At 71.3% G+C, this 55292-nt stretch carries 54 protein-coding genes and 2 tRNA genes (1 of these 56 running past the window's edge); 21 read left to right on the top strand and 35 right to left on the bottom strand.

The window, feature by feature from the left end:
• Positions 1-328: 328 nt before the first annotated feature.
• The 8 genes from CIW48_RS25920 to CIW48_RS25955 form a co-directional block, all read right to left on the bottom strand.
• Positions 329-2038 (bottom strand): FAD-dependent monooxygenase, encoded by a 1710-nt coding sequence (locus CIW48_RS25920; RefSeq protein WP_149313323.1) that lies wholly within the window; start codon positions 2036-2038, stop codon positions 329-331.
• The gene (locus CIW48_RS25925) at positions 2035-2577 is read right to left on the bottom strand and encodes a helix-turn-helix domain-containing protein (protein WP_149313324.1); all 543 of its coding nucleotides are present in this window, start codon (positions 2575-2577) and stop codon (positions 2035-2037) included. The genes CIW48_RS25920 and CIW48_RS25925 overlap by 4 nt, the downstream gene beginning before the upstream one ends.
• Positions 2578-2702: 125 nt before the next feature.
• Entirely contained in the window at positions 2703-3755 is a 1053-nt protein-coding gene (locus tag CIW48_RS25930) for a DNA polymerase III subunit delta' (RefSeq protein WP_149313325.1), read from the bottom strand.
• 161 nt (positions 3756-3916) lie between these two features.
• Positions 3917-4627, bottom strand: coding sequence for a dTMP kinase (gene tmk, locus CIW48_RS25935; protein WP_149313326.1), 711 nt, complete (start codon positions 4625-4627; stop codon positions 3917-3919).
• A gap of 10 nt (positions 4628-4637) precedes the next feature.
• On the bottom strand, positions 4638-5870 hold the full coding sequence (locus CIW48_RS25940) for a D-alanyl-D-alanine carboxypeptidase family protein (protein ID WP_149313327.1): 1233 nt from the start codon (positions 5868-5870) through the stop codon (positions 4638-4640).
• A 162-nt stretch (positions 5871-6032) separates the two neighbouring features.
• On the bottom strand, positions 6033-7337 hold the full coding sequence (locus CIW48_RS25945) for a septal ring lytic transglycosylase RlpA family protein (RefSeq protein ID WP_149313383.1): 1305 nt from the start codon (positions 7335-7337) through the stop codon (positions 6033-6035).
• A gap of 533 nt (positions 7338-7870) precedes the next feature.
• On the bottom strand, positions 7871-8194 hold the full coding sequence (locus CIW48_RS25950) for a ribbon-helix-helix domain-containing protein (protein WP_149313328.1): 324 nt from the start codon (positions 8192-8194) through the stop codon (positions 7871-7873).
• A complete protein-coding gene (locus tag CIW48_RS25955; protein ID WP_091787135.1) occupies positions 8178-8825 on the bottom strand; it encodes a ParA family protein in 648 nt (215 codons plus the stop codon). Before CIW48_RS25955 ends, CIW48_RS25950 begins: the two co-directional genes overlap by 17 nt.
• Positions 8826-9196: 371 nt before the next feature.
• On the opposite strand from CIW48_RS25955, the gene CIW48_RS25960 reads away from it, so the two are divergent.
• Together CIW48_RS25960 and CIW48_RS25965 are read left to right on the top strand one after the other, a co-directional pair.
• The gene (locus tag CIW48_RS25960; protein WP_149313329.1) at positions 9197-9757 is read left to right on the top strand and encodes a PAS domain-containing protein; all 561 of its coding nucleotides are present in this window, start codon (positions 9197-9199) and stop codon (positions 9755-9757) included.
• Between the two features lie 101 nt (positions 9758-9858).
• Positions 9859-11496 (top strand): acyl-CoA synthetase, encoded by a 1638-nt coding sequence (locus tag CIW48_RS25965; protein WP_149313330.1) that lies wholly within the window; start codon positions 9859-9861, stop codon positions 11494-11496.
• A gap of 197 nt (positions 11497-11693) precedes the next feature.
• Here the strand turns inward: CIW48_RS25965 and CIW48_RS25970 are convergent, their stop codons facing one another.
• On the bottom strand, positions 11694-11879 hold the full coding sequence (locus CIW48_RS25970; protein ID WP_149313331.1) for a hypothetical protein: 186 nt from the start codon (positions 11877-11879) through the stop codon (positions 11694-11696).
• A gap of 304 nt (positions 11880-12183) precedes the next feature.
• On the opposite strand from CIW48_RS25970, the gene CIW48_RS25975 reads away from it, so the two are divergent.
• Both CIW48_RS25975 and CIW48_RS25980 read left to right on the top strand, forming a co-directional pair.
• Entirely contained in the window at positions 12184-13470 is a 1287-nt protein-coding gene (locus tag CIW48_RS25975; RefSeq protein WP_149313332.1) for an alpha/beta hydrolase, read from the top strand.
• Between the two features lie 228 nt (positions 13471-13698).
• On the top strand, positions 13699-15951 hold the full coding sequence (locus CIW48_RS25980) for a TonB-dependent siderophore receptor (RefSeq protein WP_149313333.1): 2253 nt from the start codon (positions 13699-13701) through the stop codon (positions 15949-15951).
• 77 nt (positions 15952-16028) lie between these two features.
• Here CIW48_RS25980 and CIW48_RS25985 read toward each other — a convergent pair whose 3' ends face one another.
• The 8 genes from CIW48_RS25985 to CIW48_RS26025 all read right to left on the bottom strand — a co-directional run bounded on the left by CIW48_RS25985 (position 16029) and on the right by CIW48_RS26025 (position 26818).
• Positions 16029-17573: an ABC transporter permease gene (locus tag CIW48_RS25985; RefSeq protein ID WP_149313334.1), complete on the bottom strand. Its 1545-nt coding sequence runs from the start codon at positions 17571-17573 to the stop codon at positions 16029-16031.
• Positions 17573-18253, bottom strand: a complete 681-nt coding sequence (locus CIW48_RS25990) for an ATP-binding cassette domain-containing protein (protein ID WP_149313335.1) — start codon at positions 18251-18253, stop codon at positions 17573-17575. The genes CIW48_RS25985 and CIW48_RS25990 overlap by 1 nt, the downstream gene beginning before the upstream one ends.
• 5 nt (positions 18254-18258) lie before the next feature.
• Complete coding sequence (locus tag CIW48_RS25995; protein ID WP_149313336.1) at positions 18259-19176, bottom strand: putative selenate ABC transporter substrate-binding protein; 918 nt, start codon at positions 19174-19176, stop codon at positions 18259-18261.
• Positions 19177-19662: 486 nt separating this feature from the next.
• Positions 19663-20988, bottom strand: a complete 1326-nt coding sequence (locus CIW48_RS26005) for an adenylate/guanylate cyclase domain-containing protein (protein WP_149313337.1) — start codon at positions 20986-20988, stop codon at positions 19663-19665.
• The gene (hflX, locus tag CIW48_RS26010) at positions 20988-22400 is read right to left on the bottom strand and encodes a GTPase HflX (RefSeq protein WP_149313338.1); all 1413 of its coding nucleotides are present in this window, start codon (positions 22398-22400) and stop codon (positions 20988-20990) included. The genes CIW48_RS26005 and hflX overlap by 1 nt, the downstream gene beginning before the upstream one ends.
• Before the next feature lie 290 nt (positions 22401-22690).
• Positions 22691-22942 carry an RNA chaperone Hfq gene (gene hfq, locus CIW48_RS26015; protein ID WP_007563033.1) on the bottom strand — a complete coding sequence of 84 codons (252 nt, stop codon included), beginning with the start codon at positions 22940-22942 and terminating at the stop codon, positions 22691-22693.
• A 196-nt stretch (positions 22943-23138) separates the two neighbouring features.
• A complete protein-coding gene (locus tag CIW48_RS26020; RefSeq protein WP_149313339.1) occupies positions 23139-24503 on the bottom strand; it encodes a sigma-54 dependent transcriptional regulator in 1365 nt (454 codons plus the stop codon).
• Positions 24500-26818, bottom strand: coding sequence for a PAS domain-containing sensor histidine kinase (locus CIW48_RS26025; protein ID WP_149313340.1), 2319 nt, complete (start codon positions 26816-26818; stop codon positions 24500-24502). The genes CIW48_RS26020 and CIW48_RS26025 overlap by 4 nt, the downstream gene beginning before the upstream one ends.
• A gap of 561 nt (positions 26819-27379) precedes the next feature.
• Between CIW48_RS26025 and CIW48_RS26030 the strand changes: the two genes are divergently transcribed.
• The 3 genes from CIW48_RS26030 (at position 27380) to CIW48_RS26040 (ending at position 29106) form a co-directional block, all read left to right on the top strand.
• A complete protein-coding gene (locus tag CIW48_RS26030) occupies positions 27380-28441 on the top strand; it encodes an oxidoreductase (protein ID WP_149313341.1) in 1062 nt (353 codons plus the stop codon).
• A gap of 115 nt (positions 28442-28556) precedes the next feature.
• A tRNA-Sec gene (locus CIW48_RS26035) sits at positions 28557-28649 on the top strand.
• A gap of 208 nt (positions 28650-28857) precedes the next feature.
• The gene (locus CIW48_RS26040; protein WP_149313342.1) at positions 28858-29106 is read left to right on the top strand and encodes a hypothetical protein; all 249 of its coding nucleotides are present in this window, start codon (positions 28858-28860) and stop codon (positions 29104-29106) included.
• Positions 29107-29161: 55 nt separating this feature from the next.
• Here CIW48_RS26040 and CIW48_RS26045 read toward each other — a convergent pair whose 3' ends face one another.
• Positions 29162-29566, bottom strand: a complete 405-nt coding sequence (locus CIW48_RS26045) for a hypothetical protein (protein ID WP_149313343.1) — start codon at positions 29564-29566, stop codon at positions 29162-29164.
• Between the two features lie 168 nt (positions 29567-29734).
• Here CIW48_RS26045 and CIW48_RS26050 point away from each other — a divergent pair, with 168 nt between their 5' ends.
• Entirely contained in the window at positions 29735-29971 is a 237-nt protein-coding gene (locus CIW48_RS26050) for a DUF4170 domain-containing protein (protein WP_091787095.1), read from the top strand.
• A 178-nt stretch (positions 29972-30149) separates the two neighbouring features.
• A complete protein-coding gene (locus CIW48_RS26055; protein WP_012318471.1) occupies positions 30150-31094 on the top strand; it encodes a ribose-phosphate pyrophosphokinase in 945 nt (314 codons plus the stop codon).
• 22 nt (positions 31095-31116) lie between these two features.
• Here the strand turns inward: CIW48_RS26055 and glgX are convergent, their stop codons facing one another.
• A complete protein-coding gene (gene glgX / locus CIW48_RS26060) occupies positions 31117-33237 on the bottom strand; it encodes a glycogen debranching protein GlgX (protein ID WP_149313344.1) in 2121 nt (706 codons plus the stop codon).
• A gap of 54 nt (positions 33238-33291) precedes the next feature.
• On the bottom strand, positions 33292-34713 hold the full coding sequence (locus CIW48_RS26065) for a trehalose-6-phosphate synthase (protein ID WP_149313384.1): 1422 nt from the start codon (positions 34711-34713) through the stop codon (positions 33292-33294).
• A 407-nt stretch (positions 34714-35120) separates the two neighbouring features.
• Between CIW48_RS26065 and CIW48_RS26070 the strand changes: the two genes are divergently transcribed.
• From CIW48_RS26070 to CIW48_RS26085, 4 genes are all read left to right on the top strand, one after another.
• Positions 35121-35642, top strand: a complete 522-nt coding sequence (locus CIW48_RS26070; protein WP_149313345.1) for a hypothetical protein — start codon at positions 35121-35123, stop codon at positions 35640-35642.
• Positions 35643-35646: 4 nt separating this feature from the next.
• Positions 35647-36072: a phage holin family protein gene (locus CIW48_RS26075; protein ID WP_091787088.1), complete on the top strand. Its 426-nt coding sequence runs from the start codon at positions 35647-35649 to the stop codon at positions 36070-36072.
• Between the two features lie 5 nt (positions 36073-36077).
• Positions 36078-36449: a DUF3618 domain-containing protein gene (locus CIW48_RS26080; RefSeq protein WP_173009402.1), complete on the top strand. Its 372-nt coding sequence runs from the start codon at positions 36078-36080 to the stop codon at positions 36447-36449.
• Positions 36450-36559: 110 nt separating this feature from the next.
• A complete protein-coding gene (locus CIW48_RS26085; RefSeq protein ID WP_149313346.1) occupies positions 36560-37336 on the top strand; it encodes a hypothetical protein in 777 nt (258 codons plus the stop codon).
• Between the two features lie 163 nt (positions 37337-37499).
• Here CIW48_RS26085 and CIW48_RS26090 read toward each other — a convergent pair whose 3' ends face one another.
• Together CIW48_RS26090 and CIW48_RS26095 are read right to left on the bottom strand one after the other, a co-directional pair.
• A complete protein-coding gene (locus CIW48_RS26090) occupies positions 37500-39017 on the bottom strand; it encodes a malonyl-CoA synthase (RefSeq protein ID WP_149313347.1) in 1518 nt (505 codons plus the stop codon).
• A 74-nt stretch (positions 39018-39091) separates the two neighbouring features.
• The gene (locus CIW48_RS26095; RefSeq protein ID WP_149313348.1) at positions 39092-39541 is read right to left on the bottom strand and encodes a DUF4188 domain-containing protein; all 450 of its coding nucleotides are present in this window, start codon (positions 39539-39541) and stop codon (positions 39092-39094) included.
• A 45-nt stretch (positions 39542-39586) separates the two neighbouring features.
• On the opposite strand from CIW48_RS26095, the gene CIW48_RS26100 reads away from it, so the two are divergent.
• A complete protein-coding gene (locus tag CIW48_RS26100) occupies positions 39587-40165 on the top strand; it encodes a TetR/AcrR family transcriptional regulator (RefSeq protein ID WP_149313349.1) in 579 nt (192 codons plus the stop codon).
• 1 nt (position 40166) lies between these two features.
• Here the strand turns inward: CIW48_RS26100 and CIW48_RS26105 are convergent, their stop codons facing one another.
• Positions 40167-41576 carry a malonyl-CoA decarboxylase gene (locus CIW48_RS26105; RefSeq protein ID WP_149313350.1) on the bottom strand — a complete coding sequence of 470 codons (1410 nt, stop codon included), beginning with the start codon at positions 41574-41576 and terminating at the stop codon, positions 40167-40169.
• A gap of 249 nt (positions 41577-41825) precedes the next feature.
• Positions 41826-42017 (bottom strand): hypothetical protein, encoded by a 192-nt coding sequence (locus tag CIW48_RS26110; protein WP_149313351.1) that lies wholly within the window; start codon positions 42015-42017, stop codon positions 41826-41828.
• Positions 42018-42350: 333 nt separating this feature from the next.
• Here CIW48_RS26110 and CIW48_RS26115 point away from each other — a divergent pair, with 333 nt between their 5' ends.
• Positions 42351-43526, top strand: coding sequence for an MFS transporter (locus CIW48_RS26115; RefSeq protein WP_149313352.1), 1176 nt, complete (start codon positions 42351-42353; stop codon positions 43524-43526).
• Here the strand turns inward: CIW48_RS26115 and cobD are convergent.
• On the bottom strand, positions 43519-44553 hold the full coding sequence (gene cobD / locus CIW48_RS26120) for a threonine-phosphate decarboxylase CobD (protein WP_149313353.1): 1035 nt from the start codon (positions 44551-44553) through the stop codon (positions 43519-43521). The two genes, CIW48_RS26115 and cobD, sit on opposite strands and share 8 nt — an antisense overlap.
• On the opposite strand from cobD, the gene cbiB reads away from it, so the two are divergent.
• Positions 44545-45540 (top strand): adenosylcobinamide-phosphate synthase CbiB, encoded by a 996-nt coding sequence (cbiB, locus tag CIW48_RS26125; protein WP_149313354.1) that lies wholly within the window; start codon positions 44545-44547, stop codon positions 45538-45540. The genes cobD and cbiB overlap by 9 nt on opposite strands.
• Positions 45541-45635: 95 nt before the next feature.
• Positions 45636-46550, top strand: coding sequence for an NAD(P)-dependent oxidoreductase (locus tag CIW48_RS26130; protein WP_149313355.1), 915 nt, complete (start codon positions 45636-45638; stop codon positions 46548-46550).
• 31 nt (positions 46551-46581) lie between these two features.
• On the opposite strand, the gene CIW48_RS33500 is transcribed toward CIW48_RS26130, so the two are convergent.
• The 5 genes from CIW48_RS33500 to cobU form a co-directional block, all read right to left on the bottom strand.
• On the bottom strand, positions 46582-46758 hold the full coding sequence (locus CIW48_RS33500; protein WP_173009403.1) for a hypothetical protein: 177 nt from the start codon (positions 46756-46758) through the stop codon (positions 46582-46584).
• A 101-nt stretch (positions 46759-46859) separates the two neighbouring features.
• Positions 46860-48206 (bottom strand): MFS transporter, encoded by a 1347-nt coding sequence (locus CIW48_RS26135; RefSeq protein ID WP_149313356.1) that lies wholly within the window; start codon positions 48204-48206, stop codon positions 46860-46862.
• A 78-nt stretch (positions 48207-48284) separates the two neighbouring features.
• The gene (locus CIW48_RS26140; RefSeq protein ID WP_149313357.1) at positions 48285-49727 is read right to left on the bottom strand and encodes a cobyric acid synthase; all 1443 of its coding nucleotides are present in this window, start codon (positions 49725-49727) and stop codon (positions 48285-48287) included.
• Positions 49728-49747: 20 nt separating this feature from the next.
• Complete coding sequence (gene cobO, locus CIW48_RS26145; protein WP_149313358.1) at positions 49748-50350, bottom strand: cob(I)yrinic acid a,c-diamide adenosyltransferase; 603 nt, start codon at positions 50348-50350, stop codon at positions 49748-49750.
• Positions 50347-50904, bottom strand: coding sequence for a bifunctional adenosylcobinamide kinase/adenosylcobinamide-phosphate guanylyltransferase (gene cobU / locus CIW48_RS26150; RefSeq protein ID WP_173009404.1), 558 nt, complete (start codon positions 50902-50904; stop codon positions 50347-50349). Before cobU ends, cobO begins: the two co-directional genes overlap by 4 nt.
• A gap of 117 nt (positions 50905-51021) precedes the next feature.
• On the opposite strand from cobU, the gene CIW48_RS26155 reads away from it, so the two are divergent.
• Both CIW48_RS26155 and CIW48_RS26160 read left to right on the top strand, forming a co-directional pair.
• Positions 51022-51097: transfer RNA gene (locus CIW48_RS26155), tRNA-Glu, on the top strand.
• Between the two features lie 183 nt (positions 51098-51280).
• Positions 51281-51667 carry a hypothetical protein gene (locus CIW48_RS26160; protein WP_149313359.1) on the top strand — a complete coding sequence of 129 codons (387 nt, stop codon included), beginning with the start codon at positions 51281-51283 and terminating at the stop codon, positions 51665-51667.
• Positions 51668-51712: 45 nt separating this feature from the next.
• Here CIW48_RS26160 and CIW48_RS33505 read toward each other — a convergent pair whose 3' ends face one another.
• The gene (locus tag CIW48_RS33505) at positions 51713-51889 is read right to left on the bottom strand and encodes a hypothetical protein (protein WP_173009405.1); all 177 of its coding nucleotides are present in this window, start codon (positions 51887-51889) and stop codon (positions 51713-51715) included.
• A 302-nt stretch (positions 51890-52191) separates the two neighbouring features.
• Here CIW48_RS33505 and CIW48_RS26165 point away from each other — a divergent pair, with 302 nt between their 5' ends.
• Positions 52192-52953, top strand: coding sequence for a MipA/OmpV family protein (locus CIW48_RS26165; RefSeq protein ID WP_246695425.1), 762 nt, complete (start codon positions 52192-52194; stop codon positions 52951-52953).
• Here the strand turns inward: CIW48_RS26165 and CIW48_RS26170 are convergent.
• The gene (locus tag CIW48_RS26170; protein ID WP_149313361.1) at positions 52923-53192 is read right to left on the bottom strand and encodes a hypothetical protein; all 270 of its coding nucleotides are present in this window, start codon (positions 53190-53192) and stop codon (positions 52923-52925) included. The genes CIW48_RS26165 and CIW48_RS26170 overlap by 31 nt on opposite strands.
• Before the next feature lie 181 nt (positions 53193-53373).
• Here CIW48_RS26170 and CIW48_RS26175 point away from each other — a divergent pair, with 181 nt between their 5' ends.
• Positions 53374-54402: a hypothetical protein gene (locus CIW48_RS26175; RefSeq protein ID WP_149313362.1), complete on the top strand. Its 1029-nt coding sequence runs from the start codon at positions 53374-53376 to the stop codon at positions 54400-54402.
• Between the two features lie 126 nt (positions 54403-54528).
• Here the strand turns inward: CIW48_RS26175 and CIW48_RS33510 are convergent, their stop codons facing one another.
• Positions 54529-54699 (bottom strand): hypothetical protein, encoded by a 171-nt coding sequence (locus CIW48_RS33510; RefSeq protein WP_173009407.1) that lies wholly within the window; start codon positions 54697-54699, stop codon positions 54529-54531.
• Entirely contained in the window at positions 54696-55292 is a 597-nt protein-coding gene (locus tag CIW48_RS26180) for a hypothetical protein (RefSeq protein WP_149313363.1), read from the bottom strand. The genes CIW48_RS33510 and CIW48_RS26180 overlap by 4 nt, the downstream gene beginning before the upstream one ends.
• Positions 55289-55292: the 3' portion of a hypothetical protein gene (locus tag CIW48_RS26185; RefSeq protein ID WP_149313364.1), read on the bottom strand. It continues 353 nt past the right edge of the window; 4 of the gene's 357 nt are visible here — the last part of the coding sequence; its start codon lies beyond the right edge, outside the window — the gene reads right to left on this strand; its stop codon occupies positions 55289-55291. Before CIW48_RS26185 ends, CIW48_RS26180 begins: the two co-directional genes overlap by 4 nt.

A 55292-nucleotide genomic window follows, 5' to 3' on the forward strand; every position in this document is an offset into this window, starting at 1 on the left:
CCACCGACGCGGGCACCGCCCTAACCCACGGACCCGCCCGGTCAGCCACCAGACGGGCCCCATGACGGACGCCGCGGGATCGCTCCCGAAGTGCCGTGGGCAGGTGCGGCTAGGAAGCATAAAATAGGAACATTGTCAAGACGGAATGGCCCAGGCGACGCTCTGCGTGCGTCATGCGGCCTCCGTCGATCCGCGCCGTCATCCCGGGCCCCGCTGCGCGGCCCCGGGATGACGGGGGAGGCTGCTGCGATGCATTCGCACGAGACCTGGGACATCCCCCGAGCGGGAGAGAAAACGGGATTCCTCAGGACCGCGCCGTCCGCCCGCCTCACACGGCGACCGCCGCCTGCGGCCGCGCGGGTTCCCCGGCCTCGCGGATCGGCGCAGCGAAGAGCGTGCGGCAATACGCGATCAGCCGGTCGGTCCGCTCCGCGCCGCTCCGGAAGGCGATGTGCCCGTCCGGGCGCACCAGCACGAGCGCCGGCTGACCCTCCAGCCCGTAGGCGGCGTGCGCCCGGCCGTCCAGGTCGGAGAGGACGGGGATATCCGCGGCCGCGATCAGGGGCCCGGCGAGGACGAGCCGCGAACGCAGCCAGGGCCAGGGCGCGACGGCCCGGATGGCCTCGAGCAGGGCCGGGCCCGCATCCGGGGACCGGCCGTCGAAGCACAGCAGCGCCCAGCCCGCCGTCCATCCGTCCGGGTTGTAGAGGAACGGGAACAGGCTCGTGCGCGCCCCGTCCCGCATCACCGCGGCGTCCGGGGCGCGCTGTCCCGGCTTCGGCCCCGGACGCAGCAGATTCGTCAGGGCGGACAGATGATCCGCGTTCAGGGGGCTCCGGGGATAGTCCACCCCCATCTGCTGCATGTCGTCCGTTCCCTGCAGCAGGGAGCCCAGGTTCGGCAGCGCCTTCGCGGCCAGCCCCAGCAGGGTGTCGGTGACCGGGCCGCGGTAGACGGTCCACCGGAAGCCGCGCGCCTGCTGGGCGCTCAGCCGGGCGTGCTCGCCGCCGCGCTCGCGGTCGTAGGAGTCGAGGACGACCGGCGCCGCCTCGCCCCGCAGGGTCATGGCCAGCCGCCACGCGATCTCGACCGCATCGTGCAGGCCCGCATTCATGCCCTGGCCGCCGATCGGCAGGGACAGGTGCCCGGCATCGCCCGCCAGGAACACGCGGCCCCGCGCGTAGCCGGGCGAGACTCCGTAGTCGAAGCGGCTGTGCGTGAGCCATTGCGGATCGCTCAAGGTGAGGGTCTCGTCCCCGGTGACCTCCCGTGCGACCGCCTGGATCTCGTCGAGCGTCGGGTCGCGGTCCGGCACGCCGGTGTCGTCGGCCAGGAAGAACAGCCGATGGTAGCCGCCCCAGACCGGCAGGATGCCCGCGAAGCCGCGCGCGTAATAGAAGAACCAGAGCTGGTCGGGCTCCTGCGAGCGGCGCCAGGACAGCTTGGCGTCGACCTGCCTGTTCATGCAGCCGGGGAGCCGCTCGGGCTCGAAATCCAGGCCGAGCCGGGCGCGGATCGTGCTCCGCGCCCCGTCCGCGGCCACGCAGTAGCGGCCGCGCAGCCGTGTCTCCTCGCCGTCCGCGCCGCGCTTGAGCACCACGGTGACGCCCCCTTCGTCCTGGAGGACGTCGATCACCGTGCAGCCCCGTTCCAGCCGGCCGCCGCGCGCCTCGAACGCATCGATCAGGGTCCGCTCGATCACGTCCTGGCCGCTGTAGAGGACGTCGGGATGGGGGCTGGCGACGTCCGCGATGGGGATGGGGGTTGTCGGCGTGCCGTTGACGAAGAAGTTGATGGTGTGGACGGAATAGGCCTTCTCCGCGAGGGCGTCGCGCAGGCCGATGCCGGCGAGCAGCTCCTGCGGCCGGGCCCAGAGGTTGTTGGCCCGTGAATAGGTCTTGACCGCTTCGCGCTGCTCCAGGAGCAGGCACGAAACGCCGTGATGGCGCAGGGCGCAGCCCGTGGTCAGGCCGATCGGTCCTGCGCCGACGACGATGACGTCGGTGTCGTAGCCCAGGGCGGCGTTGGCTTCGGTCATCCGTGGGTCTCCTGTCTGGTCTCGTGTCGAGTCTCCTGTCCGGACGTGGCGGCGATGGATGCGATGGCGCCGTGGGAGGCGCCGATCCGCTGCTGCAGGGCCTGGAGGAGCGTTCCGGCGGCCTCGATCGCCTCGGGCGCGAGACCCTCGGTGAGCCCGTCCGACCAGAGGTCGTTGCGCGCCATCGCCTGCCGGTAGGCATCCGCGCCGCGCGGGGTCATGGCGACGAGCGGGGCGCGGCGGTGATGGGGATTGGGTTCGAGCCGGACCAGCCCGTCGGCGCGCATGTCGTCGACGACGCGCTGCACCGACTGGCGGGCGAGGCCCATGTTGCGGGCGATATGGGCGACGGGCAGCGGGGCCGGCGCGAGGGCGATGGCCCCCAGCACCTGCCAGCGGGCGCTGGTCAGCCCGAGGTCCTGCACCAGGAGGTCGCCCGCCGCGAGCAGGTCGCCATTGAGGCGGAACACCGCGACCACGAGACCCGACAGGGCATGGCGGGCTCGGTCCTGTGGTGTTGGGGACGGATCGGACTCCATCGGATGCGTCCTTGCGACAGGATATTGTCGATTTGACAGTTTACTGTCAACGTGGACACAACGCGGTCCCCGGCCGGCCGGTTCCGGACGGCTGGATGTCGGAGGCGGTTGGGGGCGTCCGTGCCCTACGCCACCCCGGCGAGGTCCCCGAACAGCGACAGCATCACCGGGCGCCGGTCGAGGTTGTAGATCGCCGCCTCCCGGGCAGCGCGGCCGAACCGGTCGGCGACCTCCACCAGGGCGGCGAGGCGGGCGGGGGGCTCGTCCCGGCGCCGGTCGAGTTCGGCCGAGACGAAGCGCAGCACCGCGTCCTGGGCGGCCTCGAACCGCGCCTCCGCGTCGCGGCCCGCCAGGGTCTCGGCGAGCTTGAGCACCCGGCCCCAGTCGGGATTGCGCGCCCGCGCCAGCAGGGTCTCGATCTCGGCCACGAGGCCGGCGGTGACCGGGTCGAGCATCGCGAGCGCCCGGGCGACCGAGCCCTCGCACTGGGCCAGCGCCCGGGCCAGGGCGGCCTCGTCGGGCTGCGGGAAGGGCTCGGGCAGGCCGCGCACCACCCGGGCGACGTCCTCGGCCGGGAGGGGGCGCAGCATCAGCGCCCGGCAGCGGGAGCGGATCGTCGGGAGCAGCCGGCCGGGCTGGTGGGACAGGATCAGGAACAGCGCCCGGGGCGGTGGCTCCTCCAGGACCTTGAGCAGGGCGTTGGCGGCGTTGGCGTTCAGGTCCTCGGCGCTGTCGAGGATGCAGACGCGCCAGCCGGAATCCGCGGCCGTCGAGGCGAACAGGTCCAGGGCCCGGCGCACCATGTCGACCGAGATCTTGGTCGGCAGCGCCTTGGCGCCGGCGACCCGGTGGCGGCGCAGGACCACGAGATTCGGATGCGACAGGCCCGCCACCTTGCCGAGGACGGCATCGCCCGCCGGCACGTCGAGGCCGGCCGGACCGCCGCCGCCGGGATAGGCGAGCAGGCGGCGTGCGACCCGGTAGGCCAGCGTCGCCTTGCCGATGCCGGGGGCGCCCCCGAGCAGCCAGGCATGGTGCAGGCGCCCCGCCGCGATCGCGGCCGCGAAGGACTCGGCGGCGGCCGCGTGACCGACCAGCCCCAGGGTCTCGCGCGGGCGCGCGATCCCGGGCAGGTCCCCGGGCTCGACGTCGTCGGCGACGCGGTCGGCGAGCTTCATGCGCAGATCGTCATGCGAAGGTCTTCATGCGAAGTCTTCATGCGAAAGCTTCATGCCGAGGGCGTCCTGGCGCGAGCCCGGCTCCGTCCGGCGCTCCCGCCGGTGCCGCTGAGCCGCTGCTTACCGCGATGAAGCCGGGCTCGGATAGGGCAGGCATAGCCTCACGCCGCATCGCCGCTTCTGCCCTCGCCCTGCAGCAGGGCCGGCAGACGGGACGCGACAACGGCGCGGATCGCCGCCTCGACCGTGTCGGGATCGCGGGCCGCGTCGATCACCGCGCAGCGGTCCGGCTCGGCCCGGGCGATCGCCAGGAAGGCTTCCCGCAGCCGGATGTGGAAGTCGAGGGCCTCGGCCTCGAACCGGTCGGCCCCCTGCCCCGTCCTGGCACCGCGCCCGGCCGCGCGGGCGAGGCCGGCCTCGGGGGCGAGGTCGAGGATCAGGGTGAGGTCGGGCCGGGTCGGGCCGACGACGACGCGCTCCAGGGTGTCGACGATCCCGGGATCGAGCCCCCCGGCGGCGCCCTGATAGGCCCGGGTCGAGTCGATGAAGCGGTCGCACAGCACGGTCTCGCCCCGGCGCAGGGCCGGGCGGATCAGCCGGTCGAGGTGGTCGATCCGGGCGGCGCTGAACAGCAGGGCTTCCGCGAAGGCGCCGTAGGGCTTGGCGACGCCGTCGAGCAGCGCCGTGCGGATCTCCTCCGCCCGTGGCGAGCCGCCGGGCTCGCGCGTCACGCAGACGGGCCGGCCCGACCGCGCGCGCAGGGTCGCGGCGAGGCGGGCGATCTGGGTCGACTTGCCGGCCCCCTCCCCGCCCTCGAAGGTGATGAAGGCGCCGCCCGCCTGCGCGGGATCCCCGGGCCGCGGCACGGTCACGCGCGCGCCGTCACGACGGGTTGGCCGCCCCGGCAGCACCCTTGTCGCTTCCCTTGTCACTGCCTTTGCCGGCCCGGTCGAGCGCCTTGCGGACGAGGCCGGTGCCGAATTCCAGCGCCGCATCCATCGCCCTCTGCGACAGGGTGCCGGGCTCCACCGCGGCGCCGGCGAAGAGCGGCTGGTCGAGGGCGACGGTGTCGCCGCGCTGGATGCGCAGGATACCGACCCGCTGGCCCTCCTCCACCGGGGCGACCAGCGGCCCGGTATAGACCACCTTGCCGCTGACCCGGTCGTTGGAGCCGCGGGGCAGCAGCACCCGCACAGGCTTCTTCGCCACCAGCGGCACCGAGCCCGACTGGCCGCCGAACACCGAGGCCTCGGCCACGGTCTCGCCCGGCGCGAAGACCTGCCGGGGCTCGAAGGCGCGGAACCCCCATTCCATCAGCTTGCGCGACTCGGCGGCGCGGTCCCGGGCGGTCTTGAGCCCCGAGACCACCAGCACCAGCCGCTGGCCGTTCTGCACGGCCGAGCCGGTGAGCGCGTAGCCGGATTCCTCCAGGTAGCCGGTCTTGAGCCCGTCCGCGCCGATGTCGAGGGCGAGCAAGGGGTTCCGGTTCTGCTGGCGGATCTTGTTCCAGGTGAACTCCTTCTCGGCGAAGATCTTGTAGTAGTCCGGATAGGTGTCGATGATGTGGAGCGCGAGCTTGGCCATGTCCCGGGCCGTGACCTTCTGGTCGGGCGCCGCGTAGCCGGTGGCGTTGCGGAAGGTCGAGTTCGTCAGCCCGATCTCCTTGGCGCGCTGGTTCATCAGCCCGGCGAAGGCCTCCTCGGAGCCGGCCATGTTCTCCGCGATGGTGATCGCCGCGTCGTTGCCCGACTGCACGATCAGGCCGCGCAGCAGGTCCGCCATCTTGATGCGGCTGTTGACCTGCGCGAACATCGACGAGCCGCCGCCCCCCGCACCGCCGCGCTTCCACGCGTCCTCGGTGACGGTGAACTCCGTGTCCATCGACAGACGGCCGGATTTCAGCGCCTCGAACACGATGTCGGTGGTCATCAGCTTGGCCATGCTGGCCGGGGAGAAGCGCTCGTCGGCGGCCTTCTCGAACAGGACCGAGCCGGAATCCGCGTCGATCAGGATCGCGTGCGGGGCCGCGGTCTGGAAGCCCTGCGCGGCGGCGGCGGCGAGCCCGGCGCCCAGCGCGCAGGCGGCCGCGAGAAGGGTGAGAAGGGGTCTGCGCATCGCCGTTCCGTCCCACGCCTGCCGTCGGGCCGGAAGCGTCCCGGCCGTATCCCAATAACAAGCGTGACCATATTACGGTTTCGGCGCCGGATCGAATGCGAAATGCCGCATCGGCGGCCGGATCCTCGGGCCGGCCTGGCCGCGCCGTGTCGGCGGCCGGCCTCAGTAGATCCCGGCGAGGCGGGGGTGGCGCGCATCGGCGGCGGTCTTGGTGGCCGGCGCCTTCGGCCCGGCAGCCTTGGCGGACGACGCCTGCGTGGAGGGGGCGCCACCCTTCGACGCGACCGCCTTGGCCGGCACCGCGGCGAGGCGCGCCATGGCGAGCTTGGCCGCGGCCGGCATCGCCGAGGCGGGCGCCGAAGAGGGCGCCGAAGAGGCCTTGGCGAGCTTCGTCGGCCCGGGCGCCGGAGCCCCGCGGCCGTGGATCTCGGCGAGCGCCGGACGGGCCGCCGGACCGGGCTTCGGGGCGAATTTCCCGGCGGCATGGCCCTGCGGCGCCGCCGGTGCGAGGGCCGGGTTGAGACCGGCGACTTTCAGGTTCCCGGTCCCGAGGCCGCCGCCCTTGGCCGCGGCGCTCTGGACGGGGGCCGGCCGGAACTCCCGCACCCGGAGGGCGGTGGGCTGCACGGCCGCCGGGACCGTGACGGCGGCCGAGGCCAGCACGATCGGCGCGCGCACCGGCGCATTCCTCTCGGGCCGGGCGGCCGGGGCCTCGGCGGGCTCCTCGCGCTCCGGAGCGGGATCCTGGGCCGGCTTGAAGGCGAGCGCCGGGGCGGAGCGCGTGTAGCGCTCCGTGTCCTCCGTCGGGCCGAGATCGGCCATCATCACGGCCGAGCGGCCGGCCGGCCGCCCGTCGGTGCGCAGGCTGGCGAGCAGCTTGCGGTCGTCGCTGCCGGCGACCGAGGCCTTGCCGACATACTCGACGCGCACATGCGCGGTGCCCCTGCGGTGGAAGCCCAGCGCATCGGCCGCCTCCTCCGACACGTCCATGACGCGCCCGGCATGGTAGGGGCCGCGGTCGTTGACCCGCACCACCATCGAGTAGCCGTTCTCGAGATTCGTCACCCGGGCGTAGCTCGGCAGCGGCAGGGTCGGGTGGGCGGCGGCGATCGAGTGGCGGTCGAACACCTCGCCGTTGGCGGTCATGCGGCCGTGGAAGGCCGAGCCGTACCAGGAGGCGAGCCCCTCGCGCACGTAGCCGTTCGGATTCTCCTTCGGCACGTAGGTCTGGCCGGCCACCACGTAGGGCTTGCCGGTGTAGCGGCGCCCGCCGCCCTTCGGGATCACGTCGCCCTCGTTGTAGAGGCGCGGGCTCGCCTTGACCCCGTATTTCGGGTCGATGCCGTTCCCGGCGGCGAGCTTCTGCTGGGGCGAGGTCGCGCAATTGGCCGTGGCCAGGGCCACGCCCGAGACGGCCATGAGCCGCAGGGCGAGGCGCGCCGGCCGGGGGAGCGTCGTGCGCACCATCGTGGGGTTCACCAAACTCTACGCGTGACCGGGACCGGACCGAAGCCGGCTGGCCGTGAGGACGGTCAGCCGATCCACCGAGAATTGTATCGGTCGCGTAAAGGAAGCCTGAACGGCGCCGCGCGGCGGGGTTCAGATGCCGGGCTGCGCGGCTGTCCGGATCTCGAGCGATGCCTGAAGGTCAGCGATCAAGTCACTGGAGAGGAAGAAATAATCGGCATCCGGTCAGCGCAGGCCCCCTCCCGTCTCAAGGGGCGCCGCGCCCCCTGTTCCGTGCGGGACAGGGGCGGGGTGCGGATCGAGACGGCCCGGGACGGAGCGCGCCGCGGCGGTCTCACACCGGTCGATCCGCGCCGTCCTTCCGGGGCGCCGCAGGCGGGTCCGCATCGAGAGCGGCACGCCGGAGGCGGGCAATCCAGAACCAGGATCGGTGCAAAGACTTGCCGCCTCGGCGCGTCTGGATCCCGGGTTCCGCCGTGCGGCCCCGGGATGACGGGGTCACGCGGCCGCCCCGGGCCCGAATCCGCCGGCGCTCAGCGGCTCTGCGCGTCGGTGAGCTGCGCGATGGACTGGGCGCCCCGTTGCTTGAACAGCAGGTCGAGGCCCTCCAGCATCAGGGCGTGCATCTTGGTCCGCTCGGCATAGGCGAGGTCACGCAGCTGGTCGTAGACCGGCGGCTCCAGGTAGACCGACATCTGGCGGGCCCGCTGCTTGAGCGTGGCCGCAGGCTTCGGCGCCGGGGGCGCGAGGGCGAGCGACACGATCTCGGCGCCCTGCGGCCGGGCCGCCAAGGGCCGGGCCGGCGGGCTCGCCGAGGCGACGATTGCCGCGAGGCTGAGCTTAGGCGGCTTTGACATGCTGGCCCGTCCTCAGGGACTGCGTGCGGCGCTCGATCCACGACCAGAGGCGGCGGACCTCCCCGGCGGCCTGCCCCTTCGGGTTGAACTCGGTGACGCCCTGGCCGAGGCCGATCGCGTCCTGGTGGTCGGTACGGGCGACGATGTTGACGTCGGGCAGGATGCCGAGCACCGCCAGCCCGTCCGCGGCGTCGCGGACCCGGTAGGAGCGCGGCGGGGTCTGGTTCAGCACGAAGGCGAACTTCTTCTCCAGCCGGTAGATGGCGGCCAGCGTCGGCTTGAACGCTCGCAGATCCGCGGGGGTCGGCCGGCACGGGATGATGCACAGATCCGCCGCGCGGATCGCCGAGAGCGTGCCGGTGGAATCGACGCCGGGCGTGTCGATGAACACGTAGTCGTAGGCCGAGTCGCGCAGGCGCTCCATCACGGCGTCGATCTGGGTGGCGTCGATCTGCGCCACCTCGGGGCCGTCGGCGGTGCGGTGGTCGAGCCAGTCGGAGATCGTCGCCTGCCGGTCCATCTCCAGGATGCAGACCGTATGGCCCGCCTCCCGGGCGGCGACCGCCAGCGAGATGCACAGCGTGCTCTTGCCGCTGCCGCCCTTCTGCGTGACGAAGGTGATCGCTTTCATCCTGGGCGTCCTCCAGAAGGCCCCGTGCATCCGTCCGGGCGCCCACGACCGCTGGTCGCTGCGCCGCTTGGCCAACCTCAGGTATGAGAATTGCGGCGTGCCGCGATCCTGTGACCCAAGGATGGCCTGGCACAGGTTGGGGCCGACATGGTTAACGAGCCGTTAAGACCGCGGTCCGTTCCGGATATCCCGGCCCCGCGCCGGGGCAGGAGATCTTCCTAAACTTCAAGTTAAGATTCTTGGCATATAGAGGGTTAACCGCCTTTCCAGCGACGCCCGGATACCGTAGCGTGAGTGCGGGTGAGACGAGGAGTCTGGTGGGGGTGAAAACCTCAAGTTTAAAGGCAAGGATCGCCCCGGCGAGGAATGGCATGGCCCAAGCCCCGATCCCCCAATCCATTCTGGAAGCGTCCGGCGTCGTGGGCACCTGGGCCCACGATTACTGGGCCGGCCAGCTCGCGCTCTCGGCGCCGCTGGCGGATCTGCTCGGCCTCGACCCCGAGGCCGCCGCCGCCGGCGTGACCCTCGAGGCCTTCCTGGACCGCACCCATCCCGAGGACCGCATCCGGATCGAGAGCTATCTTCACGCGGTCGCCGAGACCGGCGGTCCCGTCGAGGCGGAATTCCGCACGAAGGATACGCGCACCGGGATCCGCACGCTGCTGATGCGCGGCCGGATCGAGCGCGACCCCGCCGGCGGGGCGACCCGGGGGCGGGGCATCGCCATCGACCGCACCGAGGAGCAGGCCGCCAACCTCGTGCAGAGCGAGCGGGTGGTGAACCGGATGGCCGAGCACATCATCGCCCTGCGCGACCTCGCCCGCGCCCTGCACCGGCCGACGCTCACCGACCGGATCGAGCACCTGATGATCGAGATCGGCTTCGAACTCGCCCGCTTCCTGCCCGAGCCCGAGGACGAGCCGCGCCACTGAGCGCAGTGTCGGGCGCGCCGCTGAGGAAGCGCGCGGGCCCGATTGATCGCGCCCGTTCCGGCAAGCTACTGTCCCGGCAACACTTTGCCGGGAGGACGGGGATGGCCCGCGACACGATCTACGACCGCGACCTCGACCGCGTGCCGGCCAACCACCAGCCGCTGACCCCCCTGCTCTATCTCGACCGGGCCGCGCGAGTGTTTCCCGATCACGTGGCTGTGGTCCACGGCGCCCTGCGGCGGTCCTACCGGGACCTCTACGCCCGGGCCCGGCGCCTCGCCTCGGCGCTGGCGGCGCGCGGGCTCGGCCGGGGCGACACCGTGGCGGCCCTGCTCGCCAACACCCCCGAGATGATCGAGTGCCATTACGGCGTGCCGATGACCGGGGCGGTGCTCAACACCCTCAACACCCGCCTCGATACCGACGCGATCCGCTTCTGCCTGGAGCATGGCGAGGCCAAGGTGCTGATCACCGACCGCGAATTCTCGCGGACGGCCGCCGCGGCCCTGGAGGGATTGGAGACCAAGCCCTTCGTGATCGACGTCGACGATCCCGAATACGACGGGCCCGGCACCCGCCTCGGCGCGACCGATTACGAGGCCTTCCTGGCCGGCGGCGACCCGGAGCACGCGTGGCGTCTTCCGGACGACGAGTGGGACGCGATCACCCTGAACTACACGTCGGGCACCACCGGAGACCCGAAGGGCGTGGTCTACCACCATCGCGGGGCGGCCCTGCTGGCGCTCGGCAACGTCATCACGGGCGGGCTCGGGCAGCACCCGGTCTATCTCTGGACCCTGCCGATGTTCCACTGCAACGGCTGGTGCTTCCCCTGGACCCTGTCGATCGTGGCCGGGACCCATGTCTGCCTGCGCCAGGTCCGCGCCGAGGCGATGTACCGGCTGATGGCCGAGCACGCGGTCACGCATCTCTGCGGCGCGCCGATCGTGATGCAGATGCTGATCAACGCCCCCGATTCGGAGCGCCGGGACCTGCCCCGGCGCGTTGCCTTCTTCACTGCCGCCGCCCCGCCGCCGGAGGCGGTGCTGGCCGGCATGTCGGAGGCCGGGTTCGACGTGACCCACCTGTACGGCCTGACGGAGAGCTACGGCCCGGCGGTGGTGAATGCGTGGCACGCCGACTGGGACGCGCTGGCGGCCGACCAGCGGGCGGCCAAGAAGGCCCGCCAGGGCGTGCGCTACCCGGTCCTCGAGGCCCTGGACGTGCGCGACCCGGAGACGCTGGAGCCGGTCCCCGCCGACGGGGCCACGATCGGCGAGGTGATGATGCGCGGCAACGTGGTGATGCGCGGCTACCTCAAGAACCCGGCCGCCACGCAGGCCGCCTTCAAGGGCGGCTGGTTCCGCACCGGCGACCTCGGGGTGAAGCATCCGGACGGCTACGTGCAGCTCAAGGACCGCTCGAAGGACATCATCATCTCAGGGGGCGAGAACATCTCGTCGATCGAGGTCGAGGACGCCCTGTTCAAGCACCCGGCGGTGGCCGCCGCCGCGGTGGTGGCCAAGCCTGATGCGAAATGGGGCGAGACGCCCTGCGCCTTCGTCGAGCTGAAAGCCGGTGCGACCCCGAGTGCCGACGAGCTGATCCAATGGTGCCGGGGACGGCTCGCCGCCTTCAAGCTCCCCCGCCACGTGGTGTTCGGCGAGCTGCCCAAGACCTCCACCGGCAAGGTGCAGAAGTTCCTCCTGCGGGAGCGGGCCCGGCAGGACGAGGCCTGACCCGGCCTCCGCCCAAGACTGGCCGAAGACTGGCCCAAGACCGGCCCGAGCCCGGCGGGACGCCGCGGCTCCGGCCGTCATCGCGCGCAACGCAGCGGACCAGGGTTGCGCGACCGACCTCGCGCGGGGCACGGGGCGCGGGACCGGTCTCGGGCCGCGCGGGGACGGAAGCCGGCGTGAGCCGGCCTCGCGCCCGGTCAGGCCTGCGGCGGATCCCGGCGGTCGATGCGGACCGGGACCGGCACGGCCTCCGGGGCTGACCCGGCGCCGCGGAGGTCGGCCAGGATCTGCGCGACGAAGGCCTGAAGCGACATCAGACTGAACAGGGCGATGGACGCGACCAGGGCGGCGGAGACCAGGGTCTTGGCGGTTTCGGGATCCACGGCGGGAGTCCTTGGCTTTGCCCCGCCACGGGCGATCCGGGCGAGGGGCGCCGCGAGGGCGCCGGTGCTTCCCCAAGGTGGGCGCGCCGCCCGCGCCGCGCCAGCATCGCCGGGATCGCGCCTGGCATGCGCCGGGGGCCGGGCTCGGCCGCAATCCTGGTTACCGCGACGCTTCGTCGGACGACATGTCGCCTGACCCCGCACCGGGCATCGTACGGGACGGTGCAGCTTTCCAGCTTGGCCGAACGTTGCGTATCCCGCAATAAGCGCCGGCGCGGAGCGGCGCGCATCCGGGAGAGACGGCATGGCCGGCAACGGCATCGCGAACGGCGCCCTCGCGGCGCTGCTCGCCGTTCAGGGGCTCGGCCTGGCCGCGGGACTGGCGTCTGGGCCCGCCCGGGCCCAGGGGGCGGTCCCGGCCCAGCTGCCGGCGCAGGTCGCGCCCTCCTCCGCCGCCCCGCCGGGGCCGCCCCGGCCGCAGCCCGAGGCGCCGGTCCCGTCCGAGCCGGTGACCCGCGCCGGCTACTCCTACATCGGCGGCCGCTACGAGAAGCTCGGCGACAAGACCGTCATGGTCGGCCAGATGTTCGTGCAGTCGCGCAGTCCGGCCCGGATCACGCAGCCCTACCCGGTGGTGATGGTCCACGGCCTCGCCCAGACCGGCGTGAACTACCTCGCCACCGCGGACGGCCGGCCGGGCTGGGTGCAGCGCTTCGTCGAGAAGGGCTATCAGGTCTACGTGGTCGACCAGGTCGGGCGCGGGCGCTCGGGCACCAATCCGGAGGTCTACGGGCCCTACGACCGGCTCGGCACCCGCAGCCTGGAGCGCACCCACACGGCCCCGGAGGTCTACGACCTCTATCCGCAGGCCAAGCTCCACACCCGCTGGCCGGGCGGGGCCGGCGTGCAGGGCAACGCCGCCTTCGACCAGTTCTTCGCCAGCCAGGTCCCGTTCCTCGCCAACAGCCAGCAGACCGAGGAGCTGGTCGATCCCGCCCTGGTGGCGCTGCTGGACAGGATCGGGCCGGCTATCCTGCTGACCCACGGCCAGGGAGCCCTGTTCGGCTGGGCGGCCTCGGATGCGCGGCCGGACCTCGTGAAGGCGCATGTCGCCGTCGAACCGAACGGGCCGCCCTTCTTCGACGTGCAGTTCCGCGGCGGCAAGGAGTTCTGGGAGAAGACCGGCGACGGGCGCGCCCGCGCCTACGGGCTGACCCGCATGCCGCTGACCTTCGAGCCGCCGGTCAAGGCGCCCGAGGACCTGAGTGTGGCGCAGCAGGCCAAGGGATCCGAGTCCAAGCCGGACAAGGCGCCGGACGGGCGGATCCGCTGCTGGCTGCAGGGCGAGCCCGTCCGGGCCCTGCCGAACCTCGCCAGGGTGCCGACCGTGGTGGTGACCGCGGAAGCCTCCTTCCACGCCACCTACGACGACTGCACCGTCGCCTTCCTGACCCAGGCCGGCGCCAGGCCGGACGTGGTCCGGCTGGCCGACCAGGGCCTCCGCGGCAACGGCCACATGATGATGCTGGAGGCCAACAGCGACGCCGTGGCGGACGTCCTGGCCGGCTGGCTCGCGGGCCGCGTGAAGTAGCCCCGCCGGGCCGCGACCGCCGCTCCACCGATACGTGTCGCAACAGCAACAGCCGTCGCCTTCCGCGTGAAGGCCGCTTGCGGCCGAGCCCGGCTGTCCGTAGTCCGGATATAGAAAAGGCAAGTATTACAGTAGTTTATCACAATTCTAAACAGCGCGGCTGAGGCGTCGGGGGCGAATCCGGCGGGCGCGGCCGGCTGCCCGCAGCGTCGCATCCGGCAAGAGACCATGAGAGCCGCCCACCCCTTCCCCAGCGTCACCCTGCGGGCCCTGCTCGCCGGCGCCTCGCTCGCCGTGCTGGCGCAGGCCGCGCCGAGCTTCGCTCAGGACGCGACGCCGCCGCGCCGCGGCACCGCCAACCCGGCGGCCGGCGGCACCGTGCAGCTCGAGGAGCTGAGCGTCACCGGCCAGGGCGGCGGCGGTCCGGCCTCCGCGGTCCGCGCCGGTGCGCCCGCGCGCGCCGTGGAGAGCCCGACCGGCCCGATCGACGGTTACGTCGCCCGGCGCTCGGCCACCGCGACCAAGACCAACACGCCGCTGATCGAGACGCCGCAATCGATCACGGTCGTGGGCCGCCAGCAGATCGACACGCAGAACGCTCAGACCCTGCAGCAGGCGACGCAATACGTCGCCGGCACCTATGCGGGCACCTTCGGGGCGGATTCGCGCCTCGACTATTTCCAGCTGCGCGGCTTCGTGGCGAGCGATTACGGCCTCTACCGGGACGGCCTGCAGCTCCTGAACTACGGCTTCGCGTATTACCGGATCAACACCTTCGGGCTGGAGCGCGTCGAGGTGCTGCGCGGCCCCGCCGCGGTGCTGTTCGGCGCCGGCAATCCCGGCGGCCTGATCAACCAGGTCACCAAGCGCCCGACCGAGAGCCCGTTCGGGCTGATCGAGGTCGGCGGCGGCTCCTTCGACCAGCGCTACGCCGCCTTCGACGTCGGCGGCCCGGCCGACCGGGAGGGCCACTGGTTCACCCGCCTCACCGGCTATGCCCGCAACGGCGGCACGCAGGTCCAGGGCGCGCCGGACGACAGCTACTACATCGCGCCGGCCTTCACCTATAAGCCGGACGGGGCGACCCGGTTCACGATCCTGTCGAGCTTCCAGCACGACAACACGGCGGTGACCTCGAACTTCCTGCCCTATTACGGCACGGTGAAGCCGACGGTGCTGGGCCTGCGCATCCCGCGCTCGCTCAATGTCGGCGATGCCGGCTTCAACACCTTCCGGCGCGACCAGGCCTTCATCGGCTACGAGTTCGAGCACGCCTTCGACGAGACCTGGACGGTCCGCCAGAACGCCCGCTACGCCTTCGCGGAGAGCTACCAGAACTCCTATATCGGCCAGCTCGGCTACGCCGATCCGCAGCAGACGCAGCTCGCCCGCTACCTGTTCCGGGACCACGCCAAGGTCGCCCAGCTCGACGTCGACACCCAGGCCGAGGCCCTCTTCTCCGACGGCTTCTTCAGGCACGACTTCCTGATGGGCGTGGAATACCGGAACTTCCAGATCCACGACAACCAGGCTTCGGGCTTCCCGGGCCCGAACCTCAACATCCTCGCGCCGATCTACGGCCCGCAGACGGTCTCGGCCTCGCCCTACCTGATCCAGGCGGATTCGTTCCAGCAGGTCGGCCTCTACTTCCAGGACCAGATCAAGCTCACGCCGGAGCTGAGCCTGATCCTCGGCGGCCGTCAGGACTTCGTCGACAATCGGGTCTACGACCGCCTGACGCCCGCCAACAGCAACGGCCGCAACGACAGCGCCTTCACCTACCGGGCGGCGGCGATCTACAATTTCGACTTCGGCCTCGCGCCGTACGTGATGTACTCGACCTCGTTCCAGCCGCTGATCGGCACCGACATCAACGGCCAGACCTTCAAGCCGGAGACGGGCGACCAGATCGAGGGCGGCGTCAAGTTCGAGCCGCCGGGCCAGGGCTATTTCCTGACGTTCGCCGGCTTCGACATCCACCGCAACAACGTGCAGACCCCGAACCCGCTGAACACGCTGTTCCAGACCCAGATCGGTGCGGTGCGCTCCACCGGCTTCGAGTCGCAGCTCGTGGCCAACCTGTTCGACGGGCTCAACGTGGTGGCCTCCTACACGGTGTTCGGGATCAACACCGTGCGGGGCAACCCCGGCCAGCTCGGGCGCGTGCCGGTCAACACCCCGGAGAACTTCGCCAACCTGTTCTTCGACTACACGATCCCGACCGGCGACTGGCGCGGCTTCGGCTTCGGCGGCGGCGTGCGCTATATCGGGCGCTCCTTCGCGGATGTCGGCAACACCCTGCGCCTGCCGGATTACGTGCTGTTCGACGCGCAGGTGCATTACGATTACGAGAACTGGCGCTTCCAGGTGAACGCCACGAACCTCGCCGACCGGCGCTTCGTCTCGTCCTGCCAGGCGGAGAATTCCTGCTTCTACGGCGACGCCCGGCGGGTGCTGGCGAAGGTCAGCTACAAGTGGTGAGGCGGCCGGGGCGGTCCCGTGAGCGGCCGCCCGCAGCGTGGTGACCCGCTTCCGCTCGCATGGACGGCGGCGTCCGGTCAGCCGTCCGCGGCCTCCGCCCCGGTGATCGGCTGGGGCCCGGAGAGCCGGGTCGGCAGGGCATCGATCCGCAGGGACCGGCGCAGCGCCCGGGAGAAGGCGTCGACCGCCACCGTCACCAGGGCGGTGGCGGCGATCAGCAGAGCGGCCACGTCGAGGCGCAGCTCCGAGATCGCCGCGTCGACATAGAAGCCCAACGTCGTGACCCCCAGGATGCCGAAGATCGCGCTCTCCCGCAGGATCAGCTCCCAGCGGTAGAGCAGGTAGGCGAGGAACTGCCCGTAGAGGCGGGGCACGGTCTCGTAGGCGTAGAGGTCGAGGCCCCTTGGCGCGTCGGCCCGATAGGGGATCGCGTCGGCGTGCCGGCCCATCAGGTAGGCGACGATGCCGGCATTGTGCAGCGCCAGCGCGAGGATCGCCGGCAGCATCGAGGGGCCGAGCAGCTGCAGGCCGAGATAGGCCAGCATGTATTCCGGCGTGGAGCGCACCACCACGAGGAGCACCCGGCCCAGGGGCCGCCCGACCGGGCCGGCGAAGCGCCGCGCGGTCAACGGGAACAGGACGAGGGCCCCCAGCGCCGTGGCCGCCAGCGCGATCTGCGCCAGGACCAGGGTCTGGGCGGTGCCGGGCAGGACCTGCTCGGTCAGGATCGGGCGCAGCCAGGACCAGAGCCGCGCCCAGGTCTCGGGTTCGGCGAGAGCGGCGCCCCGGAGCGGCGCCGGCACGATGTCGTGGCCGAGGAAGCGGGCGAGGCTCGGGCCGATGGCCGCGCTGCCGATGGTCGGCGGCAGGGCCAGCGCGGCGCCGACGAGCAGGACAGGCACGGTCCGGGTGCGCACCCAGAGCCGGCGGCTGCCGATCAGCGCGTAGAAGATCAGGAGCAGCGCCCCGGCCTCGGCGTAGCGGCCCTGCCGAAAGGCGGATTCGAAGGCGAAGCCCATGGTCGGCAGGCCGATGAAGCCGAGCACGAGGCTGGAGCGCAGGCCGCATTCCAGGCGATAGAGGGTGTAGTCGCGCATCCGCCCGGCGACCTCGGGCAGGCGGGCATACAGGAAGGCCGAGACCGCGCCGGTGCCGGCGGGCAGGGTCCGGACGGCCGCGAGGTCGGCCTCCTCGATCAGCTCGGCATAGACCTTGGCGCAGATCCCCGCATAGGGCAGCGCGATGGCGAGCACGCCGGTGGTCGCCGAGAGCCCGAAGACCTGCATCAGCAGCAGCGCCCAGAACAGCTCGTGGACGGCGCGGAGGACCGCGCAGGCGAGCCGGACCGCGCGGGAGCGGGCGAAGGGGATCGCGAGCAGCAGGCCCGTCCCGGCGCCGAGCCCGACGCCGAGCATCGCGAAGGCCACCGTGGTGACGACGCTCCACCCTTCCACGGCGAGGAAATCGGGCCGGATCAGGCCGCCGAGCAGCCGCGCGAGGTCGGACCAGGGCTGGAGCGTGGTGACCTGCAGGTCGGCCACCAGCAGGCCGGCGAGCGCCGCTGCCAGGAACCAGCGGCTCACCGCCGCGTAGCCGGGCCGCGGCAGGAACGCGGCGCGCATCAGGCGGCCTCGTAGAAGGGGCGCAGGCGCGCCGGATCGAGGCCGGCCGACGGCGCGTCGAGGACGATCCGGCCGGCCTCCAGCACCACGATCCGGTCGGTCTGGGCGAGCGCCAGGGCGACGTCGTGGAGCGCCAGGATCAGGGTCTCGTGGCTCGCCGCCAGCTCGGTCAGGATCCGCGCGCCCTGCTGGCGGTCGAGCGCCGAGACCGGCTCGTCGCCCACCAGGACCGGCCGGCCGTTATAGAGGGCGCGGGCCACCGAGACGCGCTGCTGCTGGCCGCCGGACAGTTCCCCGGCCCGCGCCCAGAGCGTGTCCGCCAGCCCGACCCGGTCGAGGATCTCCTCCACCGCGGCGACGTCGTCCCGCGCCGGCCGGACCAGAGTGCGCAGGTTGTGCAGGGTCGAGCGCCGGTCGAGGCGGCCCATATAGACGTTGTGGAACACCGAGAGCGGCCCCACCAGGGCGGCGGCCTGGGGCACCAGAGCCACCCGCTCGGGCGCCTGCCCGTGGATCAGGCCGATCAGGGTCGACTTGCCGGCCCCCGAGCGGCCCATGAGCGCGATGCGCTCACCCGCCCGCACGGTCAGGTCGATGCCGGAGAGCACCGGGCGCCCGCCATAGGACGCGGAGGCGTTCTCGAGGACGATGGCCGCCCCGTCTTCCGCGCCGCCCGACACCGGCCTCAATCCAGCAGGCCGGTGGAGCGCCCGACTGCGACGAGGGGCTCGTAGGCGGCGTTGGTCACGGGGATGAACTGCGAGCGCCCGAACGGCTCCAGGATCGCCGGGTCGGTGATGCCGGTCAGGGCCGAGCGCAGCCTCTCCATGAAGCCGGCGCCGTAGGTCTGCTCCACGTCGCCCCGCACGGTCCATTGGTAATCGGGGAAGGTCGGGCTCTCCCAGATCACCGAGACGGCCTCCGGGTCGACCTTGCCGGCCTTGGTGTCGAGATCCCAGACCGAGTAATCGACGGCGCCGACCGCGAAGGCGCCGGACTGGACCAGCTGGATCGTGCGGGTGTGATCGCCCGAGAAGCCGACCCGGGCGAAGACCTGCTCGGGAGCCTTTCCCGGGAAGGCCTGCCGGATGAAGTATTCCGGCATCAGCCGCCCGGAGGTCGAGGCGCGGGCGCCGAACGTGAAGGTCTTGCCCCGGATGTCCTTGGGGAAGTCCGTCCCGCGCTTCAGCCCGGTGGCGGCGTTGGCGATGACATAGGTCTTGAACGCCGCGTCCTCGGCGCCCTGCGCGATCGCCTGGGAGCCCGGGACGGCCTTGCGCGCCTGGACGCCGGTGAAGCCGCCGAACCACGCGAGCTGCACCTGCCCGTTGGTGAAGGCGGTGACCGCCGCCGGGTAGCTCTTCACCGGGATGTAGCGCACCGGCACGCCCAGCCTGGACTCCAGATAGGCGGCGACCTTGCCGAAGCGCTCGACCAGGCGGCTCTCGTCCTGGTCGGGGATGCCGGTGAAGACGAGGGGCGGGACCGCCCGCCCCTCCTGCACTCTCTCCTGCCCCCTCTCCTGCGCCCGCGCCGGCCCGGCGGCGGCCAGGGCCGCGCATGCACCCAGGGCGAGCCGCCCCCACAATCCCGATCCCAGCATCGCGTCCTCGTGGCACCGCGCCCACGCACCGTGGGCTCTCGATCCGGCGGACGTCGCAGAACACGCTGCGCCCGCTCCGTCAGGCACCCCTGATCGCCGAAAACCGGCCGAACCGGAAGTTGCCGGATATCCGCTCCGCTCCGTGCGGCCGGAAACCGTCGGGTCCGGACGGTTCAGCGGTGAGGGCGATGATGACGGGGCCTGCGGTGGGCCCGGCGCATCGTCGCGCACGACTCCGTCCGGGCGTTGCGGTGCATGCCGCCGGAGCGGTCGTTGCCCTGCCCGGCCGCGTTCCGGTCGAGGCCGTCGTCCGGGGCGGCCAGGCCGGGCCGGCGGTCGCGAAGACGAGGCCGAGCGTCACGCCGAGCATGATCCTGTTCATGGGGAGATGTCCGTCCGCGGCCCTGCGCCGCGCCGACCGAACGGATCGCCCCGGCCCGGTTCCGAACCGGCCGGCGACCACGCTGCGGCATCCTGCGGCGGGCCTCACGCGCCCGGCGCCACCGCGATGGAGAACAGGCTGAGGGGCTCCGGCAGGGCGGCCTCCGGTACCGGCACGGCGCGGATTCCGGCCGGAAGACTCCCGCCGAGCAGATCCAGGAAATCCCCCGAGGCGGCGACCTCGATCTCGGCCGCCTTGGCCTGGGTCTCGATCCGCGCCAGGGCGTTCATCGCCGGACCCAGCACCGTGTACTCGGCCCGGACCCCGTCGTCGAAGACGCCGACCAGGAGATCGCCCGCATGCAGGGCGATCACGAGCCGCAGGGGGAAGAGCCCCTCCCGGGCGCGGGCCGCGTTGAGGGTCACGAGCCGGTCGCGGATCGACAGGGCGCAGGCCAAGGCCGCGCGCGCCTGGACATCGGGGTGGCCGACGACGAACTGCACCAGCACGGCATCGCCGATATACTTGTCGACGAGGCCGCCCTGCTCCGCCACCGCCGCCTGGGCGGCCGCCCGGACGGCCAGCAGGGCCGTCACCATGGTCTCCGGCGGGTGCTCGCGGCTCAGGCGGGAGAAGCCGCGGATGTCGAGGATCATCAGGCAGGCATGGCGCCGGTGGACGCCGAGGCCGGAATCGCCGTCCTCGGCGGCGAGGTCGAGGGCCACCGTGTCGGGCACGAAGCGGGCGAGCTGGGTCCGCTCGTGCTCCATGCGCAGGGCCCGCGCCACCGCCGCGCGCAGGCGGATCATGCCGTCGACCACCAGGAGGCCCGCCGCCATGAAGGTGGCAAGCCCCGTGAGCTGCGCGGTCGGGAAGGTGTCGGCGTTCGGGAACAGGTCCGGATGCAGCAGGCCGACCAGGAAGGCCGCGCTCCAGCAGAGGGTGACCACGCCGCAGAACAGCAGCGTCTGCGCCACCCGCATGCTCAGGCCGGTCTGGAGCAGGAGCAGGAAGGCGGGCAGGCGGCTCACCGCATCGGCGCCGAGGCCTGCCCCGCCCCCGGCCAGCATGTGCTCGATGATCACGTAGACGGCGAGGCCGGCATTGAGCCCGGTGCCGGCCCAGCTGTAGAGGTTGGCGGCGGGGCCGCCGCCGCGCTCCCGGAGCCCGAACCAGACCGTGCCGAGGCCGTAGAGGCCGAGGATGAGCCAGTGGCTCAGGGCGTGCAGCGAGCCGTCATAGGCCTGGGCTGCCATCAGCAGCACCAGGACGATCACCACCCGCAGTCCGAGCAGGCGCAGGCCGCCGCCGGCCTGCATGGCCCTCAGAACCGCTTCGTCGTCCGATCCCGGATCCACCCTGCCCTCGGCGGGCGCCCGCGCGGCCTGCAGGCCGGGAAGCGGCGGATTGCCGAAACCGCCCGAGGCCATCAGCCGCCCCGGCCGAGGCGCCGGGCCGCCGCGAAGCGGTTGAGGAAGCGCGGTTCCTTCTCGGGGGCGATCCGGACCGCGAGGTGCAGGGTGCCGTCGGCCTCGGACCGGCGGTCGAGGATCTCGGCGTTCTCGTAGAGCCAGTTCAGCGCCGCCCCGTCCTCCGGCGGCAGCGCCACCGCGAAGCTCGCGCGGTTGCGGCCGATCCGGGCCTCGATCCGGGCCGACAGGGCCGCGAGCCCCTCCCCGGTCAGCGCCGAGACCAGGACCGGCGCGGCGCTGTCGCGGTCGTTGCGCGCCTTGGCCTGGCCGCTGAGGTTCAGGAGCCGCGTGCGCTCGTCGTCGTCGAGGAGGTCGGCCTTGTTCCAGACCTCGATGATCCGGTCTGCACTGGTCTCGATGCCGAGTTCGCGCAGGACCTCGCCGACATCCTCGGCCTGGGCCTCCGAATCGACGTGGGAGACGTCGCGCACGTGCAGCAGCACGTCGGCCTCGATGGCGTCCTCGAGGGTCGCCCGGAAGGCCGCGATCAGCGGCGTCGGCAGGTCGGAGATGAAGCCCACCGTGTCGGACAGGATCACGGTCTCGCCGTGGGGCAGCTTGGTCGCCCGGGCGGTGGGGTCGAGGGTGGCGAACAGCATGTCCTTGGCGGTGACCTCGGCCTGGGTCAGGGCGTTGAACAGGCTCGACTTGCCGGCATTCGTGTAGCCGACGAGCGCGACGATCGGGTACGGCACCCGCGCCCGGCTCTGCCGGTGCAGGCCCCGGGTGCGCACCACCGCGTCGAGGTCGCGCTCGATCCGGGTCATGCGCTCCTGGATCATGCGCCGGTCGGCCTCGATCTGGGTCTCACCGGGGCCGCCCAGGAAGCCGAAGCCGCCGCGCTGGCGCTCCAGGTGGGTCCACGAGCGCACGAGCCGGGACTTCTGGTAGGCGAGGTGGGCGTGCTCGACCTGGAGGGTGCCCTCGCGGGTCGACGCGCGCCGCCCGAAGATCTCCAGGATCAGGCCGGTGCGGTCGATGACCTTGGCGCCCCAGGCCTTCTCGAGGTTGCGCTGCTGCACGGGCGAGAGGGCGCAATCCATCACCACGAGGCCGATCTCCCGGGCGCGGATCAGGCCGGCGATCTCCTCGACCCGGCCCTTGCCGAGAAAGGTCGAGGGCCGGATCCGCGGCAGGCTGATGGCGAGGCTCTCCAGCACGTCGAGTTCGATCGCGGCGGCGAGCCCGGTCGCCTCGTCGAGGCGCGCCTCGACGGAGCGGGTGGGCGCGGCCGGCCCGTGCCCGGCCCCCGACGCGCCGCGCGCGAGGTAGGGACCGATCACCAGGGTATGGGTCGCCGCGGCGATCTCGCCCTCGGGGGCGGCCTGCGCCTGGAGGCGCGCTTCGCCGGACGTCAGCGTTTCGGTCATGCAGCCTTTGGACGCCGCCGGCAGGCCGGCGGTTTCGTTCGAGAGGTCGGAATCGTCAGAATGGGGATGCGGGCGGGCCGGGCCAAGATGCCGGGACAAGATGCCGGGACGGGACGGCCGCGGATATCCGTCGGCGGGACGGCGCACGTCACGCCCCCGCCGCGGCTGCGCTGGTCACGCAACGGCTTCCGCAAGGCGCGACAGACCCCCGCACCCGCTCGGGAGAGGAGCCCGCGCTCCCAAGCCCGATCCCGATCGTCGGATCCGTTCCGCGCCGCGGCGGCCGACCCTCACGCCTTCTCGGCGGTCTCGTCCGGCTCGAACAGCTGCACGGGATGGCCCGGCATGATCGTGGAGATCGCGTGCTTGTAGACCAGCTGCGAGTGCCCGTCCCGGCGCAGCAGCACGCAGAAATTGTCGAACCACGTCACCACGCCCTGGAGCTTGACGCCGTTGACGAGGAAGATGGTCAGCGGAATCTTGTTCTTGCGGACATGGTTGAGAAACGTGTCCTGAAGGTTCTGTGCGCGTTCGCCCGCCATCTTCTTAGCCTTCTTGTTGTCCCGGCTCGCTCGGCCCGGGATGGGTATGCCGCGGGCCGGATCGTCCGATCATCCGGTCCAGGGCCGTGTATACAAACACCATGACGACGTGAAAGCGTGGGCGCAAGCAACCCCCGTTCCAGCCGATCCGTGACGGATCGGCCCCGCCCTCAACGCGCGCCCCGGCGCCGCGCCCTCACGGGCCGATGCCGAGGGACTTCAACTTGCGGTGCAGGGCCGAGCGCTCCATGCCGATGAACTCGGCGGTGCGGGAGATGTTGCCCGAGAACCGCGCGATCTGCGCCACGAGGTACTCGCGCTCGAAGATCTCGCGGGCCTCCCGGAGCGCGAGGCTCATCAGCTTCTCGCCGCCCGCGCCGCCCGGGGTGGTCGGCACCAGGGCGCCGATCTCGGAGGGTAGCATCTCCGAGGTGACCTCCTGCTCCGGGTCGGCCTGGGTCAGGATCATCAGCCGCTCGACGTTGTTCTTGAGCTGGCGCACGTTCCCCGGCCAGTTGTGCGACTGCAGCACCGCCATCGCGTCCTCGGCGATCCGGCGCTTGGGCAGGCCGGTCTGGGACGAGATGTTGTCCATGAAGAACTGGATCAGCTCGGGCACGTCCTCGCGGCGCTCCGACAGGGCCGGCACCCGGATCGGCACCACCGACAGGCGGTGGAACAGGTCCTCGCGGAAGCGGCCGGCGGATATCTCCTCCTGGAGGTCCCGGGATGAGGACGAGATGATGCGCACATCGACATGCACCCGGGTGGTGCCGCCGACCCGTTGAAAATTCTGGTCGACGAGGACGCGCAGGATCCGGTTCTGGGTCTCGCGCGGCATGTCGGCGACCTCGTCGAGGTAGAGGGTGCCGCCATGGGCCTCCTCCAGGGCGCCGACCCGCCGGCCGGTCTCGCCCTCGACGCCGAACAGCTCCGCCTCCATGGTCTCGGGCAGGATCGCGGCCGCGTTGAGCAGCACGAACGGGCCGTTCGAGCGGGCCGAGGCCTTGTGCAGGCTGCGCGCCGCGAGCTCCTTGCCGGAGCCGAGCGCCCCGGTGATCATCACCCGTGCGTTGGTCGGCGCCACCCGGTCGAGGGTCTGGCGCAGCTGGTTGATGGCGAGAGAGCCGCCGACGATCCGGTTGGTGGCGCCGGAGCGCGCCGTCAGGTCGCGGACCTCGCGCCGGAGCCGGGAGGCCTCCAGCGCCCGCTCGGCCACCAGGATCAGCCGGTCGGCCTTGAACGGCTTCTCGATGAAGTCGTAGGCGCCCGCCTTGATGGCCGAGACCGCGGTCTCGATGTTGCCGTGGCCCGAGATCATCACCACCGGCAGGTCGGGGTTCGCCGCCTTGATCAGGTCGAGCACCTGCAGGCCGTCGAGCCGGGAGCCCTGCAGCCAGATGTCGAGGAAGACGAGGTGCGGCCGGCGCGCCTCGATGGCGGCGAGCGCCTCGTCCGAGCCGCCGGCCGTGCGGCAGCGGTGGCCCTCGTCGTCCAGGATCCCGGCGACGAGGTCGCGGATGTCGGCCTCGTCGTCGACGATCAGGATATCGGCGCTCATGCGTGCATCTCCGCGATCCGGGGGGCCGTCGGTGCGGCGCCCTTCTCCTCTGTCGTGACGGGACGGGTCTCGGGGGCGACCGCCGCCGGCTCGGGCCCGTGCTCCCGCGGGACCCGCATCCGCACCTGGCCGCCGCGGCCGGCGGGATTGTCGTTCAGCTCGATCCCGCCGCCGTGCTCCTCCAGCACCTTGCTGACGATGGCAAGCCCCAACCCGGTCCCACCCTCGCGGGTGGTCATGTAGGGCTCGAGCAGGCGCTGGCGCCCCTCGGCGGGGAATCCCTTGCCATTGTCGGTGACGGCGATCACCGCGAACCCGTCCTCGACGGCGAGGCTCAAGGCGATCTTGCCCTTGCCGAGTTCGGCCTCGGGCACCTCGGCCACGGCCTCGACGGCGTTCTTGAGGATGTTGGTGATCACCTGGCTGAGCAGCCGGATGTCGAAGGCCGCCACGATCTTTTCCGCATTGCCCGCTCCGCCCTGGGCCGAGAACGCGAAGTCGATGTCCGGGTGCGCCACGCGCATCATGAACAGGTTCTGCTTGGCGATCTCGGTGAGGTCGTTCGGTGCGATGGCGGGCTTGGGCATCCGCGCGAAGGCCGAGAACTCGTCGACCATGCGCTTGATCTCGTCCACCTGACGCACGATCGTGGCGGTGCACTGGTCGAACACCTCCTTGTCGGTGGTGATGACCTTCCCGTACTTGCGCCGGATCCGCTCGGCCGAGAGCTGGATGGGGGTGAGCGGGTTCTTGATCTCGTGGGCGATGCGGCGCGCCACGTCGCCCCAGGCGGAGCTGCGCTGCGCCTGGACGAGGTCGGTGATGTCGTCGAGCGTCACCACCGAGCCGCGGGACGCGCCTTGCGCCTGCTCGCTCGTGACCCGAACCGTGATGGTCCGCTCGCCGCGCGACCGGGTGAGCTGGATCTGCTGCTGCTGCAGGCTGCGCGGGCGCGCCTCGCTCTCGGCCAGCACGGGCGCGAGTTCCGGCACCGCCTGGGCGAGGGACTGGCCGACCAGGGCGTCGCTCTCCAGGTCGAGCATGCGTTCCGCGGCCGGGTTGGCGATGGTGACGAAGCCCGCCGCGTCGAGGCCGATCACCCCGGGCGAGACCCCCGAGAGCACGGCTTCCGTGAACCGGCGGCGGGTGTCGATCAGGTCGCTCGCGGCGATCAGGCCGGCATGCTGGCGACGCAGCTCCTGGGTCATCTTGTTGAAGCTCTCGCCGAGATGGGCGAGGTCGCCGCTGGTCTTCTTGGTCGGCACCTGGGCGTAGAAATTCCCCGACGCCACCTGGTCGGCGGCGTTGATCAGCCGGCGGATCGGCGCCACGAACCGGTTGGCGAAGTTCATCCCGAACCACACGGCCGAGAGCAGCGCGATCAGCGCGATCAGCAGGAACACCGACGCGAAGGTGATCTGAATCGAGCGCCGCAGCGAATCGTAGGTGAGGTACTCGGCCGCCGCCGCCCGGGACACGCCCGGGAACTCGATGGCGAGCTGGCTCACCTCCCGCTGCACCATCAGCACGGCGTCGTCGTAGGCCGGCATGCGCAGCAGCGCGGCGAAGACGCGGCCCTCGGTCGGCAGGAGACAGATCGGGTCGGCGGAATTGGCCGCGTCCTCGAAGGCCGCCGCCGAGGGCAGCCGGTTCGTCTTCAGGACGTCGATCTTGGCCCGGGCCACCACCTCGGTAGGGCCGCGCATGATCTGCGCCACCGGCAGGCCGAGATTGGTCGCCCGGGTGGTCAGGAAGGTCTGGAACCAGTCCCGGTTCACGTCGAAATTGGGCCGGGCCCGGGTGAGGTCGTCGGCGAGGATGCGGATCTCGCGGGCGAGGCTCTGGCACTGGTTCTCCTGGTAGGCGTCGGCCACCTCCACGGATTTCAGCACCACGTCGCGGACCCGGTCGGTGAAGCCGAGCGACAGGCCCCGGTCGATCGTCACGGACGCCACCACGGCGAGCAGGATCGTCGGCAGGATCGCGATCAGCGAGAACAGGCCGACGATGCGGGTGTGCAGGCGCGCCACCGCCGCGTTGGCCTTGCGGGCGTGCAGGAAGACCCGCGCCTCCCAGGCGATGATGACGGCCAGCCCGAGCACCAGGGCGGCGTTGATGGCGAGCAGCGTCACGCCGTAGGCCGGCGTCGGCGTCACCCGGATCACCCCGGCCAGGATCAGGAAGGTCGCCAGCGCCGAGACCAGGGCGGTGACCACCATGGCCGCACCGATCCAGCCCGGACCGCGCGGGCCCGGCCGCAGGGATTCTGCCAGGGGCGTGCCGGGCGGCGGGGATGCGTCCGAACCCGCGTGCATGCCCGAACCCTGCTGGTCCGCGGCCGGCCGGTCAGCATCTTGGCCAGCGGCTTGGGCCAGGTCTTCGCCAGCGGCTTGGGCCAGATCTTGGCCAGCGGCTTGGGCCAGGTCTTCGCCAGCGGCTTGGGCCAGATCTTGGCCAGCGGCTTGGGCCAGGTCTTGGCCAGCGGCTTGGGCCAGGTCTTGGCCAAGGTCTCGGCCAGCCCCGTCGCCTGCCCTCTCGGGCGCCGGCGTGGAGCCTTCCTCTGTCCGTGAGCGTCTCAGGAACGGCATGACTGGTGCAGAGCCACAACAGTGTGGCGGAATTAATACGAATCCGGGCGTCGAGGCGGCGGTTCGGCGGCGCGATCCGCCGCAGGCGGCTGCCTCGAACAGCGTCCCGACCGCGAATCCGGGCCCCGGAGCGCGGCTCACGCCCTCCGGGGGAGATCCGCGCGGGCGGTCCAGCCACGGGCCGCCTGCGGGGTGTAGGATGGCGCGGTGAGGCCGGCGGCCCCGGGATCCCGGGGCCTGCGTGGCGGCGGGTCTCGGCCTCGCCCGGGAAAGCCGGGAGGCGCGGCGATGCGAGCAGATCGACGGATCCGGGTCGGCCTGATCGGCTACGGTTATTCCGGCCGGACCTTCCATGCCCCCCTCATCGGCTCGGTGGCGGACCTCGACCTCCGGCTGGTCGGCTCGGGCGCGCCCGCCCGGGTCCTGGCCGACCTGCCCGACGTGGCGGTGGCCGCCGATCCGGTCGCGGTGGCGACGTCGGAGGCCGTCGACCTCGTCGTGATCGCCACCCCGAACGACACCCACGCGCCCCTGGCGCAGGCCGCCCTGGCGGCGGGGAAGCATGTCGTCGTCGACAAGCCCTTCACCCTGGACCTTGCCGAGGCGCGCAGTCTGGCCGATGCGGCGCGGCGCGGAGGCCGGCTGCTGCGCGTCTTCCACAATCGGCGCTGGGACAGCGACTATCTCACCATCCGTCAGGCGATCGCGGAGGGCCGCGTCGGCCGGGTCCGGCACTTCGAATCCCACTTCGACCGGTTCCGTCCGGAGGTCCGCGCCCGGTGGCGGGAGGGGCCGGGCCCCGGCAGCGGGATCTGGTACGATCTCGGTCCGCATCTCGTGGACCAGGCGCTCCAGCTCTTCGGTCTGCCCGAGCGGGTGAGCGCGCATCTCGCGCGGCTCCGCCCCGGCGCGCAGACCGACGATTGGGCCCACGCGGTGCTGGACTATCCGGGCCTGCGCGTTGTGCTGCATGCCAGCATGCTGGTCGCCGGCGGATCGCCCCGCTTCCTGGTGCACGGCGAGGCCGGCAGCCTGGTCAAGCACCGTTCCGACATCCAGGAGCAGCAATTGCTGGCCGGCCTGAAGCCCGGCGCCGCCGGATGGGGCGAGGATCCGGACGGGCCGGAGATCCACGACGCGACCGGGCGGGTGGCGCGCGCGCCGGCGCTGGCCGGGGACCAGCGCGGGTTCTACCGCGCGATTGCCGAGGCGATCGCCCGGGCTCCGGTCGACCAGACCGGGGCGCTGGAGGCCGTGCGCGTGACGGCCTGCATCGAGGCGGCGCTCACCGCGGCGCGCACCGGAATTGCGGTCGGCCTGACCCTGGCTCCGGAAGAGCGGGGGCCCTGACGCCCCGCCCCCGTCCGCTCCGGCCCGCGACCTTTGCGCGCTGGCATGCCGCCACGGCCGCCTGCGGACGCCGTGGACCTTGACCCGTCCGGTGGCCGCTCGTAACCCCGGCCGTGGAGGCGAACGGGGTCTGGTGGCCCTCCTGGTCTTCAAAACCAGTGGTACGCCAACAGCGTACGGTGGGTTCGATTCCCATCCGCTTCCGCCAGTCTTCCGATTTTCTCAACCGATAAATCAGTGTTCGCCGATATCCGGGCGACAGGCGCGATAAAGTTCGCAATACTAGCTTATCGGAACCGTGGGGGTGCCGGTTCGTTTTCCGCGATCGATCCCGCGCTGGTGCCCCGTGAAGAACCGTTACGCCGCCACCGTCCCGTCCCCGCCGGCCTCGGCCGGCCGTGCGCGCTGAGGCCGCCATGCTGGACAGACTGGTCACGTTCCTCCCGCCCGGCGCCCGCGAGGCGCTGCGGATCCTGGCGGCGCGCGTGCCGGCCCGTTTGCCGGCGCGCCGCCCGGAGCCGCAATCCGCGATCCTGCCGGGCTTCGACACGCGGCCCGCCGCGATGACGCCGCTGCATCCGCCCGCCGCCATCAACGACAATCCGCTTCAGGCCGTCCACGAGGCCGTCGAGCGGGACCTGCGCGCCAGCGGCCACCTGCGCTGACGTCGGGCCAAGGCACGAGCGAAGGGGCACGTCGCGGGCCTGTCCGTCAGATCCGTCAGCGCTTGGCCCGCGCGGGGCTCTCCGAGATCGTCCCGGGCTCGATCCAGTGGCAGGCCGTGGTGCCGCGCACGGCGGCACAATCGTAGCTCTGGCCGCCCAGCGTCACCTTGTCGACGATGCCGGTGAGTTCCGCGCGCGCCAGCGCCGCGCAGCCGAGATGGTCTGCCTTGGGATCGGCCAGATGCGCCGCGGCGGACGCAGCGCCGTCGCGCATCAGCATCCGGTAATTGGCGAGCGACGGGCAGCCGATCACCGGCGGGCCGCCCCGCCGGTCGGGGGCGTTCCTGTCGGATCCGGACCGGCCCGGCGCGCGGGGCGCCTGCTGCGCCAGGACCTGCACCGCGCTGAGGCTGACGGCCAGCGCGACGGGGACGAGCAGTGCGAGCAATCGGCGTGTCATGGGCCGCTCGTAGCATGACGCATCCGGGGTTGCGCATCCGCCGCGGCGCCGCGGCCGGGACCCGCCATCGCGCAGACCTGCGGCGGGCTCAGGGCTCGGCTGCGGATGTTCAGGCTTGACCGCAGGCCCGCCATTTGCGAGCGCCGCTCGGGAACGGGAGGACCGGCCATGACGACGGAAATCGACAGCGACCAGAAGCTGCATCTGGTCTTCGGCGGCGAATTGCAGGATCTCGACGGGGTCCGGTTCCGGGATATCAAGAATCTCGACATCGTCGGCATCTTCCCGGATTACGCCTCGGCCCAGGCCGCGTGGCGGGCCAAGGCCCAGGCCACCGTGGACAGCGCGCAGACGCGCTACTTCGTGGTGCATCTGCATCGGCTGCTGGAGCCGCCGGCTCCCTGAGCGCAGCCCTCCGCATGCACGGCGCCGATCCGCGGCGCTTGCGGGACGGCCGTGAAGGCATTGTGACACTTCCTGCCCGCTGCTAAGAGCCTCGCCCGTCATCGGATCGTTCCGGCCCCTCGGGAGACCGGTCTAGACAAGAGCGGCGGAAGGTCCGGCCGCGAGTGAGCGGCCGCCCATGAAATCCTCGATCAAGATCATCGCCGGGAATGCCAGCCGGCCCCTGGCCGAGGCGATCGCGGCCTATCTCGAATTGCCGCTGGCCAAGTGCATGGTCCGGCGCTTCGCCGACATGGAGATCTTCGTCGAGCTCCAGGAGAACGTGCGCGGCGAGGACGTGTTCATCGTCCAGTCGACCTCGTTCCCGGCCAACGACCACCTGATGGAACTGCTGATCATGATCGACGCGGCGCGCCGGTCCTCGGCCCGGCGCATCACGGCGGTGATCCCGTATTTCGGCTACGCCCGGCAGGACCGGCGCACCTCCGGCCGCACGCCGATCTCGGCCAAGCTGGTGGCGAACCTGATCACGGAAGCCGGCGCCGACCGCGTCCTGACCCTCGATCTCCATGCCGGGCAGATCCAGGGCTTCTTCGACATCCCCACCGACAACCTGTTCGCCGCCCCCGTGATGGTGCGCGACATCAAGGAGCGGCTGCCGAGCGCCGACCGGATGGTGGTCTCGCCGGATGTGGGCGGCGTGGTCCGCGCCCGCGCCATCGCCAAGCGGATCGACTGCCCGCTGGCCATCGTCGACAAGCGCCGCGAGCGCCCGGGCGAGTCCGAGGTGATGAACATCATCGGCGAGGTCGAGGGCCGCTCCTGCATCCTGGTCGACGACATCGTCGATTCGGGTGGCACCCTGGTCAATGCCGCCGAGGCCCTGCTCAATGCCGGCGCCAAGGACGTCTCGGCCTACATCACCCACGGCGTGCTGTCGGGGGGCGCGGTCTCGCGGATCGCCGCCTCGCGGATGAAGGAGCTGGTGATCACCGACTCGATCCAGCCGACCCAGGCGGTCAAGCTCGCCCGCAACATCCGGGTGGCGACCATCGCGCCGCTGCTCGGCGAGGCGATCGGGCGCACGGCGACGGAATCCAGCGTCTCCAGCCTGTTCGACTGACGGGCCGTCGGGGCCACCGCCCCTATTCCCCCGGCATCCAGCCGCTCCTGTTTCCGGTCACCGTCCCCGGCGCGGTGAGCACCAGGACCGTGCGGCCCGGCAGCGGCACGGTCCCGCCGGCCGCGACGGCCGGCGCGTCGGTCGCGCGGGCGCCGGCCGGCTCGCCGGTGTCGAAGACCGGTCTCCACGGGCCGCCGACCACCGGGGCGAGGCGGAACGGGACGGCCTCCGCCCCGGCATTGAACAGCATCAGGAGCCGGTCGCCCGGATCGCCGTCGTTGCCGATCTGCATGCCGAACACCTGAAGTCCGTCGTCGGACCAGTGGCGGACCTCCATCTCGATGCCCTCGGGGGAGAGCCAGTGCACATCGCGCAGGGGCTCGTCGGGATCGATCAGCGCGCCGGTGAAGAAGCGCCGCCGCCGGAGGGCCGGCTGGGTCCGTCGCAGGGCCAGCAGGTTGGCGACGAACTCCGTGAGGGCGGGGTCCGGATCGACGCTCCAGTCCATCCAGCTCGTCGGGTTGTCCTGGGCGTAGGCGTTGTTGTTGCCGCCCTGGCTGCGGGAGCGCTCGTCGCCCATGAGCAGCATCGGGACGCCCTGGGCCAGCATCACGGTCGCCAGCATGTTGCGCTTCTGGCGGGCGCGCAGGGCGAGGATGGCGGAATCGTCGGTGTCGCCCTCGACGCCGTAATTGCGGCTTACGTTGTGGTTGTGGCCGTCGCGGTTGTCCTCGCCGTTGGCCTCGTTGTGCTTGTGCTCGTACGCCACCGTGTCGGCGAGCGTGTAGCCGTCGTGGCTGGCGATGAAGTTGACGCTGGCGAGCGGCGAGCGCCGGGACGGGGCGAAGACCTCGCGCGAGCCGGTCAGCCCCTGCGTGACCTTGGCGAGCGTGGCGGAATCGCCCTTCCAGAAGCCCCGCGCGGCGTCGCGGAACTTGTCGTTCCACTCGCTCCATCCGCGCGGGTAGCCGCCGAGCTGGTAGCCGCCCTCCCCGATGTCCCAGGGCTCGGCCACCATCTTGACCCGGGCCAGAACCGGGTCCTGCGCCACGGCCTGGAAGAAGGCCGCCTGGGGGGTGAAGGCGAGCGGCGCGCGCCCGAGGCTCGAGGCGAGGTCGAAGCGGAAGCCCGCGATGCCGTAGGCGGTGACCCAGTGACGCAGGGAATCGAGCACGAGTTGCATCACCCGGGGGTGGCTCGCGTCGAAGGTGTTGCCGCAGCCGGTGCAGTCGAGGTTGCGGCGCGCATCGGCCGGATCGAGCTTGTAGTAGCTGGCGTTGTCGATGCCGCGGAACGACAGGGTCGGGCCGGTATGGTCGCCCTCGGCGGTGTGGTTGTAGACCACGTCCAGCCAGGTCTCGATCCCGGCGGCATTCAGCTCCCGGATCGCCGCCTTCAGGCCGCCAAGGCCGCCCTCCCCGAGATAGCGCGGCTCCGGGGCGAAGTAGCCGAGGGGTTGATACCCCCAGAAATTGACGAGTCCCTTCTCGACCAGGAAGCGGTCATCCGCGAAGGCCTGGATCGGCAGCAATTCCAGGGCGGTGACGCCGAGCTTGACGAGATGCGCGATGATCGCCGGGTGGGCGAGTGCCGCGTAGGTGCCGCGCTCCGCATCGGGGATGTCGGGATGGGTGCGGGTCAGCGCCTTGACGTGGGCCTCGTACACCACCGTCTCGGCGAGCGGCCGGCGCACCGGATTGAGGGCGAGGTCGGGCACCTCCGGGGCGGTGACGACGCATTTCGGCATGTAGACCGCGCTGTCGCGCCGGTCGATCCGGTCCTCGCGTCCGCCGCGGCGATGGCTGTAGAGCGCGTCGTGCCAGCGGATCCGGCCGCGGATCTCCCGCGCGTAGGGATCGAGGACGAGCTTCGAGGCGTTGAACCGGTGGCCGGAGGCCGGATCCCAGGGACCGTGCACCCGGTAGCCGTAGAGCTGGCCCGGCAGCACCCCGCGCAGGTAGCCGTGCCAGACGTCGTCGGTCCGGCAGGGCAGCCGGACCGTGCGGGTCTCGTGCCGCTCCCCGGGCTCGAACAGGCAGATATCGACCGCGGTGGCGTGTTCGGAGAACAGCGCGAAGTTGACGCCGCGCCCGTCGAAATGGGCGCCGAGGGGCGCCGGCACCCCGTCATCGACGGCGATCATGCGGGGCGTCCGGTCACGCGGATGGAGGCGGGCGGAAGCAGCGGGCGGAGCCGGCTATTCGGCGGCCGCGGCGGCGGTGGGGGGCTCGCGCTCGATCGTGCGGAAGTTCTCGAGCTCGGCCAGGAAGTTGCGCGCCCACCAGTCGACGTCCTCGCGGGTCATGCGCTCGACCATCGGCTTCCACCGCGCCAGCCGCTCCGCCTTCGGCATGTAGAGCGCGGCCCGGATCGCCTCGGCCACCTCGAACCGGTCGTAGGGGTTGATCAGCAGCGCCTCGGGCAATTGCCGGGCGGCGCCGGCGAATTTCGACAGGACCAGAACCCCCGGATCGTCCTCGCTCTGCGCGACGACGTATTCCTTGGCGACGAGGTTCATGCCGTCGCGCATCGGCGTCACGAGCCCGACCCGGGCGGCCCGGTAGAGGCCGGCCAGGACCGGGCGCGGATAGGCCTTCGTGATATACTGGATCGGCGTCCAGGCGGGATCGCCCAGCGAGCCGTTGATCTCGCCGACCTTCTCGTTCACGTCGCGGGCGAGCTGCTCGTATTCCGGCACTTCGCTGCGGGATTTCGGCGTGATCTGGATGTAGGTGACGTTGCCGCGCTGGTCGGGATTGGAGGCGAAGAAGCTCTCCACCGCCTCCATCCGCTCGGGCACGCCCTTGGAATAATCGAGCCGGTCCACGCCGATCAGCAGCTTGCGGGTGCGCAGACCCGCGATGGTCTCGCGCACGACCTTGTTGGCGTTGGCCTTCTCGGCAGCCTCCTTGAAGCCGGCCACGTCGATGCCGATCGGGAAGGCGCGGATCCGCGTGCGGCGGCCGTCGACCATCAGCGAGCCGCCGCCCAGGGGAATCGCCCGCTGGGTATCGACCAGGTTGCGCTGCAGGTTCTGGACGTCCGCCTCGGTCTGCAGGCCGATCAGGTCGTAATCGACGATGGCGCGCAGCAACTCGCCGCTCGCCGGCAGCGAGTTGAACACGTCGGCGGCCGGCCACGGGATGTGGTGGAAGTAGCCGATCGGGTTGTCGAGGCCGAGGCCGCGGAGCTCGGCCGCCAGCGGCAGCAGGTGGTAATCGTGGACCCAGATGATGTCGTCAGGCTCGACCAGCTTGGCCAGCGCCCGGGCGAAGGTCCGGTTCACGCGGCTGTAGCCGGCATAGTCCGAGCGCGAGAAGGCGCCGAGCCCCAGCCGGTAATGCATGATCGGCCACAGGGCGCGATTCGCGAAGCCGGCGTAATATTCGAGGTGGTCCTGCGGCGAGAGATCGACGACGGCGTACTGGACGCGGCCCCGGTCGATCAGCGTCGGCTCCTCGGAGGGCTCCTCCGTGATGGTGCCGCTCCAGCCGAACCACAATCCCTCATAGGCCGTGAAGGCCTCCTTGACCGCGACGGCGAGGCCGCCCGCCGCCACCGCCTTGCCGCCCCCTTCCGGGACGGCGACGCGGTTCGATACGATCACAAGGCGTGCCACGCGGGTCGACTCCGGATCAGGGGCGCGGGTCGGGTCGAGGATCTCGCCGCGCCTGCATCGGGACATCACTACTATGCCAGAACGCGCGGAGTCCCTGCGCGATCCTTTGTTGGGTCGTGAGGCAACCCAAGCGTGAAGCCGGGCGCGGGTCAAGTCGAGGCCATACCGTTCCGGGACAGGGCGGCCGCTCCGTCCCGAGCCGGTACGTTGTGCAAGCGTGGCGGTTCTGGCAGACCTTGTCTGAACGTCGACTGAGCGGTGCCGCGCGGGCATCGGACCGGGTGCGTACAGCGGAACTGCGCACACGGGACCGGAACCCGTGACAGCCGAGTCGGTTACTCAGCCATCGCGGGGCCCGCGGTCGCCGCGAGCGGCCCCGTCCCCGCGCCGCGAGGAGTGTTTTCGAGATGGCCGGCAACGAGTTACCGCAAGGCACCCCTGCGGACCCCATCGCGGATCCGCATCGCGAGGCGCCGCACACCGCCGCGGAGGAGCGCGCCCAGTGGCGGGCCCTGCAGGGCGACGTCGAGGGGCTGGCCGATGTGGCGGCCGAGCGCGGCCGCGGCCTGCTCGATGCGGCGCGGCTGCAGGCCCAGACCTATGTCGAGCAGCGCAAGAGCGACGCGGCGCAGTCGGTCCACGATCTGGCCCAGACGATCCGCAATTCCGGCCGTGACCTCGGCGACAAGCCGAACGTGCGTGCCTTCTTCGACAGCGCCGCCGACGGGCTGGAGCAGCTCGGCTCCTCGATCGAGCGCCGCAGCCTCGGCGACTTCTACAGCGAGGCCGAATCCTTCGCCCGGCGCGCGCCGGTGGCGGTGGCGGTCGGGACCTTCGTGGCCGGCCTGATCGCCGCCCGCTTCATCAAGTCGTCGAGTCTGCCGCCGGAGGCGCCGGACGGCGATGCCCGCGACAGCTTCCGGGCCTGATGCCATGACCCTCGGCTCCGACCCGCGCCAGACAGGCCCATCCGCCGGCCCCTCCAGCATCCAGAGCCTGATCGGCGACGCCCTGCGGGAGACCAACGAGCTCGCCCGCAAGGAGATCGCTCTGTTCCGGGCCGAGATGGCCGGCAACATCCGGCAGCTGATCGTCGGGCTTGCCTGCATGGTCGGCTCGGCCGTGTTCGCCGTGGTCGCCCTGCTGGTCCTGATCGGCGCCTTCGTGAAGTGGCTCGCCACCATCGTGGGCTCCGAATGGCTCTCGGCCCTGATCGTCGGCGGCGTGCTGCTGGTCCTCGCCCTCGGGATGGCCCTGTGGGCGCGCAGCGTCCTCTCCCTCTCGACCCTGGCTCCGAAGCGCACCACGCGCCAGGTCCGCCAGGATGCCCAGGCCCTCTCGGAGCGCGTGTCCGGATGAGTACGATGAACGACCTCGAGAAGGAGATCGAGGAGAGCCGGGCGCGGCTCGACGACACGATCGACCGCATCCAGGGCCGGCTCTCGGTGCCGAACCTCGTGGACGAGATGCTGGGCAATGCCCGGCGGGTGCCGGCCCTGAACAGCACCTACGATACGGCCCTGGAGGCGGTGCGCCGCAATCCGGTGCCGGTGCTGCTGATCGCGGCCGGCGTCGGCCTGCTGTTCAACCGGATGGCGAAGGATGCCCAGCGTCGGCGCACCGAGGTGTCGGCCGCCCGCGTGCCCACCCTGAACACCGGCGCGGCCCGGGGCTACGACCCCGACCTCCCCACGGTACGCCCGGCCCGCGATCCGCTGGACACGACCGAGATCTGACGCCCGGGCCCCGAGACCGGGCGGGACCCGGAACGAGACACCGCACGTGCCCGGACGGGCAGACCGGCGCCGAAGGCGGGCCGCCGAGACCGACATTTGAGGACAGTGCCATGACCGACAAGCCGGGTATCCCCTCCAGCACCCCCGAGCAGCTCGCCGCCGAGGCGGGGATGCCGCACGGCGCCGGCGACAAGAGCCTGCGGCCGGATCCGGCCGGCCTCGGTGACCCGGGCGCGCCCGGCACGGCGGCGGGCGACTTCACCCTCCGGCCCGATCCGCGCGGCCTGCACGATCCGCTCCCACAGGGCGCGACGGCGGGCTCGCACGGCGCGGCTTCCGCCGCCAAGGACGGGATCCGGGCGGCGGGCGACCGCGCCGCCGAATTGGCCGGGCAGGCGCGGCAGACCGTGTCGGGCCTCGCCGACGACATCAACGACCGCCTCGGCGGTGCGGCCGACCAGGCGCGCGACCGCGCCTCCGCGGCCTATGACGACGCCCGGGAGCGGGCCGGCGCCCTCCACCGCCGCAACATGCGGGCGCTGGACGACCTGACCAATCAGGGGATCGAGGGCCTCAACCGCGGCCGCTCCGCCGTCGAGCGCTTCGTGGACGACAACCCGCTCCTCGTCGGCGTGGTCGGCGTCGCCGCCGGCCTGCTGCTCGGCGCGCTGCTGCCACGCACCCGCCAGGAGGACCGGAGCATCGGCCCCTGGGCCGACGAGGTGCGCGACCAGGGCCTGCGCTACGCCCGCGAGGTGACCAATATCGGCCGCGAGTTCGTCCAGACCGCCCTCGATCCGGACAATCTCAACGCCGCCGCCCGCAAGGTCACGGATCCGGACGACCGCACGCCTCCGGCGGGGGAGCGGACCCAGCATAATCTCTGATCCGGTGCCGGCTCGCTCCGTGGAGGGGGCCGGCACCGTCATCACGAGCGACGCGAAATCATTCCGGATTGCGCGACGTCGGGCGGCGTGGCGCCGCCGGGATTGCGTCGCTGCACTCGCAAGGACGGGGTCGCCGGATCGCGTCCGGCCGGCGGACGGATCGTCAGTCCCGATAAAGCCCCGCATGCGCCTCGCGCAGAAGGTTCTTCTGCACCTTGCCCATGGTGTTGCGCGGCAGCTCGTCCACGAACAGGACGCGCTTGGGGCATTTGAAACGGGCGAGCCGGCCTTCCAGGGCAGCCTGCACTCCCGCCTCGTCCGGGCATCCGGCGCCGCCCACCACCACGGCGGTGACGGCCTCGCCGAAATCCGGATGCGCCAGGCCGATCACCGCGGATTCGACCACGCCGGGCAGCGCGTCGATCTCAGTCTCGACCTCCTTCGGGTAGACGTTGAAGCCCCCTGAGATGATCAGGTCCTTGCCGCGCCCGACGATGTGGACGTAGCCCCGCGCGTCGACCTTGCCGAGGTCGCCGGTGATGAAGAACCCGTCGGCCCGGAATTCCGCGGCGGTCTTCTCCGGCATGCGCCAGTAGCCCTGGAACACGTTCGGGCCCTTCACCTCGATCATCCCGACCGAGTCCGGACCGAGGGCCGCTGCGGTCTCGGGATCGACCACCCGCAGGGACACGCCCGGCAGGGGGAAGCCGACCGTGCCGGCGACCCGGTCCCCGTCATAGGGATTCGAGGTGCTCATGTTGGTCTCGGTCATGCCGTAGCGCTCGAGGATGGCGTGGCCGGTGCGGGCCTGCCACTCGCGATGCGTCTCGGCGAGGAGTGGCGCCGAGCCCGACACGAACAGGCGCATGCCCCGAGCCGCCTCCGGCGTGAGGCCCGGCTCCTTGAGGAGGCGGGTGTAGAAGGTCGGCACGCCCATCAGCACGCTGGCCCGGGGCATCAGGCTCAGGATCAGCCTCGGGTCGAGCCGGGGCAGGAACAGCATCGCGCCGCCGCTCGCCAGCACCGTGTTGGTCGCCACGAACAGGCCGTGGGTGTGGAACACCGGCAGGGCGTGGATCAGCACGTCGTCGGCGGTGAACCGCCAATAGTCGACGAGGGTCCGGGCATTCGACGCGAGGTTGTCGTGGGTCAGCATGGCGCCCTTGGAGCGCCCGGTCGTCCCCGAGGTGTAGAGGATCGCCGCGAGGTCCTCCGGACCCCGGGGCACGTCGGCGAAGGCGCCGCCCGCATCCGCAGCTTGGTCCGCCGCCTCGGCGGCGCTGCCGCCGCCGGCGGCGTCGAGGGTCCAGATCCGGCCGACATTCGCGGCGGCCTCACCCAGGGCATCGCGCCGGCTCGGGTCGCAGACGAACAATGCCGGCTCGGCATCGCCCAGGAAGTAGCCGATCTCGGCCGGGGTATAGGCGGTGTTGAGCGGCAGGAACACGGCCCCGGCCCGGACCGCGCCGAGATACAGGAAGATCACCTCGGGGCTCTTCTCGACCTGCACGGCCACCCGGTCACCGGGCGCGACGCCCGCCGCCTGCAGGGCCGCCGCGTAGGCGCCGGAGCGGGCGATGAGGTCCGCGTAGCTGGTGCGGCGCCCGTCCGGCGTCTCGATCGCGGTCTTGGTGGAATCGGGGACGCCGTCCCGCACCAGGGAGAAGAGATGGTTCGTCATCGTGAGGCTGAGCTATCACGGGATGTGTGTTCCGGGCACCCATAGCCGCCCGAAGCCCCACTCGGCGAGCCCTTTCAGGCGGTCAGCCGCTGTCGCGACGATAGGAAGGCGCCTTCGGGCGCGCGTTCGGGCGCGAACAGCCCGAGACCGGTGGGCGCGGGCATCCCGACATAGATCGCCTCGACCCCGCCCCGGGTATAGGCCTCGTGCCAGAAGCCGGACCCCCGGGAATCCCGCGAGAAATCCCGCCACCACGTGCGGTGGGGTTCCGACCGGGTGAAGCGTTCGAGGCTCTCGAGGTCGCGCCAGTACTGGCGCAGGCCGACATGGGTCAGGCCGAAGAACAGGTTCTCGTGCGCGAGCAGCCCGTCCGGCCGGCTCTGCACCGAGGCGGCGATGCCGCGCCCGAGCCCCATCAGGGCGAGCAGGCCGCGCCAGCGCGTCACGCGGAAGCCGAGATAGACCACCACGAGGTCGGGATAGGCGGACAGGTCCACCGAGCGGCGGGCGGGTGCGGCTTGCATGAGGCGGCCTCCTGCGCTTTGTTTACGGTGTAAACTTGAAGCGGGATGCTTACGGTGTCAACTTCGAATCCGGACAGGAGCTACCATCACGGCGATCTGCGCGCGGCCTTGGTCTCGGCGGCCCTGGACCTGCTGGAATCTGGGGGCGAGGCGGCGCTCTCGTTGCGGGCGACGGCGCGGGCTTGCGGGGTGTCGGCGATGGCGCCCTACCGCCACTTCCCCGGCAAGGAGGACCTGCTCGAAGCGGTCGCCGCCCGGGGGTTCGAGGATCTCGCCGCGGATCTGGAGGCGGCCGACGCCGCCGCGACGGGCAGCGCGGCGCTTGCGGCCCAGGGGGCGGCCTACGTGGCCTTCGCCCGCCGGCGCCCGGCCCTGTTCCGGCTGATGTTCATGCGCCCCTGCCGGGTCGCGGCGAAATCGCGGGCCTACGGGATCCTGGAGCGGCGGGCGGCCGCCCTCGCCGGCCCGGCGATGCCCGCCGAGGACCTGACGCTCGCCGCCTGGTCGCTCGTGCACGGGCTCGCCGCGCTGATCCTCGACGGCCGGGTCCCCCTGGAGGGCGCGGCCGCGGAGGCCGCCGCCCACCGGATCACCCTGTCCTTCGGCCAGCTGGCGGGCGGCTGAGTCACGCCTCGGCGAGCACCACCGCGCGGGGCGGCGGCAGCTTGGCGCGAAGCTCCCGGGTCACCGCCGGGGCGGCCACAACCGTGCCCAGATTGGCGTAGGTCTCGTGGTTCCGCTCGATGGCGGCGAGGTCGTAGAGGTAGTTGACCATCAGCCCGTGGGACTGGGCCAGCCCCTTCTTGGAGGTGTCGCCCAGGAAGTTGATCCGGTCGAGGCGCGCGCCGTTGCCGAGATGGAACCGGGCCACCGGATCGAGGGGGCGCCCGCGCTCGTTCTTGGCGCGCAGGAAATAGGCCGCCGCCGCCGGGATCAGCGCCCGGCGCACCGTCTCGGCCCGGGCCTTGTCGGCGGCCCAGTCGGGATCGTCCAGCGCCTGCAGGGTCTCGACATCCTCGGGCAGCAGCCCCTGCGGGCTGTCGGCCCGGCGCTCCCGCGCCAGCCACGCGGCGAAGCCCGGCACCGGCGAGAGCGTCACGAAGGTCTTGAGCGTCGGCACCTCGCGGGTGAGGTCCTCGACCACCTGCTTGATCAGGAAATTGCCGAAGGTGACGCCGGCGAGCCCCTTCTGGCAGTTCGAGATCGAATAGAACACCGCCGTGTTGGCCGCCTGCGGCTGCAGCGGCTTGCGCGCCTGCGACAGGATCGGGGCGATGGCCGGGGCGATCTGGTCGGTGAGCGCCACCTCCACGAAGATCAGCGGCTCGTCGGCGAGCGCCGGGTGGAAGAACGCGAAGCAGCGCCGGTCCGGCGGCTCGATCCGGGCGCGCAGATCGTCCCAGTCGGCGATGGCGTGCACCGCCTCGTAGCGGATGATCTTCTCCAGGATATGCGCGGGCGTCGTCCAGTCGATGTGGCGCAGCACCAGGAAGCCGCGGTTGAACCACGAGGCGAACAGGTGCTCGAAGTCGCAATCCAGGCTGTCGACGGCGTCCATCAGGGCGGGATCGGCCTCGCCGCCGGCGCGCAGTCCCCGGCGCAGGTCGAACAGGTCCTCGCGCATCCGCACGAGGCTGAGCGTGCCGCCGCGGGCGAGGTTGAGGCGGCGGATCAGCTCCTGGCTGCGCGGCTCGGCGGCCTCGTGCAGGCTGCCGAGGCGGGCGCGGGAGGGGGCGGCGCGATAGGCGGCGATCGCCTCGTCGACGGCGGCGTGGTCGGCATCGAAGTCGAGGGCGATGGACCGCAGGAAGGCGTGGCGCTCCGCTTGGCCGAAGCTGGCGTAGCGGTCGAGGATCAGGCGGGCCAGCGCCACCCCGGAGGCCTCGCCGCGCCGGGAGATCAGGTCCTCGCACAGCTTGACGAGATCGGCCGCGCTGGCCCGGGAGGTCATGTCGCCGCGCCCGATCCCGATCAGGTCGCGGCCGCGCTCGCTGATGGTCTGAAGCAGGTCGCCGAAGAAGGAGATCGCCGCCATGACCCTTGCACTGACCCCCGTCGACCCGGATTCGAGACGCGTCCGGCCCTGCGACGCCGGCTCGTCGATCGGGCGCGTGCGGAGTCGGAAGCCGTCGGCCTTCCCGAGGAGGCCGGCTCAGCGTCCCGGTCCGCCCGCCCTTCTACGGCGCCGCGGCCGCCGCGACCAGAGCTTGACCGGTCGCGGAATGCGGGCTCCCAGAGTGCGGCAGCGGCACGAACGGCGTGTGACGGGCCGGGACCGGACGCGTCAGAGCCGCTCGGCCACGGTGGCGAGGTCCGCCCGTTCCCGCCAGTCGCCCACGCCGTGCTGGCGGGCGAATCGGATTTCGGCCGCGCGGCGGGCACGCTCGGGATCGCGGGCCCGCGCGATCGCGACGGAGCCGACCGTGAACGGCACCCCGAGGATCTCCTTGGCGAAGTCGATGCGGTAGTTCGGCATCCCGTACTCCCTGCTGCGGCGGTCCCGGTGCCGTTCGTACGGAACGAAACCGCCCTCTCGTTCGTAGTCCGGTTCGGAACCTCAAACGGCTCGACGCCCGGGACATGAACCTGCGGCGCCCGCTCGCGTGCGGACGGCGCCGGCTGCATCCCTTGCATATGGTGCGCTGCCAGCTCCGGTGAAGGGGGCCGGGACGCCCCGGCAGGGATGCATCGCCGCAGATTGCCCGGCGGCGCGCTCCGCCCGTATCGCTCCCCGCTCCGATTCCCTCCCGTACCCGGATCCGACCATGGCCCTCCCGCGGCGGCGTGCCTGCCTGCCCCAGACCCAGCCGTGACCGCACCCCTCGACGCGAAGGCCCGGCTCGGCCTGACGCTGATCGCGGGCGGGGCCGTGGCCAACATCTACTACAACCAGCCGCTGCTCGGCCTGATCGTCGCCGAGTTCGGCGACCGCGCCGCCCTGTGGGTGCCGACCACGGCTTTGGTCGGCTACGGTCTCGGCATCGTCGGGCTCGTGCCCCTCGGCGACGCGCTGCCGCGCCGCGCCCTGATCGTGGGGCAATGTCTCGGCCTCGCCCTGGCGCTGCTGGCGGTGGGCCTCGCCCCGAACCTCGCCTGCCTCGCGCTCGCCCATCTGGTGGTCGGCGTGCTGTCCTGCGCGGCCCAGCAGGCGGTCCCGTTCGCGGCCGAACTCGCCCCGGATGCGAGCCGCGGGCGGATCGTCGGACAGGTCATGACCGGGCTGCTGACCGGCATCCTGCTCGCCCGCACGGCGAGCGGCTTCCTGGGGGCGCATCTCGGCTGGCGGCCGGTCTTCCTCGTCGCGTCCGTGCTGGCGCTCGCCATGGCCGGCATCGCGCGGGCCACCCTGCCCCACACGGTGCAGACGCACCCGCTGCGCTACCGCGCCTTGATGCTGTCGATCCTCCATCTCGCCCGCACGCAGCCGGTCCTGCGCACGGCGAGCCTGTCGCAGGCGCTGCTGTTTGCCGGCTTCAACGCCTTCTGGGCGACCCTGGCCCTGCTGGTGGAGGGGCCGCCCTTCTTTCTCACCGCCGCCGGGGCCGGGCTGTTCGGCGTGATCGGCGTCTGCGGGGCCTTCGTGGCGCCGATCTCGGGCCGCTTCACCGACCGGCGGGGGGCGAAGCCCGTGGTCCTCGGCGGCAGCCTGCTGGTCGCCCTCTCCTTCGTGGTGCTCTGGGCGGGGGGCACGTGGTCGCTGACGGCGGTGGCGCTCGGCGTGCTGCTGATCGATATCGGCATGAACGGCGCGCTGATCGCCAACCAGACCCGGGCCTACGCGCTGGTCCCGGGGGCGCGGGGGCGCATCAACACCGTGCTGTTCACGACCCTGTTCGTGTTCGGGGCGCTCGGCGCCTATGCCGGCTCGCAGGCCTTCCTGCTCGTGGGCTGGCCGGGTGTCTGCGCGGTCGGCCTCGCCTTCTCGGCGCTGGCCGTGATCGTGGCGGCCCGCGACCCGCACCCGCCGGGTGTGCGGTCTACCTGAGCACCCGCGACAGCCGGCACCAGCCCGCCTTGTCGGGCGGCAGGCCGAAGCGCAGGCGATCCGGGTGCCCGGCGAAGCGCCGCACCGCGATGCCGGACGCCGCGAGCCGCCGGAAGAGGTCCGGCCCGTCGGGGAAGTCGGCGGTCCGGAACAGGCACGTGCCGCCGACGATCCGCCCCCCGCCCCGGGCGATCATCCGGTCAAGGCGGCCCGCGTCCGCCGCCCGGTCCCGGGCGGCCCGCGCGCGCCAATCCGCGTCCGACAGGGCCGCGCGGCCGATCGCCAGGGCCGGGCCCGACACCGCCCAGGGTCCGAGGGCCGCGGCGATCCGGGCCGCCGTGGCGGCATCGGCGATTGCGAAGCCGAGACGCAGGCCGGCGAGCCCGTAGGTCTTGCCGAAGGAGCGCAGCACCACGAGGCCCGACGCCAGATCCGGTGCGGAGACGTGCGGGCACAGGCTCTCCACCGGCTCCAGATCCGCGAAGGCCTCGTCGGCGACGAGCAGGCCACCCCGGGCGGCGAGCGCTTCGGCGAGCGCCCGGCGCTCGGCGAGCGGGCGGGTCCGCCCATCCGGGTTGTTGGGATCGACGATCACCGCCACCCGGGCCGCACCGAGGGCGTCGAAATCCGAGGTCTCCGTCACCGCATGCCCGGCACGCGCCCAGGCGGCGGCATGTTCGGCGTAGGTCGGCCCGAGCACCGCGACGCGGGTCGGGGCCAGCAGCCGGGGCAGGGTCTCGATCAGGATCTGGGTGCCGGGCGCGGGCACGACGTGGTCGGCATCCGGCGCGCCGTAGGCCGAGGCGGCAGCCTCCCGGAGGGCCCGGACCTCGGCGGCCTCGGGCAGCCGCGTCCAGGCGCTGGCCTCCACCGGCGGCACACGATAGGGGACCGGGTTGATCCCCGTCGAGAGGTCGAGCCAGGGCTCCGGCGCGTCGGGAAAGGCTTTTCGGAGTGCGCCGAGATCGCCGCCATGCGCGATCGGGGCGACCTCACGCGCGGGAACGCTCCACACCGAATGGTCCATCTGCCCGGTACGTTTGCCGACACGCTCGCCGTCCTCGCCATCGCCCTCGGGATCGAGGCGGCGGCCGGCTATCCGGACGCGCTCTACAGGGCGGTCGGTCACCCTGTCACCTGGATCGGCCGCCTGATCGCCGCCCTGGAGCGCGGCCTCAACCGCGGCTCCCCGCGGCGGCGGCGGATCGCCGGCTGCGTCGCGCTGGCCTTCCTGCTCGCCGCGGTGGGCTTGGCCGCCCTCGCCCTCACGGTGCTGGCGGGGCTCGCGGGCCCTCTCCCCGCCCTGCTCCTCCTCGGCCTCGCCTGCGCGAGCCTGCCGGCGCAGCGCAGCCTCCACCAGCACGTCGCCGCCGTGGAGCAGGCCCTGCGGACCGGCGGCCTGGAGGCCGGGCGCCGGGCCGTGGCGATGATCGTCGGGCGCGACCCCGAGCGCCTGGACGAGCCGGCGGTCTGCCGGGCCGCGATCGAGAGCCTGGCGGAGAACTTTTCCGACGGGATCGTGGCACCGGCCTTCTGGATCGGCGGCCTCGGCCTGCCGGGGGGCGCCCTCTACAAGGCGATCAACACCGCCGACAGCATGATCGGCCACCGCACCCCGCGCTACGAAGCCTTCGGCTGGGCGGCGGCGCGGCTCGACGACGGCGTGAACCTGCCGGCCTCCCGGCTGGCGGGGCTGCTGATCGTCGGGGCGGCCGCCTTGCGCGGCGCCGACGCGCGCGGGGCGCTTCGGGCGATGGCCCGGGACGCGCGCCGGCACCGCTCGCCCAATGCCGGCTGGCCCGAAGCCGCCATGGCGGGGGCGCTCGGCCTGCGGCTCGCGGGGCCGCGGGTCTACGACGGCACCCTCGTCCCGGACGCCCATATGGGCGACGGGCGGGCGGCGGCCACAGCCGACGATATCGCTCGGGCGCTGACCCTCTACCGGACGGCCTGCTGGCTCCAGGGCGGGCTGGTGCTGGCGCTCCTCGCCCTCTGCCTGACCCTGGCGGGCTGACCCGCCCGCGCGGACGCGGGCGCCGTTCCGTCAGGCCTTGGCAGGGCCGTCCTCCGGACGCATCGTGGCCGGCGGGACCTGAGAGGGAGACGCCGATGCGCGCGGTGTTCGTGGATGCGAGCGAGACCCTGGCGGCGGTGGCCCGGCGGCTGCTGCGGCCCGACGACCCGCCCTTCGCGATCCACGCCGATCCCGGCATCGTCCCGGAGGACCTGCCCGGCATCCTGGCCGGCGCCGAGACCGCGGTGATCGACCACACCGCCCTCCCCCTCGACGTCGCCCGAGCCTGCGCGGGCCTGAAGCACGTCGTGTTCCTCGGCACCGGCGCCCGCAGCTACATGGACCCGGAGGCGCTCCGGGACGCCCTCGGCGTCACCGTCCACACCATCAAGGGCTACGGCGACACGGCGGTCGCCGAATGCGCCTTCGCGCTGATGTGGGCCGCCGCCCGCGGCCTGCCCGAGATGGACCGGGCGATGCGCGCCGGATCCTGGCTGCGCACCGAGGGGATCCAACTCACCGGCAAGACGATCGGCCTCGTCGGGTTCGGCGGGATCGCGGCCGAGATGGCGCGCCTCTGCCGGGGCGTCGGCATGCGGGTGCTGGCCTGGAACCGGACGCCGAAGTCCCATCCCGGCGTCGATTTCGTTCCGCTCGACCGCCTGCTCGCCGAGAGCGACGTGGTCTCGCTCCACCTCCTCCTCACCGACGAGACCCGCGGCTTCCTGTCGTCCGCGCGGATCGCCGCCCTGAGGCCCGGCGCGATGCTGATCAACACCGCCCGCGGGGCGGTGCTCGACGAGGCCGCCCTCGTCGAGGCCCTGCGCAGCGGCCACGTGGCGCGGGCCGGGCTCGACGTGTTCGCGGTTGAGCCGCTTCCGGCGGATCACCCGCTGGCGCGCCTGCCCAACGTCACCCTGTCGGCGCACTCGGCGTTCCGCACGCCCGAGGCCAGCGACAACCTGATCGGCGCCGCCCTCGAGCATTGCCGGCGGATCGCCGCCGGCTGACGGAGGCGCGGCGGGAGCCGCCGCGGCCTCCTCAGTGCTCGGTGCCGGGCATGTTCGGGCGCGGGGCGCCGCCGTGGTGCTGGATCACGCTGGACCGCTCCGGGCTGCCCTTGGCGTCGGCGACCTGCTTCCGGGCCGCGGCGGCCAGGAACCAGATGCCCCCGAGCGTCCCGAAGGCGAGGATCATGAGTGGAAATCCCTGACTCATCGCGGTGCCCTCCTCGACGATGGCCCGCGGGCTTGCGGGTCTGCATCATCGTGCCGGACGAGCCGGCTTAAGGAAGGATAACGCGCGAATCCCGCCCGTGTTCAGGCCGGTCGCACGCCGGCCGGGACCGCCCGCCGCGCCGCGTCCCGGCGGAGGGCGGAGAGCACCACGAACATGAGGCCGGCGCCCAGAGCAAGGCAGGCGGCCAGGAACAGCATCGGCACGAGGTCGCTCTTGGTCTGGTCGCGGATGAACGGCACGGCGTTCTGGGCGACGAAGCCGCCGAGATTGCCCACCGAGTTGATCGCCGCGATCCCGGCGGCCGCCGAGGCGCCGCGCAGGAAGGTCCCGGGCATGGACCAGAAGACCGGCTGGGCCGCGAAGGTCCCCGCCGCGGCCATGCACAGGCAGGCGAACTTCACGGCGTTGCCCGGCAGGACGACGGAGAGCGCCAGGCCCGCCGCCCCCACCAGGGCCGGCCCGACCACGTGCCAGGTCAGGGCGTTGCCCTGCGCGCCCGTGCGGGCGGCGTGGCGCGGCACCCACCAGAGGGCGAGGGCCGTGGCGAGCCACGGGATGATGTTCAGGAGGCCGTTGGTGAGGTTCGAGACGCCGAAGCCCTTGACCACGGTGGGGAGCCAGTAGCCGAGGCCGTAGGCGGCGAGCGGCAGCGAGACGTAGACCCCGGCGAGCATCAGCACCCGCCGGTCAAGGAGCGCCGCGAAGGGGTTGCCGTGGTCGACATGGCCGCCATCCTTGCGCTCGGCGCGGAGCGTCCGGGCGAGCCAGTCGCGCTGGGCCTGCGACAGCCAGGGGGCGGTCTCCGGCCCGTCCGGCAGGACGAACAGCACCACCGCGGCCATGAGAATCGCCGGCGCGCCAGTGGCCAGGAACACCCATTGCCAGCCCTGCAGGCCGAGGAGCCCGTCGAGGCCGAGCAGCGCGCCGCCGACCGCCGCGCCGACCGCGTTGGCGATCGCGCTGGCGATCATGAACCAGCCGACCATGCGCGCCCGGTGTCCTTGCGGGAACCACAGGGTCAAGGCGAATAGCACGCCGGGGAAGAAGCCGGCCTCCGCGACCCCGAGCAGGAAGCGCAGCACGTAGAACATCGCCGTGCCCTGGGTGAAGCCCAGCAGGACGGTGACGATCCCCCAGGTGATCATGATCCGGGCGAACCAGATCCGCGCGCCGACCCGCTCCAGGAAGACGTTGGCCGGCACCTCGAACAGGAAGTAGCCGAGGAAGAACAGCGAGGCCCCGAGCCCGTAGGCGGTCTCGGAGAGGCCGAGGCTGCCGACCATCTCCAGCTTGGCGTAGGAGACGTTCTGCCGGTCGATATAGGCGATCAGGTAGAGCAGGCCGAGCAGCGGCATCAGCCGCACGGTCACGGTGCGGACGGTGCTCGCGGCGAGATCCTCCCCGGCGGGGGATGGCGTGGGGGGCATGGGGCGTTCCTCTGGGCGCGTGCGGTCCTTCGTGGCGGGACCGGCATGACACGGAGTCATCCCTGGCTCACGCCCTGCCTACCGGGCAAGCGCCAGCAGGCGGTCGCAGTCGACATGGGCCGCGATGTGTCGCGCGAGTCCGTCCAGCGCCGCCTCGACCCCGGATTCGTAGCCGGCACCCTCCGAGGCGGTTCCGAGGCGCGCGAGCCACGCCGCCCGCTGCGCATCCTGCGCGAACAGGCCGTGGACGTAGGTCCCGGCCACGCGCCCGTCCGCCGAGACCGCCCCGTCCAGGCGCCCGTCGGCGAAGCGCAGCAGCGGCCGGGCCGCGTCGGGCCCTTCGGTCGCACCGATATGCATCTCGTAGCCGGCAAACGGCACGCCGTCGGGCAGGCTCGTGCCGGTGACGGCGGCGAGGCGCTTCTGCGGCGTCATCACGGTGTCGACCTCGAGCAGACCGAGGCCCGGCACCGTGCGGGGCGCCCCCTCGATCCCGTGCGGGTCGGCGAGGCTCCGGCCCAGCATCTGGTAGCCGCCGCAGAGTCCCAGCACCCGCCCGCCCCGCCGGACATGGGCGCGCAGGTCGATGTCCCAGCCCTCCTGGCGAAAAGCCTCCAAGTCGTCGATCGTGGTCTTGGAGCCCGGCAGCAGCACGAGCGCGGCCTCGGCGGGGATCGGTGTCCCGGGCCGGACCAGCGTGACGCGGACGCCCGGCTCCGCCCGCAGCGGATCGAGGTCGTCGAAATTGGCGATGCGCGGCAGCACCGGCACCGCCACCGTGACGGCTCCGGGCCCGCGCGCTTCCGAGCCGGCGAGCCCCAGCACGTCCTCGGCCGGCAGGCGCGCGGCCTCGGGAAAATGCGGCACGAGGCCGAGCGCTGCCCAACCGGTGTGCTCGGCGATCAGCCGCATCCCGTCGGCGAACAGGCTCGGATCCCCGCGAAACCGGTTGACGAGGAAGCCGGCGATCATCGCGGCGTCCTCCGGGTCGATCACGGCCTTCGTGCCGACGAGGCTCGCGATGACGCCGCCCCGGTCGATGTCGCCCACCAGCACCACCGGCGTGTCGGTGGCCCGGGCGAAGCCCATATTGGCGATGTCGCCCGCGCGCAGGTTGACCTCGGAGGCCGAGCCCGCGCCCTCGACGAGGACGAGGTCGGCGTCCTCCGCGAGGCGTGAGAAACTATCCAGGACGGCGGACATCAGCCGGGGTTTCCAGGCCTGGTAGTCGCGCGCCTTCACGGTGGCGACCATCCGGCCCTGCACCACCACCTGGGAGCCGACCTCGCTCTGTGGCTTCAGCAGGACCGGGTTCATATGCACGGAGGGCGCCACCCGGGCAGCCCGGGCCTGGAGCGCCTGCGCCCGGCCGATCTCGCCGCCGTCGGCGGTGACGGCGGCGTTGTTCGACATGTTCTGCGGCTTGAACGGCCGGACCCTCAGGCCCCGCTCCGTGAAGGCGCGCGCCAGCCCCGCCACGAGCAGCGACTTGCCGACATCGGAGCCGGTGCCCTGGATCATCAGGGCCTTCTTGGACAGGCTCAGAACTCGATCCCTTCCTGCGCCTTCACGCCGGCGGCGAAGTGGTGCTTGACGCTGCCCATCTCGGTGACGAGGTCGGCGGCCTCGACCAGGGCCGGCTTGGCGTTGCGGCCGGTGACCACCACGTGCAGGTCCGGCCGGCGCGCCCGCAGGGCGGCGACGACGGCATCGAGGTCGAGATAGTCGTAGCGCAGCGCGATGTTGAGCTCGTCGAGGACGAGCAGGCGGATCGTGGGATCGGCCATCAGGCCTTCGGCGACCTCCCAGGCGTGGCGGCAGGCGGCGATGTCGCGGGCCTTGTCCTGGGTCTCCCAGGTGAAGCCCTCGCCGAGGGTGTGCCACACGACCCGCTCGCCGAAGACCGCCACGGCGTGGCGCTCGCCCGTGTCCCAGCCGCCCTTGATGAATTGCACCATGCCGACCCGCCAGCCGCGGCCGAGCGCCCGCAGCATCAGCCCCAGAGCCGCCGTGCTCTTGCCCTTGCCGGGGCCGGTATGGACGAGGAGCAGGCCCTTCTCGAGGGTCTTGGCGGCGACCTCGGCGTCCTGGACGGCCTTGCGCTTCTCCATCTTCTCCCGGTGACGCGCGGCGTCGTCGCTCATGTGGGGGCTCCTGTCCGGGGGGCTTGTGTGTGCGGGGCTTGCGGCTTCACGATCAGCGGCAGGCCGGCCACGGTGAGCACGACCCGGTCTGCCCGGGCGGCGAGCTGCTGGTGGAGGCGGCCGGCCGCGTCGCGGAAGCGGCGGGCCAGGGCGTTGTCGGGCACGATCCCGAGGCCGACCTCGTTGCCGACCAGCACCAGCGGCCCCCGTGCGTCGGCGCAGGCGGCGAGCAGCCGCTCCGTCGCCTCCGCCACGTCGGCTTCCGCCAGGATCAGGTTGGTGAGCCAGAGCGTGAGGCAATCGACCAGGACCGGCCCCTCGGATGCGGCGACTGCCTCCGGCAGGGCGAGCGGCACGTCGCGGGTGCGCCAGGCGTCGCCCCGCCTCGCGCGGTGCTGGGCGATGCGCGCGACCATCTCGTCGTCGAAGGCCTGCGCGGTGGCGAGATACAGCCACGGGCCGGGGCAGGCTTGGATCAGCCCCTCCGCGTAGGCGCTCTTGCCGGATCGCGCCCCGCCGAGGACGAGGGTCATGCGAGGGGTGGGCTGGGGCATGGCTCTCCATCGCCCCAACCCGGGGCGCGGTCAAACCTGGGACCTGTGGCACCGGTGCCGCGCCTGGGCGGTTGCCGGGCGGCTCCGGTCCGACTATAGAACCCCGGCCCGACCAGAGCGCCCTTCGTCTAGCGGTCCAGGACGTCGCCCTTTCACGGCGAAAACACGGGTTCGATTCCCGTAGGGCGCGCCAACAAAATCAGTAGTTTAGCTCGATTTTACTGGCGCGGCGGCCCAATAACCCCAACTCTGGCCCAATAAGCGCTGCACCGGTTTCCGGCTGCGAGGAGACTGGGTCGCGGCTTGAGGCCGCGCCCCTCGACCCTAGCTCGCTTGAACGGCTGCCTCGATCTGGCGCCCGACGCCGGAGGGTCCGATGCGCGTTCTGATGGTGGGCTATGAACCGGATGCGGTCGAATTCTCGGACCCGGCTCTCCCGCCAGGGCTGAACGCTGAGAAGATTCACCAGGGGATCAAGGTCGCGCTGGAGGATATGCGCAGCCGCGGCTGGACGGCCGAGCAGTGCTTCATCCGGCCGGACGATCAGGCCGGTCCGATCCTGAAGCAGATGCTCATCGCCGGCTCCTACGACTGCCTCGTGATCGGTAACGGTGTCCGCTCCTGGCCGCGGCACCTGCCTGTGTTTGAGAGCCTCATCAACGCCGCTCGGGAGACCGCACCGAACGTCCCGATCGCCTTCAACACGCGTCCTGAGGATAGCGGCGATGCCGTCGCGCGGGTGTGCGGTGGGAAGCCCCTGTGACGTCCCTCCCCTCACCGCGATCTAGCAGCACGACGAAGCCGGCGATCACGAGCCTTTCGACCACAGCAGGAAGCCGGTAGCGGCCAGCAGGAGCCACCCGGACACGCGAGCGATCCCGGCCGCGGGCACTCGCTCCTCGTGGCGATCGTGGGCGGCCTCCGCCAGGATCGCGGAGCACAGCGCGGTCTCGAGGCTCAGAACGGCGGCCAACCACGGCGACATGCTTGAGATCCTCACGAAAGAGGCCAAAGCCCGTAGGCAGAAGTGTGTCTCGTCCGTTCACGATTATCCGCTGGAGCGTTCCGGAGAACGTTGCTGAATCATCACGGCCAGCTTGATTGCGCACCTTCACGAAGAAGGATGTGCCACACCCCCCATGCGGACGGGATGAAAACGCCCCATAAAACGTGGCCATGACATCCTCGCCCCAGCGGACCAGCCGACTCCGCGCCCTTTTTGGTGCCAGCGCGCTTTTCGCCGCCTGCGGCGCCACGGCGGCGCGTGCTGCGGATCTCGGCGCGGTCATGCCGCGTCCATTGCCTACCTTCGCCCAAGTTGATCCCAGTACGTGGATCGTAACGGTCAGCGGCTCGATCCAGGCCACGCCGCGTTACCCCGGCTCCAGTGACTACACAGCCGTGGGCTACCCCTCGATCGATATTCGCCGGGTCGGCGAGCCGCGCCGCTTCTCGGCACCGGATGATGGCTTCAGCCTGTCCCTCTACGACGATCCAGTATTCCGGATCGGACCGACCGTCCGCGTCGTACCAGGACGCTACTATGGCGATGACCGCCGCCACTTGTTCGGCCTACGCGACGCGCGCTTCGCGGCGGAACCGGGCATCTTCGCTGAATTCTATCCGGTCTCCTTCATCCGTACACGCTTCGAGGCCCGGCAGGGCGTTTATGGGCATCACGGCACGGTGGGCTCGGTAGCGGCCGATTACCTGATCCCGACAGAGCACCTCCTGTTCTCGATCGGGCCGCGCTTCAACATCGGCGATGCCAGCTTCGCCCGGAAGTACTTCGGCGTGTCGCCGGCCGAGGCGGCCCTCAATGGCCGCGTCACGCCGTATGATCCCCGCAACTTCTACTCGGCGGGTGTGCTCGGTGCCGTAACCTACACGCCGAACGCGACCTGGGCCTACACGGCCTATGCGGGCTACACCCGCATCTTGGGCGCTTCCGCCGACAGCCCGCTGGTGCGCCGCCCCTTCGGCAGCCCGGATCAGTTCCTGCTCGGCGTCAAGATCGATTACTCCTTCACCACGCCAGCCTTGCTCTGAGCCTCATTCTTCGCGCGCATGACGAGCTGATCGCGGCTGCACACCGGACCTAAGCCGATGCCTTCGAGATAGAGGCACAGGCCAAGCGCCGGCTCGCGGATGAGTACGACGCGGCACAGCAGCGGGGCGAGGTTGCGTCCCGTGGGGGCGAACGTTCCGGCCGGGAACATTCGCCTGCCGCCCCGCCGGTTACGGACCTTGGCCTGACCCGCAAGGCAATCCACGAGGCCCGGCAGCACAATCCGGGGTCGGCAGGGCATGTTCCGGACGGGAGCATGCCTCCTGCCAACGTTTCGGATCCCAGGCCATCCCGAAAGTCAATTTATAAGGTACGCTTACAAGTGATCGACTATCCATCTTCACAATGATAACAATGGGGACGCTTCAATCTCCAGAATTATTCCGCCCGGAGAAGCATAGATGAGCAGAGCGATTAAGCGGCAGACACGTGTGTCAATGGCGTCTCATAAAATGCGCAAGGCGCCTCCTACACCGAAAGTTCCACCGCCGGCAGAGGAAGCAGATATTGTCATCAGGAAAGGCTACGTGTACGGGCCCAACAACATAAAATTTGGAAAAATATATAAAAAAGGATTGGTCAATTACGGTATTACGAGCATATCAAGTTTCTTTGTTCAGGATCCGCAAGCTTTCCCAGAGACGCCGCAGTCTCTTCAGAGGGTGATACAGGCAGTATCAGAAAACGAGGGTAAAATCGAAGCAATAAACACATACGATAACTCATTTTTATCGGTTGGCGTTTTCCAATGGACCGCCGGTGCGGGATCTGACGCCGGTGAGTTACCCGGTCTGTTGGCTGAAATCAAAACACTATCGCCAGAGAATTACGAGACTTACTTCGGGTCTTTGGGGATTGAGATCGAAGTTAATAAGCATAGTCCAGAGCAGTTGGCCTATGGCTATATAAGGTTAAATAACGAGCTTCTTGATACTAGCGCCAAGAAGGCTGTTCTTCGCAAGCCCATATGGGCATACCGCTTCTGGCGCGCAGCACATGACAAATATGTAAGACGCGCCCAGATTCTGCATGCGATGGGCCGAGTGAATACATTTTATTATGGTGATATGCCGCATTATAAAAATCTAAAAATAAGCGACTTTATCACATCTGAATACGGAGTTGCGTTGTTGTTAGACGAGCATGTGAATAGGCCTGGTCATGTCCCTGGCACGCTGAGGAAAGGTCTGGACAAGTACGTAAAACTTTCAGGGAAGGCTGACCCGGCCAGTTGGTCTGACGAAGACGAGACGACAACGCTTGCCTACTATCTCGAATATCGGCAAAAGACCAACATGACAAATTCAAAAGGGCGAGCAGATGCTACAAAGCGTTATGTCAAACTCGGGAAACTGTCTGACAAACGAGGTAGTTTTGATGTAAAAATTGAGTTTTACAGAGAACTTATTAGAAAATTCCGTTCGTTGTGAGATGAGATTGTATTTGGCTGATTTGCGCCTGAGTTTAATAATACATGGACTATGATGCCGCGGGAGCCGTGATAGTTCGTGAGCAATGATGAGCCCGACCGCTTGTTGCGGTCGGGCCTTCTTCGGTTATTCCGCCTTGCGGGTGATGCCGGCGGTCCGGAGATCCCCGTCCGTCAGCCGGAACGCCCCGGTACCGTAAGCCCGCTCATATGCGGCCAGCCGCCGGTTGAGCGTGGCGAATGCCCGACGCACACGCCGGAGCCTCCAAGTGTGGAGCAGGAGAGCGAGCGGGCTCATGCGGTGCCTCCTGCTGCGTATCGGGCGCTCCAGTACTCCCGGTCCCGCTCACCAATGATCCGGGCATCGCTCTGAAGCCGCTCGATGCGCTCCAGAGCGCACCAGGCGATCTGCCGGACCCCGGACACCTCGTCGCCGCAGAGCCGTACGTCCACCTCCTTTGGGAAGATCGCGAGGAGAGCCCAGAGAAGCCGCTCCGTGTCTCTCACGTCGTTGGACATGTCGGCCGCGTGGCGGGGCAGCTGCAGTACCGCCGGGCCGAGAGCATCAGGGGTACCCACATTGTGGGTACCCTTCTCTTCACTCGCCGCACGGCACGGCGCTTCCGCCTCGGCCGGACGCGCCGCCCCCATGAGCGCGTACACGTCGTCGTGCAGCCGGGCGAGGTCCTCGGTCAGATGGTCGAGGAGCTTGAGGGCAGCCGAATAGTCCGCCGGCTGAAACGGACTCTCCTGCTGACCGAACAGCAGCATGGTATCGAGCGCCCGGGCCATTCCGATGGCGTCGCGGAGATCCTGCTCAATCTCGCCCATATTGCGGATCTCTCGATCATCACGGCCGGGCGCCGGCTGGTGAGCTGTGGCGCTGGTCAT

The organism is Methylobacterium sp. P1-11, from assembly GCF_008329595.1.
Lineage (GTDB): Bacteria > Pseudomonadota > Alphaproteobacteria > Rhizobiales > Beijerinckiaceae > Methylobacterium.

Coding starts and splice junctions, on each gene's coding strand:
- CIW48_RS25930 (WP_149313325.1), bottom strand. CDS start 3,755: ATGAAGCTCGCCGACCGCGTCGCCGACGACGTCGAGCCCGGGGACCTG.
- cbiB (WP_149313354.1), top strand. CDS start 44,545: ATGGTCCATCTGCCCGGTACGTTTGCCGACACGCTCGCCGTCCTCGCC.
- CIW48_RS26050 (WP_091787095.1), top strand. CDS start 29,735: ATGACGACGGAAATCGACAGCGACCAGAAGCTGCATCTGGTCTTCGGC.
- CIW48_RS25975 (WP_149313332.1), top strand. CDS start 12,184: ATGGCCGGCAACGGCATCGCGAACGGCGCCCTCGCGGCGCTGCTCGCC.
- CIW48_RS26085 (WP_149313346.1), top strand. CDS start 36,560: ATGACCGACAAGCCGGGTATCCCCTCCAGCACCCCCGAGCAGCTCGCC.
- CIW48_RS33500 (WP_173009403.1), bottom strand. CDS start 46,758: ATGAGTCAGGGATTTCCACTCATGATCCTCGCCTTCGGGACGCTCGGG.
- CIW48_RS26045 (WP_149313343.1), bottom strand. CDS start 29,566: ATGACACGCCGATTGCTCGCACTGCTCGTCCCCGTCGCGCTGGCCGTC.
- CIW48_RS25960 (WP_149313329.1), top strand. CDS start 9,197: ATGGCCCAAGCCCCGATCCCCCAATCCATTCTGGAAGCGTCCGGCGTC.
- CIW48_RS26090 (WP_149313347.1), bottom strand. CDS start 39,017: ATGACGAACCATCTCTTCTCCCTGGTGCGGGACGGCGTCCCCGATTCC.
- CIW48_RS25925 (WP_149313324.1), bottom strand. CDS start 2,577: ATGGAGTCCGATCCGTCCCCAACACCACAGGACCGAGCCCGCCATGCC.
- CIW48_RS26140 (WP_149313357.1), bottom strand. CDS start 49,727: ATGATCCAGGGCACCGGCTCCGATGTCGGCAAGTCGCTGCTCGTGGCG.
- hflX (WP_149313338.1), bottom strand. CDS start 22,400: ATGACCGAAACGCTGACGTCCGGCGAAGCGCGCCTCCAGGCGCAGGCC.
- CIW48_RS26135 (WP_149313356.1), bottom strand. CDS start 48,206: ATGCCCCCCACGCCATCCCCCGCCGGGGAGGATCTCGCCGCGAGCACC.
- CIW48_RS25965 (WP_149313330.1), top strand. CDS start 9,859: ATGGCCCGCGACACGATCTACGACCGCGACCTCGACCGCGTGCCGGCC.
- CIW48_RS25940 (WP_149313327.1), bottom strand. CDS start 5,870: ATGCGCAGACCCCTTCTCACCCTTCTCGCGGCCGCCTGCGCGCTGGGC.
- CIW48_RS26005 (WP_149313337.1), bottom strand. CDS start 20,988: ATGGCCTCGGGCGGTTTCGGCAATCCGCCGCTTCCCGGCCTGCAGGCC.
- CIW48_RS26095 (WP_149313348.1), bottom strand. CDS start 39,541: ATGCAAGCCGCACCCGCCCGCCGCTCGGTGGACCTGTCCGCCTATCCC.
- CIW48_RS26130 (WP_149313355.1), top strand. CDS start 45,636: ATGCGCGCGGTGTTCGTGGATGCGAGCGAGACCCTGGCGGCGGTGGCC.
- cobU (WP_173009404.1), bottom strand. CDS start 50,904: ATGCCCCAGCCCACCCCTCGCATGACCCTCGTCCTCGGCGGGGCGCGA.
- CIW48_RS26055 (WP_012318471.1), top strand. CDS start 30,150: ATGAAATCCTCGATCAAGATCATCGCCGGGAATGCCAGCCGGCCCCTG.
- CIW48_RS25985 (WP_149313334.1), bottom strand. CDS start 17,573: ATGCGCGCCGCGTTCCTGCCGCGGCCCGGCTACGCGGCGGTGAGCCGC.
- cobO (WP_149313358.1), bottom strand. CDS start 50,350: ATGAGCGACGACGCCGCGCGTCACCGGGAGAAGATGGAGAAGCGCAAG.
- CIW48_RS25995 (WP_149313336.1), bottom strand. CDS start 19,176: ATGCTGGGATCGGGATTGTGGGGGCGGCTCGCCCTGGGTGCATGCGCG.
- CIW48_RS26105 (WP_149313350.1), bottom strand. CDS start 41,576: ATGGCGGCGATCTCCTTCTTCGGCGACCTGCTTCAGACCATCAGCGAG.
- CIW48_RS26020 (WP_149313339.1), bottom strand. CDS start 24,503: ATGAGCGCCGATATCCTGATCGTCGACGACGAGGCCGACATCCGCGAC.
- CIW48_RS26075 (WP_091787088.1), top strand. CDS start 35,647: ATGACCCTCGGCTCCGACCCGCGCCAGACAGGCCCATCCGCCGGCCCC.
- CIW48_RS25955 (WP_091787135.1), bottom strand. CDS start 8,825: ATGAAAGCGATCACCTTCGTCACGCAGAAGGGCGGCAGCGGCAAGAGC.
- CIW48_RS26180 (WP_149313363.1), bottom strand. CDS start 55,292: ATGACCAGCGCCACAGCTCACCAGCCGGCGCCCGGCCGTGATGATCGA.
- CIW48_RS33510 (WP_173009407.1), bottom strand. CDS start 54,699: ATGAGCCCGCTCGCTCTCCTGCTCCACACTTGGAGGCTCCGGCGTGTG.
- CIW48_RS26110 (WP_149313351.1), bottom strand. CDS start 42,017: ATGCCGAACTACCGCATCGACTTCGCCAAGGAGATCCTCGGGGTGCCG.
- glgX (WP_149313344.1), bottom strand. CDS start 33,237: ATGATCGCCGTCGATGACGGGGTGCCGGCGCCCCTCGGCGCCCATTTC.
- CIW48_RS26030 (WP_149313341.1), top strand. CDS start 27,380: ATGCGAGCAGATCGACGGATCCGGGTCGGCCTGATCGGCTACGGTTAT.
- hfq (WP_007563033.1), bottom strand. CDS start 22,942: ATGGCGGGCGAACGCGCACAGAACCTTCAGGACACGTTTCTCAACCAT.
- CIW48_RS25980 (WP_149313333.1), top strand. CDS start 13,699: ATGAGAGCCGCCCACCCCTTCCCCAGCGTCACCCTGCGGGCCCTGCTC.
- CIW48_RS26160 (WP_149313359.1), top strand. CDS start 51,281: ATGCGCGTTCTGATGGTGGGCTATGAACCGGATGCGGTCGAATTCTCG.
- CIW48_RS26175 (WP_149313362.1), top strand. CDS start 53,374: ATGAGCAGAGCGATTAAGCGGCAGACACGTGTGTCAATGGCGTCTCAT.
- cobD (WP_149313353.1), bottom strand. CDS start 44,553: ATGGACCATTCGGTGTGGAGCGTTCCCGCGCGTGAGGTCGCCCCGATC.
- CIW48_RS25920 (WP_149313323.1), bottom strand. CDS start 2,038: ATGACCGAAGCCAACGCCGCCCTGGGCTACGACACCGACGTCATCGTC.
- CIW48_RS25945 (WP_149313383.1), bottom strand. CDS start 7,337: ATGGTGCGCACGACGCTCCCCCGGCCGGCGCGCCTCGCCCTGCGGCTC.
- CIW48_RS26070 (WP_149313345.1), top strand. CDS start 35,121: ATGGCCGGCAACGAGTTACCGCAAGGCACCCCTGCGGACCCCATCGCG.
- CIW48_RS26025 (WP_149313340.1), bottom strand. CDS start 26,818: ATGCACGCGGGTTCGGACGCATCCCCGCCGCCCGGCACGCCCCTGGCA.
- CIW48_RS26165 (WP_246695425.1), top strand. CDS start 52,192: ATGCCGCGTCCATTGCCTACCTTCGCCCAAGTTGATCCCAGTACGTGG.
- CIW48_RS26040 (WP_149313342.1), top strand. CDS start 28,858: ATGCTGGACAGACTGGTCACGTTCCTCCCGCCCGGCGCCCGCGAGGCG.
- CIW48_RS26080 (WP_173009402.1), top strand. CDS start 36,078: ATGAACGACCTCGAGAAGGAGATCGAGGAGAGCCGGGCGCGGCTCGAC.
- CIW48_RS26100 (WP_149313349.1), top strand. CDS start 39,587: ATGCTTACGGTGTCAACTTCGAATCCGGACAGGAGCTACCATCACGGC.
- CIW48_RS33505 (WP_173009405.1), bottom strand. CDS start 51,889: ATGTCGCCGTGGTTGGCCGCCGTTCTGAGCCTCGAGACCGCGCTGTGC.
- CIW48_RS25950 (WP_149313328.1), bottom strand. CDS start 8,194: ATGTCAAAGCCGCCTAAGCTCAGCCTCGCGGCAATCGTCGCCTCGGCG.